Here is a 40,862-nt window from a genome sequence, read left to right as displayed (position 1 = left end):
CGCCAGTGGCGCGCGCTGCCCGGCCTCGGCGGCGGATCCGCCGCCGACCGCCTGCTCCTGCGCCTCGCGCCGCGAGCGCAGCGCCAAGGCGTCGGCTCCTGCGCTCCGCGCGCCAGCCCCGCCAACGCGCCTGCCGCCGGCCCCGCCGCAGCGGCTAGCCGCGTCTCAGGCTCTGCCGCGCAGAGCGCTGCCGATCAATCCACTCCGGAAGGATGAGTGCTATGCCAAGCTCCATTACGATCGTCGGACTCGGGTCCGGCGGCGAAGACCAATTAACGCTCGGAATCCTGAAGACGCTTGAGCAAGCGGAGCTGCGCTTCGCCCGTACGGCTGAGCACCCCGCGATCGCCGACCTTGCCCGAAGAGGCATCGTCTTCGAGCCTTTCGACGCAATCTATGAAGCAATGGACGACTTCGAGCAAGTCTATGAAGCGATCGCGGACAAGCTTATCGGAATCGCACTCGACAACGACGGCCGAGAAGTCGTCTACGCCGTCCCCGGCCATCCGATGGTAGCGGAGCGCACGGTTCAGCTGCTGCGCAAGCAGGCTCCGGAGCGGGGCGTGGCGGTGCGGACGCTCGGCGGAGAAAGTTTTCTCGATCAGGCGTTCGTCCGTCTCGGCTTCGATCCGATCGAAGGCTTCCAGCTGCTGGACGCTTCCGAGCTTAGCCGCGAGCATCTGCGCCCGCGCCTCCAGACCGTCATCGGACAAGTGTACGACGCGTTCACCGCTTCCGACGTGAAGCTGGCGCTCATGAACGTCTACCCCGACGACCACCCCGTCGTCCTCGGCCAAGCGCTCGGCGTGGCGGGGGAGGAGCGCGTCTTGACGATTCCGCTGCATGAGCTGGACCGCCAGGACGCCTACGGCAATCTGACGCTTGTCTATGTGCCGGCGAGCGCCGACGATCGGCTGCGCCGGCGCTCGTTCGAGCGGCTGCACGAGATCGTCTCCATTCTGCGCAGCCCCGGCGGCTGCCCGTGGGACCGGGCGCAGACGCATGCGTCCATCCGCAAGAACTTCATCGAAGAGACGTTCGAAGCGATCGAGGCGCTCGACAATGACGATCCGGACAACATGAGAGAGGAGTTCGGCGACGTCATCCTCCAAGTGCTCCTGCATAGCCAGATGGAGGAAGAGGAAGGGACGTTCGACGTGTTCGACGTGCTTGCCGAGCTCCACGACAAACTGATTTTCAGACATCCCCATGTCTTCGGCGGCGAGAACGCGCAGGATGCGGAGGAAGCGCTGCGCAGCTGGGAAGCCATGAAGGCCGAGGAGAAGCGCCGCAAGGGCGTTCCCGAGCGACAGTCGCTGCTCGACGGCATCCCGAAGGATCTGCCAGCTCTCCCGCGCGCGTACAAGATCCAGAAGAAGGCGGCGTCGGTCGGCTTCGACTGGCCGGATGTGGACGGCGTCTTCGACAAGATCGAGGAAGAGCTCGCCGAGCTGAAGCAAGCGGTGAAGGAGGAATCTCCCGAACGGCAGAAGGAAGAATTGGGAGATTTGCTGTTCGCGGCGGCGAACGCCGCTAGATTCATCAAGGCCGATCCGGAGGAAGCGCTCGCCGGAACGAACCGCAAATTCGCCTCCCGATTCCGTTATATCGAAGAGCAATTACGTATAAAAGGACGCTCTCTTGACGAGACTGATCTAACAGAGATGGAAGATTTATGGCGGTCTGCCAAGCGCTCAAACTAAGGCGAGAGGGGCGATATCCGCATAAACTTAGGTTTTTCATCATTTTTCGAGATTTTTTTTGCTGCGCAGGCAGGATTTTTTTAACAGAGGGCAGAATACTATTCTTCGTGCAAGATTAAACCCGGCTCCATGCGCCTCAATGGCTTAGGAGACCAACCCAAATCGGAATATCATTTTAGGAGGAATACTTGATTATGAACAAGACTGACCTGATCAACAGCATCGCAGACAAGAGCGGCCTGACGAAGAAAGACGTCGAGTCCGTATTGAACGGCTTCCTGGGCGAAGTATCCGACGCTCTGGCTAAAGGCGACAAAGTTCAACTGATCGGCTTCGGCACGTTCGAGACTCGCAGCCGTTCCGGCCGCGTTGGCCGCAACCCGCAGACGGGCAAGACGATCAACATCGCTGCTTCCAAGGTTCCGGCGTTCAAAGCTGGCAACAAGCTGAAGGAAGCTGTTAAGTAATTCATGCGTCTTGATAAATACCTGAAGGTGTCGCGTCTTATCAAGCGCCGCACCGTAGCGAAGGACGTGTCCGATCAAGGGCGCGTCCTTCTCAACGGTAGGGAGGCGAAGCCCGGGAGCGATGTGAAGCCCGGCGACGTCCTCGAGGTCCAATTCGGCCAGCGCACGCTGACCGTCAAGGTGGAGAGGACGACCGATTCCGCGCGCAAGGAAGACGCGGAGGGCATGTACACGATCCTGAAGGAAGAGACGCGCAAGACCGATACGACGTTTCCGTGACAAGCTGATTTGGAGGCCCGCCTGTGGAGGCTCTCTAGACTGCAATAACGGAACGCGGTTCCGTTATTGGCGAACTGCAGCATATACTCTGCGCGATACCGGAACAGCATTCCGTTATTTCCGCGCTTCAGGTTGGGTACTTGTCAGAATGTGGCGAATAGCGGAACAGCGTTCCTCTATTGCATCGATATGTACGTACCTGCGTCGAGATAACGGAACCAGCTTCCGCTAAAGCATGAAGCTGAAGGTACAGACTAATTGGATCATCGTCGAGACTTTCTCGGCAGCCTGACCCGCCTGTGGAGGCGGGTTTCTTTGTTTCGAACGGATTCGCGAGGTTGGACAAGGATACACGGTGATCGGGACGAATTATACGTATGACCCCCGAACAAGCTTACTGAATTCGAGGCAAACCTTCCTGCCTTGATAGGAAAGCGAGAAGCGCATTGTCATACTCCGCGGCATGCCTGCCGATCCATATGAGATGCCCCCACGAGTCTAGGATACACGTCTCCGAACGCGGGATTAGCCTGTTGGCATGCTCCGGGTGGCTTAGCGGCACCGATCGGTCGAATCGGCTATGCATAATGAACGTTGGCGCCTGGATAGCTGACAGCTCCGCCGCATAGTCCTCTTGGGTTTGAACCAAGTCGATCGAGAACCCGGCATAGGAGCGCTGCCGATTGTTCATTCGGCGGAACAGCTCGAACGCCTGATCGTCCAGATGCTCCCTAATCTCAGAATAAGGAAGGCTGGAGAAGGAAGACGCCATCATTCGCAAAGTCAGCTTAGGCATGGCGTTATTCATCGCCGCCAGCAACTTCCACGTTCTTCTCTCCGTCTCGGGCTTGAATAAGCGCTTGGCCATTCGGTACTGTCCATCCTCGGGAGCCAGCCACGGCTTAGTAACTGCGCACTGAAGCGTAAGACTCGCCACGCATTCGGGATACATGGAACAGAACGCGATGCCAGTCGGCCCTCCTGCCGAGACGGCAATGACGTGCGCTTGTTCGACAGCCAGATGATCCAATAACGATCGGTACAACCTGCAGGCTTCCCGCAGATCCGCTGCCTGTGAAGTGCGGCCGTATCCTGCGCGGGAAGGCGTGATGACGCAATACCCTGCGGCCAATAAAGCCGGATAACCGAACTCCTCATGACAGCTCGAATGCCCGCCGTGGAACAGCAATACCGGCGCGCCTGTGCCAACAACGGCGTATTCCAAGGTATCATCTCCAATCTGCAGCAAGCGAATGGATCGATGCATAAGTTCACGCTCCTCTCTAAGCCGCCGTCCACACCCTCGAACGGACGACCAGCAACAGGAAGATCAAATTCCACACCGCCGCCCCTGCGAAAATAACGCCGGTCCCCCAGGCCTCGATGACCCAGCCGGACAAGTACACGGTAATCGGCATGCCGATGCGGAAGATCGTTCCGGTGATGCCGGCCATCCGGCCCATCAGATGCGACGGGGTCTGCTCGTGCCGCAAGGTATAGACCGATACGCCGTGCAAGGCGACCGCGAAGCCGCTAAGGACAAGCGCAGCCACGAAGACGGCTATCGACGAAGAGAGCGCCAGCAATCCGGACGACAGCCCGTGGATCAGCACGGAGATCCCGTAGATTTGCCCTAATCCGATCCGGGTTCGAATCTTGCTGACGACTGCGCTGCCCAGAAGCCCGCCGATTCCCGCCGCCGCGAGAGTCAAGGCCAGCGCCGAGGAAGACAGCTGCAGTCGGTCTTTAGCGTAGAAGATGAGGCACGTCTGCACGACCGTGATCGAGCAATTGGTGAACATGACGAAGATGGTCACGCTGCGCAGGAGCCGGTTCTGAACGAACGCGCGCCAGCCCTCCAGAAGGTCGCCCATGAGGCTCGTCGATTGGCGAGCCGCGGCTTCTTCCCGGTTCCCTGCCGGCAGCCTCGAGATCGCGGCAAGGGCGAGCAGGAATAGCAGCGCCGTCACGAAGAGCCCGTCCGACGTATCCGAGAAGAGGAAGAGAATGCCGGCCAGCGCTGGCCCCATAATGCTGATGAACGTCTCAATGAAGCTCACTTTGGCGTTCGCTTGCGTGAGCATCGAAGGCGCGGCAGTCTGCTTAATCAGGCTCACCTGCACATTGAAGAAGCCGTAGTTAAACGTCATCAGCAGGAAGCCGATAATATTGTAGATCATCAGGTGCAGATAATCGGTCTTGAACAGCAGACCCAGTACAACGAGCAGGCAGGCTTGTAACCCTACCATCCACAACGCCCACCGCTTCCGATCGACGCGGTCGACGACGACGCCGATCAGGATGGCGAAGAAGAAGTTCGGCAGCAGCTCCGCCGTACGCATCGAGGCCATCGATACGGAGGAGTGCGAGAGGTCGTAGACGAGCAGGGGAAGCACGAGCTCATAGATCTTGTTGCCGATGTTCATCGATAGAATGCTAAATAATAGAATCGAGAAGCTATTTCTCATACGAATCAGTCCTTTGCTGTGATAGTCTGATTGTAGGAACGGTTCAGCATCGGAAAAAGGGAAAACAATTGCGTGAAATATTCGACTTTTGGCGGAGAAGGCGGTGGCGGTGTGCGAGTCTCGGAGGATTATTTGGCGCTTCGATCGGCCTTCCCGGACTATCGGGAAGGCGAAGCCTTCGGCGTATCGATGGAGGACGTCGCGAACGTCTTGTTCTGCACGCCGAAGAACGCGAAGCTGATCATCAAGAAGTGGATCGAGCTGAACTGGGTGCGCTTCGTCTCCGGGAGGGGGCGGGGGCATCGATCGGAGCTTGTCTTCCTCTTGTCTTCCGCAGCTATTATCCTGTCCGAAGCGCAGGAGAGGGTTAGGCGCGGAGACGTTCAAAGCGCGTTCGATTGGCTGAGAGCGAACGAACAGTTGGCTGCGGTCAGGCCGCAGTTCCAAGAGTGGCTGGCAGGCTACTTTGGATTCAAGTCGGAGGAGGAGCCCGGAGACCGCGTCGTCGAGATGCTGCGTCTTCCGATCTATCGGGAGATCGTCTCGCTTGATCCCGCTGAGGCGGTATACTCGTTCGATTCCCACTTAATCCAGCAGATCTATAGCCGGCTGGTGGAATATGACGCGTCGACCGGCCAATTCTCGCCAGCAGTCTCGTACTGCTGGACGCCGAACGAAGATGCGACGGAGTGGATCTTCGACTTGCGCAAGGGCGTCCTATTCCACGATGGGCAGGAACTGACGGCGGAGGATGTGAAGGCGAGCCTGCTGCGGTTGCGCCGCGGCGCCTTCGCGCATAGCTGGCTAACGGATGGCATCCGGGAGATCGAGATCCTCTCGCGATATCGGGTCAAGATCGCGCTGGCTGCGCCGATTCGCTGCTTCCTCCTGTACATGAGCCACACCGCCGCCTCGATCGTTCCGGCGAGAGCGCTTGCCGAATCGGAGACGGAGCCTCTCCCGCTGCCTGTCGGCTCCGGGCCGTATCGAGTCGCCGAGCGGCATGCGGGCAAATGTGTGCTTGAGGCGTTCTCTTCCTACTTCGGCTATCGCGGCATGATGGACCGAATCGAGATCATCATCGTCCCCGAGAACGAAGCGGAGGCTTGCTTCGGGACAAGCCCGGGCGTATTGACGGTGGTGACGGGAGAATTCGAGGCGCCGTCAACGCCTGAATTTCCACTTGCGCAGACCGTCACCGGGGTGTTAACGATGACGCTGAATTTGAAGAAGGACGGTCCGCTCCAACAATCCGGCCTTCGCAAGGCGCTTGCCTGCGGCATCGACCGCAGGAAGCTGGTCGATGAGCTCGGCGAGCCGCGGGCTTATCCGGCGAACGGCTTCCATCTGGGGCTTCCCGAAGCCGGAGAAGACTTGCGCTTCCGGCCGGAAGAGGCGCGCGAGGTTCTACGCCATGCCGCGTATGACGGGCAGGAACTGCATCTCTTCACCTTCGGCCGGCACGAGCCGGACGCCTATTGGCTTCAAGCGCAATATGCGTCTATTGGCATCCGAATCACGGTTCATATCGTTACGTTAAGCGAATTGATCGAACCGCAGACGATCGCCGGAGCCGACATGATCTTGTTCGAAGCCGTGCTCAGCGAAGGCCCGATTCGGCTGCTCGAATATTGGCAATCCGATCGCAGCTTCCTTCGCAGCTCCCTCAGCGAGAAGACAGCGGCTGAAGTGGATCGGCTCACGAACGCCTTCCTCGCGGATGCGGGGGATCAAGCTGAAGACCGTTGGCGGGACGCCGTGGAGCGGACATTGCTGGAGTCGAACTCCTGCGTCGTCCTGGCGACGAAGGCGGTCTGGACGATATATGACCGTTCGCTCCAAGGTGTCAGGATCAATGCCAGAGGCTGGGTCGACTTCGACGCCATCTGGTATCAACAATGAGAAAGGCGAAAATTCTGCCGGCATCTATAACCTTTTTTGACCCCCTTCTTCTTCTATAGAATCAAACCGAATCGAAGAGGAGGAAGGGTTGTCGTCATGAAGAGAATGTATCGATCGGATCGGGACCGACAGCGCTATCTAGCCGCATACGAAGCGGCGATGGGGCTGTGGCCGATTCCCTATGAAGAACGCAGCGCGGAGACGAGCCATGGACGGACGCATGTCATCGTCGCCGGGCCGGAGGACGCCCCGCCGCTTGTCCTGTTCCATGGTATGGGCGCCAGTTCCACGATGTGGTATCCCAACGTCGCCGAGCTCGCGAAGCGCTTCCGGCTCTATGCCGTTGACTCGCTAGGCGACTTCGGGAGAAGCGAGCCGATGCGGCCGCTTAAGACGAAGCAGGATTGCGTCGAATGGATCAAGGAGCTGTTCGACGCTCTTCGGCTGGGAAGTCCGTTCATCGCCGGACATTCCATGGGAGGGTGGCTGGCAGCCGAATTCGCGGCGGCATATCCCGAGCGCTGCCAGTCGCTTGTCTTGCTCGCGCCGGTCGCCACCCTCGCGAGAGTCAGGATCAAGTTCTTCATCAAGATGTATCCAGCGCTGCTTCTGCGGAGCCGGGGCCGGATTGCGGGACTCTTGCAATGGTGCCATGCGCCGGGCAACGAGCCGCATCCGATCATGAAGGAGCAATTCATTCGAGGCTTCCAGGGCGGAATCTTCTGGCTCCGGGCCGTCCCCGCCGTTCTCGGAGCGGCCGAGCGGGCTCGTCTCCCCAGAACGATGGTCATCGTGGGAGAAGAGGAAGTCATCTATGACGGCGGCGAGGTTATCCGTGCGGCATCCTCCTCCGGCATTGCGGCTGCATTAATCCCGAATGCTTCGCATTGCTTGACATCGGAGCAGCCGGAGCGGGTGAATGCGGCAATCATTCGTTTTCTAGCGCCAGTTCTAATTCCGAACCCCCTCCCATAAGCTAGTCTCAAAAGGGAGGGGACGTGCCATGGACCAAGGGCGGAGCGCGAAGCGGCAGGAAATACACTTGCTCAACCGCAAGGTGATGGATATCTCCGGCGTGAACAATGTGGAGAGCTTTGACAACGAAGAATTTCTGCTGGAGACGGAATTCGGATTCCTAACTGTGCGGGGGCAGAACCTGCACATGAAGAACCTGAGCTTGGAGCAGGGCATGGTCACCATCGAAGGGCTTATTCATTCGCTCGTCTATCTGGACGGGAACGCTGCCGCCACCAAGTCCAAAGGCCTGTTCGGGAAGCTGTTCAAGTGAACGCCCAAATGCACTTCGCCACGATCGGAACCATGATCCTATGCGGCCTTGCCATGGGCATGGCGTTCGACGTGTACCGCGTCGCCTGCCATCGGTTCTCGGTCAGGCGCTGGATGCTCCCGGGATTCGACGTCGTCTATTGGGCGGCAGCGACGATGTACGTGTTCCGGGCGCTTCTGCATCACAATTTCGGAGAGGTCAGACTGTACGTATTTCTCGGGATCGCGATCGGGATCACAGGCTACTTCGGGTTGATCAGCCCGACTGCGATCAAGGCGATCTCCCGGCTGTTCCGCATCGGCCAGAGCATATGCCTCTTCATCTGGCGGATCATCCGGACCGTGCTGATCGTCCCGATCCTCTGGATCGTGAAGGCGCTCGCACGGCTGGCGGATGTCGTCTTCGTTGTTATCGCGGCCTTGATCCTCTGGATCGGCAAGCTTCTGGCCAAGCCGCTGGGCAAGCTTGGCAGGTGGATCTGGCAGCTGCTGCTTCCGGTGCGGAGGGCGCTGCGCCCTGTCCGGGACTTTGTCCATGCCGTCCGGGACAAATGGCGGGCGATTCGCGACGTATTCAAGCGAAAGCCCTAGCCCATTCGACATTTTTCTCTTGCGAATGTATCAAAAGAAGGATATTACGGATGAATAGAGTATGCTATAATTAATCCGTTTCTTACCCATTTTTTGGCGATGGGACAAGACTATCGGACAGAGGGGGCTTCAGCTATGCCAACGCATACGAGTGCGGCAACGCCGCCGTCAGTCGGCGCGCGCAGACGCTTGAAGCTGCTGCTGATCGTGGTTGTCTTGTTCATGGGTTGGGCAGGTTATACGTTAATAACGCAGCAGCATCATACGGCCGAGCGCATCAGCCAGCTGAGCGAAGTGAAGAGCAAGCTGCTCGATGCGCAGCAGAAGAACCAATCGTTGCAGGAAGAGATCCAGCGGCTCAACGATCCGGAGTATATTGGCCAGATTGCCCGCAAGGAGCAGGGAATGGGACTGCCGGGCGAGATGCCGATCCAAGTGGGCAAATAAGTTCCATATTCAGTTCAACGCCCGCTCTGACGGGGATGAACGTCTGTTGACCTTGCTTTTTAATATCGGTTATAATCGGCATAGCCGGACTTATACACTGCTCGGCACACTTATTTGTTCAGGGAGGAACAGCGGTTTTTATGGCCATTGAAGTGGGCTCCAAATTGGAGGGCAAAGTCACTGGCATCACGCATTTCGGAGCGTTTGTGGATTTATCGGGGGGCGTAACGGGCCTCGTTCACATATCCGAGATTGCGGACAGCTATGTCAAGGACGTTCATGAGCATTTGAAGATCAATGACGTCGTTACCGTCAAGGTAATTAACGTAGACAAAGACGGTAAGATCGGGCTGTCGATTCGCCAAGCTGTTGACAAACCTCCGGAAGCGCAACAGCAGCAGCAGCAGTACCCGCCTCGCGGACCACGCGGCGATCGCGGCGGCCGGCCATTCAAGCCGGGCGGTCCAGGCCGAGTGACGTTCGAGGACAAGATGTCCAGGTTCCTCAGGGACAGCGAAGAACGCATGTCCAACCTGAAGAAGAATACCGAATCCAAACGCGGCGGACGCGGCGGACGCCGTTCGTAAACAGGCAACAACCGCGTCGAACTGCAGGCTTATACAGCCGGACCCTTAGGGGGTCCGGTTTTTTGTTTAGAAAAAAAGTTTTTGCGATTCCGTAGCGGGTTTCGCGTTCATCCGGCAATTGCGCGCAATCCAGGGCGTCAGGCGCTGCGGGAGACGCTGTCGGATGACCGCGTTTTCCGTTCCGGCACGGCGGTCCGCCGGCAGACGAACAGCTGGCTTCGCAGCATGTGTTCCCTTAGAGCGGCGCGGGTTCGCCCCCCTTCCCGAATACCGTCGCCGGCCGGCCGTGGGAACTGTCGGAAAAAACTTTGGCGACGCCACCGCCTTCTGACAAACTTCATAAAACCCCGCTCCTATAATAAGAGGCACACTCTTTAGGAAATCGAGGTGCTCGTTCAATGGTAAAGCCTTCCGTCATTCCCTTCGTGCCGCGTCCCCAGCGCGAACAGCCACCCCAGGAGCCGATCAAGACGAGGCGATGGTTCCGACGAAGAAGATCTTCGAAGGATGCGCGAGAACGCAGACAAGCCGAGGGCTGGAGAGCCGTATGGGCGCGCTGGAGCGAGCTGGCACATTCGAAGATGTGGCTCCTCGTCATCATGCTGGTCGGATTCCTGCTCGGACGAGCTGTCATGCTGGAAGGGCTGACGCCGTTCGCCGCCGCCTTCTTCGCCGTCGTGCTGTATGTCCGGCGGGAGCACGCGTTGTGGGCCGCCGTTGCGCTTGTCGGCGGCAGCCTCTTGTCGTCCGATCCGGCGCCGCTGGTCATAGGCGCCGAGATCGTCATTATCTATCTGTTGTACAAAGGGCTAGAGCTGTACGAACGAGCCGACCTCTCGCAAGCGCCGATCGTCGTCTTCACCGCTACCCTGCTCGTGCGGCTATTCCACACGGTGATGATGGAGCGAACGGAGTGGCTGCCCTACGTGCTTACCTTCGTAGAAGCCGGATTGTCCGCCGTTCTCACTTTATTATTCTTGCATGCCATGCCGGTGCTGTCGCGAACCGCGAGCAAGACGAAGCTCCGGCACGAGGAATGGATCGGCGCGCTCATTCTAGTGGCCTCTATCATGACGGGGTTCGTGGGCTGGAGCGTTCAAGGCGTAGCGCTCGAGAATGTCCTGTCCCGATTCATCGTGCTGCTCTTCGCTCTCGCTGCGGGCCCGCTGATGGGCGCGGCGGCGGGCGTCGTGGCCGGCATGGTGCTTAGCTTGTCTGATCTAAGCGCAGTATCGCAGATCGGCCTGCTCGCCTTCGGCGGGCTGCTGGCAGGCCTCATCCGCGAAGGCGGCAAAGCTGCAGCGATGTTCGGCATGCTGCTCGGCACTTCTGTCCTTGCACTGTATTCTGGCACCGCGGAGGAGACGCTGAATTCAGCTTGGGCCTCTGTCGCGGCAGCCGTCTTGCTGTTCGCGACACCCAAGTCGCTGATTCGCTATATAGCAAGATATGTGCCGGGCACATCGGATTATGCCCATAGCCAGCATGATTACGCCAAGAAAGTGCGGGACCTGACCGCGGAGCGGGTGGAGAAGTTCTCCGAAGTATTCCGCCAGCTGTCGCGCAGCTTCCGCCAGATCACCTATGCCGGAGAGAATGCGAGGCAGACGCAGGACTTCGATCATTTCGTGAGCGCGGTACACGAGAAGAACTGCTCGAGCTGCCATCGGTACAACCAATGCTGGGACGGACAGTTCTTCCAGACGTACAAACTGCTGACAGACATGATGAGCGCCGTGGAGGCCGAGCCGGACATGACCCCGTCCAAGATCCCTAAATCATGGAATCGCCACTGCGTGAAGACGCCGCAGGTGCTGGACGTGCTGAAGCGGCAATATGACTTGTACCGCCACGATCAGGTCTGGCGCCGCCAGATCCAAGACAGCAGGCTGCTGGTCGCCGATCAGCTGCATGGCGTATCGCAGGTCATGGACGATCTCGTGAAGGAGATTCGCCGGGAGGCCAAGGAGATGAGCCGGCAGGAGGAGCAGATCCGGGGAGAGCTCGATCGACTCGGGTTGGCGATTCAGAGCATTGATATCGTCAGCCTCGAGGAGGGGCATGTGGAGATCGAGATCGTTCACGCGTTCCGGCCCGGCTTCGACGAATGCCGCAAGGTGATCGCGCCTTTGCTCAGCGACATCCTCGGCGAGACCGTCTCCGTCGTAGGCGAGAGATCGATGAACCATCCGGGCTACCTCACGTCGGTCACGTTCGGCTCGGCGAAGGCGTTCGAGGTCGACACCGGCATTGCCGGAGCAGCCAAGGACGGCGACTGGCTGTCCGGCGACAGCTTCGGCATGGTGGAGCTCGGCAACGGCAAATTCGCGGTGTCGCTCAGCGATGGCATGGGCAACGGGGCAAGGGCGCGCATGGAGAGCAGCGCCGCCTTATCCATGCTGGAGCAGCTGCTGCAATCCGGCATCGACGAACGGTTGGCTGTGAAGTCGGTGAACTCCGTCTTGCTGCTGCGCTCGCCTGAGGAGATGTTCGCCACCGTGGACATGGCGCTCATCGACCTGTATACCGGGCAGGCGACGCTGCTGAAGATCGGGTCGACGCCGAGCTTCATCAAGCGCGGGCGGGAGGTCATCCCTGTCGACGCCAGCAACCTGCCGATCGGCATTGTGGAGGATATCGAGATCGACGTGCTGCAGATCGAGCTGCGGCAGGGCGATATACTAGTCATGATGACCGACGGCATACTGGATGCGCCGGACCACGCGGTGAACAAGGAGCAGTGGGTGAAGCGCGTGCTGCAGGAGATCGACAGCGACGATCCGCAGGAGGTAGCCGACAGCTTGCTCGATATGGCGCTTAGACAATATCCCGGGGGCGGCATCCGCGACGACATGACGGTGATCGCCACCCGTATTACACGCCACCAGCCGGAATGGGCCGCTTTCCGCTGGCCTGGGGCAGGACGATTCGAACGGCCAAGGACGGTGAGCTGACATGCGGCAAGCACCGGCGTCGGCGAGAGGCCCATAAGGCTGCGGAAGACGAGAATCTCATTCACATGCGCGGAAGGAGGCGAATGATTAGATTATAGGGGGTGTCCCATAAAAAAATTCTCCCTTCGGGAGCTCAATCCGAACGGCAAGCTTGGAGGCAGCTAGCCGCCATCATCGGGGAGAGGAACAAAGCGCTGTCCGACATACAGCGGGTTCCTGTCTGACTGGATGCCGCCCGGGCCATTCCAACGCTTCGCTCGTCATCATTATATAGCGCGCGCCGCAATGATCGATCGGAACCGCCCATTCGCGGTTCCGATTTGCATTTTCACCCTAAGCTTCGTTATCTGGCTCGTATAGCTTCAAGAGATCCGCCGCCGCCTGCCGAATCGATCGAACCAGCGGTGCCGGCTGGATCGCGCGCACGTCCGGCCCGTAGCCGAGAAGCAGATCTCTAGCCGACTCCAGCGTATGGAATTGGGCATTGGCAATCACCCAATCGCCTTCCTCCGGGTTCCAATTCGATATCCGAACATACCGTTCTGCCGCGAATCGTTCCCACGCATGCAGCCGTACTCGCACTTGCGCCGGGTAACGCGGCAGCGTCTCCTTGAAGCGGGCGGTGGAAGCTTCCCACCAGACTGCCAAGTCGAACGCCGGAGGTATCTCAAACCGCTCACCTGTCAACTCGGCATCCATCAGCCTGGACACGCGGAACGTGCGAAGCTCCCGCTCCGGAGGTTCTCGGCGCTCCTCATCCCGACTCTCGGCGGCCTGGCTCTCAACATCTCGGCGCGCTCCATCCCGGCTTGCATCGCCCCCGTCTTCGGCGGCTTCGCTCTCCTCCAGCGCGGCGACGAAATACCAGGTCTGCTGCTTCGCCACCAATCCCCACGGGCTGACCAGCCTAACCGCTGCGCCTGCCGATTCCTCGCTCCGGGACGCATAGCGGATGCGCAGCTTCCGGCTCTCCCATACCGCTTGCTGCACAACGGGCAGCCACGGCGCGGGCTGCTTCGGCGCATGCCACCCGGCGCCGTCAATGTGCAGGTGCCGTCGGACGAATTCAGCTTCCGCCCGCTTGTCCGACGGCAGCGCGGATAGCAGCTTCGTCATCGCGCGACCCGCATCGCTCTCCAGCTCCAAGTCCCGAACGACGCTGGACGACTGGAGCAGCAGCAGCGAGCTGATCTCGCCGACGGTCATCCCCGTCAGCTTGGAACGGTAACCGGCGGGGAGCACCCAGCCCCCCTTCGCTCCGCGCTGTGCATATACAGGAATACCGCTGGCGCTTAATGCTTCCAGGTCGCGCTGAATCGTGCGTTCGGACACCTCAAGCCGCTCCGCCAGCTCCCTTGCCGTTGCCTGTCCGTTCGCCTGAAGATGAAGCAGAATCGCGATCAGCCGCTCTCCGCGCATGCCAATTCTCCCTCCAAACTCCGCTTGATCGAAATTATCCTCATTGTAGCATGGAAATAAGACAGCAGCTGTCCGGATTCCACGGGTATGATGAGGCGAATGGAACTTCATGATAGGAGGCAGATCGATCGTGAGAACATTGGAAGGCCGAGTAGCTGTCGTAGCCGGAGCGACCCGCGGATTGGGCAGGGCGATTGCCGTCACGCTAGGAGAAGCGGGAGCGATTGTGTATGTCACGGGAAGGAGCGTTCGAGGCGAGCCGTCCGATATCGGGCGTCCGGAGACGATTGAGGAGACGGCGGAGCGGGTGACGGCAGCCGGCGGACGGGGCATTGCGGTTCGCACGGATCATACTGACGAGGTACAGGTGAAGGCGCTGTTCGAACGGGTAGCCGACGAGCAGAACGGGCGGCTGGACATGGCGGTGAACGATGTGTGGGGCTGCGAGAAGCTGGTCGAATGGGGCAGAACTTTCTGGGAACATGACCTCAGCGACGGCTTTGCAGTCCAGCGCCGCGCGGTGTGGTCGCACATGATTACGAGCTATTACGCGGCCCCGCTCATGGTCCGCCGCCAAGAGGGGCTGATCGTTGAAGTGACGGATGGCTGGGATTACCGCTACAGAGGCAACCTCTATTATAGTCTGGCGAAAATATCCGCGATCCACCTGGCTCAATCGATGGCCGCCGATCTGAAGCCGCATGGCGTGACAGCGATCGCCGTCAGCCCGGGCTTTCTCCGTTCGGAAGAGATGCTGGATCACTTCGGCGTGACCGAGGCGAATTGGCGGGAAGCCGTGAAGCAGGAGCCGCACTTCATCATGTCGGAGACGCCTTACTATATGGCACGCGGCCTCGCAGCTCTATCTACCGACCCGCAGCTTGCGGCCAAGACGGGCGGCGTCTTCACGTCCTGGGGATTGTCGGACGAGTATGGCATCCAGGACGTTGACGGCGCCCGGCCGCACTGGGGCAACTATGCGAAGGAGCAAGGCTTCTACGACTGAAGGAGCAGCGGTCGAATGCGCTCCAGCTTATCCGGGTTGAAAATCGTGTAAATACGGCGAAGCGGCTCTTCCGCGCCGTTCCAATCAAAGCACATAAACGCGACGAACCGTTCTCGCGCCATACGGCGAGACCTATGCCGCCCGCGAACGGCGTCTCCTCGAACCTAGCGCCCCGCATCGATCGTTTGGCCATGGCGCCGAGCATGGCCAGCGAGCGCGCCCTTCCATAGATCGGATTGATGGCGGCATGCACCTTGCCTCCGCCGTCGGTCATCATGACCGCGTCTTCGGTCAATAGCCGCACCAGCTCCTCTGTTCGTCCGGCGCTGAACGCTTCCGCGAACCGGTTGGCCAGGCTCCGTTCGCGTTCCGGCTGGACTTGCCAAAGAACGGCCGGATCGCCCGCCAGCTGCCGCTTGGATCGGCTGTAGAGCTGCCGGCAATTCGCCTCGCTCTTGCCTATGAGCGAGGCGATCTCCTTATAATCGCAGCCGAGCTTCTCGAGCAAGACGAGGAACGCGTACGAGATCATCTCGCTGCGCTCGGCGGCTTCGTCCGGAAGCAGCGAGGATGTTGCCGATCAGATAGACAATATAGCCGTCAATTCTGTGACAGCGCGCTCCTGACGCAGATGCGATGACGGTTAATTCTCCCTACTATTGGCGACACTGCTGATAGAGTCGAGAGAATAAGGAGCGTGAATCGCAATGAATCAAATTTTGCTCATTACCGACGGGGGCTCCAATGTGGGCGAGAGTCCTGTTGTCGCAGCGGCGCAAGCCCTCGCGGAGGGGATCGTCGTCAATGTGGCCGGCGTCGTCGACGAAGGCAGTATCGGCGAGCATGGCGCGGCCGAGATTGAGGAGATCGCGCGAGCGGGCGGCGGCATGAGCCGCATCGTCGCATCGAGGCAGCTATCCCAGACGGTGCAGATGATGACGCGTCAGACCGTGGTCGGCACGATTCGCCAAGCCGTCAATCAGGAGCTGCGCCAGCTGTTCGGCGTCGAGTCCGTCGCGGCGCTGCCGCCCGCCAAGCGGGCGGACGTCGTCGAGGTGATGGAGGATCTGACCGAGACGGCGCCGTTGCGCGTGGCGCTGCTCATCGACGCGAGCGCCAGCATGAAGCCGAAGCTTGCGGCGGTAGCGGAGGCGATCCGCGACCTGACGCTGAGCTTGCAGGCGAGGAAGGGTGAGAGCTCCGTCGCGGTCTTTCATTTTCCAGGAGATTCGGATCGCGAGCCCTGCGTCATGGACTGCTCTTGGACAGATTCGCCCGGCCGGATCGAAGCGCTGTTCGGCAAGCTTCGCATGCGGGGCACGACGCCGACGGGACCGGCGATCATGCAGGTTATTGGGTTCTACCTCGAGACTTGTGGTAGAATCAAACAGGAAGAAGAGAGGTCTCCGCTGAAGAAGCGGGATGATATAGACGGGCGTCGGAGTGATTACGTTGTCTGAGATACGGCTGCCGCCGGGCACAGTGCTGGCGGGCAAGTGGAACGGCAAGCGATACCAGCTGGAGAAGCTGCTCGGTGCCGGCGCCAACGGCCAAGTGTACTTGGCATTCAGCGGGCGCAGCGTCTACGCGCTCAAGATCGGAACGGATGCAGCGGACCTGCAGGCGGAAGCGAACGTGCTCGCCTCGCTTGACAAGCGCGAGCGCAGGCGCGGGCGTCCGCCGTTCTTGCTGGATGTGGACGATGCGGCGGCGGAAGGGCACGAGTTGTCCTTCTACGTCATGCAGTATGTTCCCGGCATGTCGGTTCGCAGCTATCTGCGCGAGCATGGAGAGGACTGGCTCGGCGTCATCGGCTACCGGCTGCTTCGGCGTCTCGCGGAGCTGCACGAAGCCGGCTGGGTGTTCGGCGACGTGAAGAACGATAACGTGCTGGTGAGCGGCTACGGCCGGGTCGCGCTGGTCGATTATGGCGGCATGACGGTGCCGGGACGCAGCGTCCGCCAGTTCACGGAGATCTACGATCGCGGCTATTGGGGAGCCGGCAGCCGGACGGCCGATCCGGCTTATGACTGGTTCGCTGTCGCGGTACTGTGGATTCACGTCATGGACAGCGAACGGCTCATTCGTCTGACGCGCACGCTGCTGCCGCAGAATCGCCATCCGCGCGAGCTGCTGGAGCTGGTGCGGACGAACGCGTCGCTTCGGCCGATGGCGCCTTGGATGGAGAGGGCGTTCTTCGGCCGCTTCAGCGACTCGGAGGAAGCATGCGAGGCTTGGAGCAGCAACGTGCGGCAAGCCTCGGGAGCGAGAGCCCGCGCCGATCGGGGACATGGAGTCCCCGGCTGGATGGCGGGGCTCTTCGTCTTGTCCGCGGCGCTGTGCGTATCGGCGGCCGCGCTCTGGTTCCTGAGTTAATTCAATCGGCAAGGGGGAGAGGGAATGGACGAGCTGCTGCGCAGGATGCAGGGCTGGACGGAGGGAGAGAGCTGGCGCGACGAAGGGCAGACGGTCGTCGCCGGCGTCTCCGGCGGCCCGGATTCCATGGTGCTTCTCCATCTGCTGAAGACGATGGCTGAGGAAGAAGGCTTCCGCGTGGTCGCCGCGCATGTGAACCATCGGTTCCGCGGGGCGGAGGCGGATGCCGAAGAAGAGCTCGTGAAGCGAGTGGCGGCGGAATGGGGAGTCGGCTGCGAGACGGCGGCCATCGATGTGCCGGGATATATCGCGGAGACGGGAATGAACCCCCAAGAAGCGGCCCGGGAGAAAAGGTACGCGTTCCTGCGTCAAGTCGCTCGCCGTCACCATGCTCAGACGATTGCGCTCGGCCATCATGCCGACGACCAAGCGGAGACGGTACTGATGCGCCTGCTTCGAGGTTCGGGTATCGGCGGATTGGCCGGCATTCCCGCCAAGCGAACCGAGAATGATTTGGAACTGATCCGGCCCTTGCTGCGTATAACCAAATGCGAGCTTCTGGAATATGCCGACCGCCATTCGATTCCGTACGCCTTCGATAGCAGCAACGCTGACCGCCATTACACGCGCAATGCGATTCGGCTCGATCTGCTGCCTGCGCTCGAGAGCTACAATCCGGGTGTGAGGACCTCCCTTCTCCGGCTAAGCGAGATCGCGGCTATCGAAGATGATTATATGGAAGCAAAGGTTCGAGAGGCGTTAGAAGAGACGGCCGTACGCTCGGGGGAAGGCTGGACGCTGGACGCCAAGCGGTTCCGCCGCCTTCACGCCGCTTTACAACGAAGATTGATTAAACTAATATTGAACTATGCTGCGCCGGCCTGCGCCTTCTGGGATTATGAACGGGTGGAGGAGGCAGCGTCGGCAATCGCCGCGGTGAAGCCTGCTGCGGCCAGAATCGATATCGGAGCCGGATGGGTATGTGTCCGCGAATACGATCAGGCGTACATCGGGCCGCAGCGTCCGGATGCTTCGCCTTTCGAGTATGCGGTGCCCGGTCCGGACTTCGAGATCATCGTCCGGGAGGCGGAAGCCTCCTTCCTTTTTCGACGGGCGGACGACTTTGACGGTTCTTCGCTTGAATCGCCCTGGGAGATCTATCTGGACGAAGAGGCGCTGCGATTTCCGCTTGCCGTGCGGAACCGCAGGCCCGGAGATCGACTTGATCCCCATGGATTAAACGGCTCCAAAAAAGTGCAAGATATGTTCGTTGACGCCAAAGTGCCGAGGTCGATCAGGGACAAGGTGCCGCTGCTGACGGACGCGGCGGGAACCGTCCTGTGGATTCCCGGCATGAGACGATCACGGCATGCCTTGCCGATGGCGGGCCGGATGGCGGTTCACGTGAAGGTGACTAGAGATTCTGAAGCTTAAACAGGCACAACGGCGGCATGTTCCAACTGAAGTTATCATACCGTTTTATTAATTCGGACTGGGAGGTCCTCTCGTTGCTGAAAGACATTCAAGAAGTATTCTACTCAGAAGAGACAATTCAAGCTAAGGTCCGTGAATTGGGTGCAGCCATCAGCCGCGACTACGAAGGGCGCAACCCGCTCGTTATTTGCGTGCTGAAGGGCGCCTTTATTTTTATGGCCGACCTGTCGAAGAACATTACGGTTCCGATCGCGCTCGACTTCATGGCGGTGTCCAGCTACGGGAACTCGACCCGTTCCTCGGGCGAAGTGAAGATCATCAAGGATCTGGACACTTCCGTCGAAGGCAGAGACGTCCTCATCGTTGAGGATATTATCGACAGCGGCTTGACGCTCAGCTATATCATTGATGTGCTCGAGCGCCGCAACGCGAAGTCCGTGCATGTCGTCGCTCTGTTCGACAAGCCGGGACGCCGGACGGTCGATCTGAACGCCGATTATACGGGATTCGTCATTCCGGACGCATTCATCGTCGGCTACGGGCTGGATTACGCCGAGAGATACCGCAATCTGCCGTTCGTCGGCGTGCTGAAGCCGGAGATTTACTCGAACTGACGCCGGTCCCGCTGACGGCTTCGTTCTTATTGTGATGCCAAGACAGGCTATGGTAAAATGATGTAAGCGTGTCGGGAGGAGGTCAGGGATGAATCGGATCATCCGCAACACAGGCTTTTATTTGCTTATATTTTTGGTGACCGTCGGTATCGTACAGTTCTTCATTAGACAAGGCGATACGACGGAGCAATTGAATTTCAACCAACTGGTTGCGATTGTGCAGCAAGATAAGGTCAAGGACCTCACCTTGCAGCCCGACAGCGGTTCATATTTGGTAACCGGCCATTATAAGGAAGACGAGAAGCCGGCTAACCAGAAGAGCGACGCCTTCGTCGGACGTTTGTTGCCGACTGACTCCGTCGTTAATGATTTTAAGGATACGGCTGTCAATCATGGAGTGCAGTTTGAAGTTCTGAAGATGAAGGGCGAGAGCTTCTGGCTGACGTTCCTGACATCGATTATCCCGTTCGTGATCATGTTCATTTTGTTCTTCTTCCTGATTAATCAGGCACAAGGCGGCGGCGGCAAGGTCATGAACTTCGGCAAGAGCCGCGCCCGTCTTTATAATGAAGAGAAGAAGCGGATCACCTTCGAAGACGTCGCCGGCGCCGACGAGGAGAAGCAGGAGCTCGTCGAAGTGGTCGAGTTCTTGAAGGATCCGCGCAAGTTCGCCGCGCTCGGCGCCCGCATTCCGAAGGGCGTTCTGCTCGTAGGACCTCCGGGTACGGGTAAGACGCTGCTGGCCCGCGCCGTAGCAGGCGAAGCCGGCGTGCCGTTCTTTAGCATCTCAGGTTCAGACTTCGTCGAGATGTTCGTCGGCGTCGGCGCTTCCCGCGTTCGCGACCTGTTCGAGAACGCGAAGAAGAACGCGCCTTGCATTATCTTCATCGACGAGATCGACGCCGTCGGCCGTCAGCGGGGCGCAGGCCTCGGCGGCGGACACGACGAGCGCGAGCAGACGCTGAACCAATTGCTCGTCGAGATGGACGGCTTCGGCGCGAACGAAGGCATCATCATCGTCGCGGCGACCAACCGTCCGGACATTCTCGACCCGGCGCTGCTGCGCCCGGGACGCTTCGACCGTCAGATTACGGTTGACCGTCCGGATGTGAAGGGCCGCGAAGCAGTGCTGAAGGTTCACGCTCGCAACAAGCCGCTGAACAGAGATGTTAAGCTCGATACGATCGCGAAGCGAACGACCGGCTTCACCGGCGCCGATCTGGAGAACCTGTTGAACGAAGCCGCCCTCTTGGCCGCTCGCCGGAACAAGAAGGACATCGCGATGCAGGAAGTCGACGAAGCGATCGACCGCGTCATCGTCGGCACGGAGAAGAAGAGCCGCGTCATTAGCGATCGCGAGAAGCGGATTGTGGCTTACCACGAATCCGGCCACACGGTCGTCGGCTACTTCCTCGAGCACGCCGACATGGTGCACAAGGTGACGATTATCCCGCGCGGCCGCGCCGGCGGATATGTCATCATGCTGCCGAAGGAAGACCGCATGCTGGTCACGAAGCAAGAACTGCTGGATAAGGTCACGGGACTGCTGGCCGGCCGCGTCGCCGAAGAGCTGTTCATCGGCGAGATCGGCACCGGCGCCTACAGCGACTTCAAGCAAGCGACGGGGATCGTGCGCAGCATGATCATGGAATACGGCATGAGCGACAAGCTCGGGCCGATGCAGTTCGGCGCATCGCAAGGCCAAGTGTTCCTCGGCCGCGATCTCGGCCATGAGCAGAACTACTCCGACGCGATCGCATATGAGATCGACCAGGAGATGCAGTCGATCATCCAGTCTTGCTATGACCGCGCGAAGAAGCTTCTGACCGAGAAGAGCGCGGAGGTTCACCTGCTGGCGAACACACTCCTCGAAGAGGAGACGCTGGAGCTCGAGCAGATCAAGCGCTTGATCGAGAAGGGCTCGATCGAAGGCGATGGCGAAGGGGAAGACCAAGGCGGCGAATCGGACGCTCCGGGCGCAACGGCCACGGATCCGACGACGCTCGAGCCGACGGTCGATACGCTTGGCAACGTGAAGGTGCGCATCCAGACCCGCGACAACGACCCGGTGCCGCCAACGCCGGATCAGCGTCCGGAAGACGGATCGGACGAAGACAAATAAGAAGCGCTCACGCGCTGCATACGCGAAGAGGCGGTCCCTTGCTAAGAGGGATCGCCTCTTTTGCGCTTTGGTGCGAGTCGAGCCCTTGAAAAGGGGGCGGCACTCTAGGGTACATTGGCGAACAATTCCTTAAGAGAAGCCATTTTAAGGTGCGTTGTGCGGGACGCCTCATTGCGCCATGTTGCGTTTAATTGCATATTGTCATTTAATTAAGCAGGGTAGAGGGCTTTGGCGTGCTCTAGTTGGATAGCGTACACTTATTTTCTCGCAAGGAGCCTCAAATGGGCTGGAATTGCCGCATTTAATTGTTCATAGTGCAACTAGCTGCCGTGGAACGACTTGGTGGGCACGAAATAGATGTATAGGATGCACTTAGTGGTTGGACTTCTGGCATACTGGATGACATGGCATTAAATAAGCCGAATAGTCGCAAAGTTCTAGCCTCGTTTTTGCTTCGTATCAATTGACAGGGTCATGCGGCGAGTGTAAATTTATTGTTAAACGACAACACAAAGTTCACATAGGGATCGTTTTTTGCCCTAGCCTTTGTGCCAATATTCACAATCTATTAATGAGAGCCAGCCGTTTTTTTACCGGCATTGTGACCTTATATACCAACACTTACCCCGGCTGCACGGTCGGATGGAGGAGATCTCATCATGGAAGCATTGGCCTTGGAGCGCAAAGCGGAGCAGAACCGTGAATTGCGCGAGCGGCTCCTGCAGTTGAAGAAAGAGCGCAACGCCATCATTCTCGCCCACTACTATCAGCGGGATGAGATCCAGGAAGTGGCCGACTTCCGCGGCGACTCCTTCCTGCTGGCACAGAAGGCGGCGGCGACCGACGCGGACGTAATCGTCTTCTGCGGCGTTCACTTCATGGGAGAGAGCGCGAAGATTCTCGCCCCGAACAAGACGGTGCTCGTTCCCGACGAGCGTGCCGGCTGCCCGATGGCGGACATGGTCAATCCGAACGGCTTAAGGGAGTTGAAGGCGAAGCATCCGGACGCCAAGGTCGTCACCTACATTAACTCATCGGCGGACGTCAAGGCAGAGACGGATATCTGCTGCACCTCTTCGAACGCGATCAAGGTCGTGAATTCGGTGGACGCCGACGAGATTATTTGGTGCCCGGACAAGAACCTGGGCCATTATGTCTCCCAGTTCACGGACAAGAAGATGATCATCTGGGAAGGGTATTGCAACACGCACGACATGCTGACCGTCAAGGACGTGGTCGAGATGCGCGCGAAGCACCCGAACGCCCAGTTCGTCGTTCATCCGGAATGCCGTCCGGAGGTCGTGGAGATGGCGGACTTCGTCGGCAGCACGACCGGCATTCTGAAGTATTGCAAGGAATCCGACTGCAAGGAATTCATCGTCGGAACCGAGGACGGCACCGGCTACCAGCTGCGCCTCGACAGCCCGGATAAGACGTTCCACTTCGCTTCTAAATTCCTCGTCTGCCCGAACATGAAGGTGAACAATCTCAAGAAGGTCGTTCGCGCCCTTGAGACGATGCAGCCGGAGATCTATGTGCCGGAAGACGTAGCCAATAAAGCCCGTTTGTCGCTGGAGCGCATGCTGCAAGTGAAGTAGCATGCGCTACTTTCTCATGGTGAGGAGTCTTCGAGTATGATCCCTCGTTATCTAGTTGATTTCGATCCGGACGCTCTGCCTGAGATCGAGACCGACGTTATTGTGATCGGCGCCGGCATTGCCGGACTGTATACCGCGCTGAACTGCAGCCGAACGGGCCGTGTGCTGATGATCACCAAGAAGTCGCTGTTCGACAGCAATACGCGGTATGCGCAAGGCGGCATCGCCGCGGTCATCTCGGACGAGGACTCGCCGGAGTTCCATCTTCAAGACACGCTTATCGCCGGGGCCGGGCTTTGCGATGAAGAAGCGGTTCGCGTGCTGGTGCATGAAGGGCCGGAGGGCATCCACGCGCTGGTAGGGTACGGCACGCACTTCGACGAAGAGAACGGCCATTATGCGCTGACGAAGGAAGGCGCTCACAGCCAGAGGCGCATTCTGCATGCGAACGGTGACGCGACGGGCTACGAGATCGTCCGCGCGCTCGCGCAGAAGGTGAAGGACAACCCGCAAGGCATCGAGCTGTGGGACGACCACTTCGTGCTCGATCTGCTGACGGAGGACGGCATCTGCTACGGCGCGCTCGTACAGAAGCCGGACGGCTCCCGCGTCATCGTTCGCGGCCAAGCGACGATACTGTGCACCGGCGGCACCGGCCAGCTGTACCGCTACACGACGAATCCGGATGTGGCGACCGGCGACGGCGTCGCCATGGCTTACCGCGCGGGCGCGGTCGTTCGGGATATGGAATTCAACCAATTCCACCCGACGTCGCTCTGCTATCCCGGCGCGCCGAGATTTCTGATCTCGGAGGCGGTTCGGGGCGAGGGTGCGGTGCTGCGCAACATCAAGGGCGAGCGCTTCATGGACCGTTATCATCCACAGCTGGAGCTGGCTCCGCGCGACATTGTCGCACGGGCCATTCTGAGCGAGATGGAGTCGACGAAGTCGACCTATGTTTATATCGATATCACGCACGAGACGCCCGAGCTGATCAAGCATCGTTTTCCGACGATATATGAGTTCTGCTTGACCTACGGCCTCGACATGACGACGGACTGGATTCCGGTCGCGCCGGCGGCTCATTATATGATGGGCGGCGTGCGGACGGACCTGCATGGGGAGACGAATATTCAGCGGTTGTTCGCATGCGGGGAAGTGTCATCGACCGGCGTGCATGGGGCGAATCGGCTGGCGAGCAATTCGCTGTCGGAGGCTCTCGTCTTCGGCAAGCGCATCGTGGATCGGATCAACGCGCTGCCGAAGCTGGGGAAGGCGCGGCTGAGAGGCAGCTCGCCTGTGGAAGCGCGGACGCATCCGCCGATGGGCGCGATCATCGAACGCCGGCTGAAGCTGCAGAAGACGATGGTCCGCTATGTCGGCTTGCGCCGCAGCGGCCAAGGACTTCAGAAGGGGATGGACGAATTGAATCGCCAGATGCCGCTGTTCCACGCGCACCTGACGAAGCGGGAAGAGCTGGAGTTCGCCAACTTGCTCACGTGCGCATATCTCGTTGCGTCGGCTGCGCTGTCCCGCGAGGAGAGCAGAGGGGCTCATTATCGTGAGGACTTCCCGGAACGCGACGATGCCAACTGGCGGAAACATACCATTATGCAGCGAGAGAGAGCGATTAGCGAGGAGGTTGTCGGGCATGTTTGAGAGAGAGAGCGATTGGACGATCGGCGGTCCTGCAGTGGAAGCTGTACGCGAGCAGATTCGCGCCTGGCTCACAGAAGATATTGGCAGCGGGGACGTCACGACGATGGCGACCGTGCCGGAGCATCACCGTTCGCGCGGCATTATCCACGCGAAGGCTTCGGGTGTGATCGCCGGCATGCCGCTGATGCGGCTTGTGTTCGACGTGATCGATCCGGCGCTGGAGATTGAATCGAAGGTCACAGACGGAACGCGTGTCGAGAAAGGTACGGTGCTCGCCATCGTCCAAGGCTCCACGCACAGCATTCTGACGGGCGAACGACTTGCCCTGAACCTGCTGCAGCGGATGTCCGGCATCGCGACCGTCACCCGCGCTTATGCGGAAGCGGTGGAAGGGACGGCGGCGCGGATCGTAGATACGCGGAAGACGACGCCGGGCCACCGGACGCTGGAGAAGTATGCGGTCCGCGTCGGCGGCGCTTATAATCACCGATTCGGTTTATATGATGCGGCATTGATCAAAGATAATCATATCAAGGCAGCAGGCGGCATCGCGGAAGCGCTGGCGGCGGCGAAGCGCCGCGTGCCTCATACGATGAAGGTCGAGATTGAGGTGGAATCGCTGGAGCAGGCAGAACTGGCAGCCCGATCCGGCGCGGATATCATCATGTTCGACAACATGCCGCCCGCAGCGATGAAGGAGGCAGCGCCCATCGTGCGCGCCATCGCGCCGCATGTCGTGATTGAAGCTTCCGGCGGTATCCGCCTGGAGCGCGTGCGCGAGATTGCGCAGACCGGCGTTGACGTCATCTCCGTCGGCGGCCTGACGCATTCGTTCCAGGCGCTCGATATCAGCCTCGATCTGAACGAGCGCAAAGAGGGGGAGCCCGTGTGATTCTAGTCGTCGATGTCGGGAACACCAACATCGTGCTTGGACTATACGAAGGCCAGACGCTGAAGCAGCATTGGCGGCTGAGCACGAATCGTTCCGCTACGGTGGACGAGTATGGCGTTATGCTGTTCAATCTGTTCCAAATTGCCGGCGTTCGGCGGGAAGATGTCGAAGGCGTTATCGTATCCTGCGTCGTGCCTCCGATCATGCCGACCTTGGAGAGACTCTTCCGCAAGTATGTCGGCAGAGAACCGCTCGTCGTCGGTCCCGGCATCAAGACGGGGCTGAACATTCGCTATGAGAATCCGAAGGAAGTCGGCGCCGACCGGATCGTGAACGCCGTTGCGGGCATCGAACGTTATGGCGCGCCGCTCATCATCGTCGACTTCGGCACCGCGACGACATTCGATTATATCGACCCGTCCGGCGCTTATCTTGGCGGCGTCATCATGCCGGGCATCGGCATCTCCGCCGAAGCGCTCTACGAGCGGGCGTCGAAGCTGCCGCGCGTCGAGCTGAGCAAGCCGCGCCATGTCATCGGACGCAATACGGTTGCGGCGATGCAGTCCGGGATTATTTTCGGCTATGCCGGGCAGATTGATGGAATCGTCGGACGAATTCGCAAGGAGCACAAGGTGAGTCCGAAGGTTGTCGCGACCGGGGGTCTCGCCAAGCTGATCGCCGATGAGACGGAGACGATCGACGAAGTGGACGAGATGCTGACGCTTGAAGGGCTCAGGCTGATCTACGAGCGCAATGTTTGAGTGCCGACAGTGATACAATAGAAGAAGAGCGAATCGTTCATCGCGAACGATGGTAACAGAAGGAGCTTGCAGATATATGAAGGATCAATTGGTGCGGGGAACCGCATGGAACGGCGCGATCCGGGTGTTCGCGGCGCGCACGACAGAGCTCGTCGCCGAGCTGCAGCGCAGGCATGACACGTTCCCGACGGCGACAGCCGCGCTGGGACGAACCGCTACTGCGGCGGCCATGATGGGGTTCATGCTCAAGGGAGACGAGAAGCTGACGGTTCAGGTCAAAGCGGACGGACCGCTCGGCCAGATCGTCGTCGACGCGAATGCGAAGGCGGAGGTACGCGGATACGTCGAAGAGCCGCACGTGCACCTGCCCAGCAACGCGCAAGGCAAGCTGGATGTCGCCGGGGCTGTCGGACGCACGGGATATTTGAATGTGACGAAGGATTTGGGCTTGAAGGACCCTTATCGGGGCAGCGTTCCGCTCATCTCGGGCGAGCTTGGAGAGGACTTCACATATTACTTCGCCTTGTCGGAGCAGACGCCATCGGCTGTCGGTCTGGGCGTGCTGGTCAACACGGACAACTCGGTCATTCATGCCGGCGGCTTCATCGTGCAGGTGATGCCGGGCATCGAAGAAGCGCAGCTCGTTCGGCTGGAGAACGCCGTCGGCGCTATGCCACATGTGACCGCGCTCCTGGATCAGGGAGAGACGCCGGAGGGCATTCTGAAGTTCCTCGTGGGCGACGATCTGGTCATTCACGAGACGATCGAACCGAGGTTCGAATGCAATTGCTCGAAGGAACGGGTTGAGCGTACGCTTATCAGCCTTGGCGCTTCCGAGCTGCGCCAACTGATCGAAGAAGATGAATCCGCAGAGGTGCATTGCCACTTCTGCAACGAGAAGTACCAGTTCGATCGGGCGGACCTAGAGCGTCTGCTCGAGCAATCAGCTGCCGAATGACAAGGGGATGAGGATCGAGATGAAGCGGACGAAGCGGCGATATAGGCCGATCGTTCTGCTCGCTCTCATGTGGATGCTGATCGGCGAGACGGGCTGCGATACGGGAACGGCGGATAAGGCAAGCCCGGATCCAGGTAATGCGGCGACAAGCCCGGCCCCATCCGGCGCTTCTGGCGTATCCGGCGACACTTCCGGCGACAGCCAGACGGTAGCGACCGTTGGAGGCCAGTCGATAACGAAGCAAGCGCTCGTCGATCAATTGCTTAAGAACTACGGCGCGCAGACGCTGAGGGTGCAGATGCTGCGCATTGCCGTTGAACTAGAAGCGGAAGCAAAGGGGATCGAGATCACGGACGAAGAAGTGGATCAGGAGCTGCGCAGAAGGATTGAAGGCTACGACAGCGAGGATCAATTCTACGAGCAGGCCCGCGAACAGCTGGGCATGGACAAGGAAGAAGTGCGGGAGGATACGAAGTACCGTCTGCAGCTGGAGCAGTTGGCCATTGCGCAAGTCGAGGTGCCGGATGGGGACATCGACCGGTACATAGAAGAGCATCCGGAGGTGTTCGGCCCCCGGATTGAGCTGCAGCTGGCGCACATCGTGGTGCGATCGGAGTCGGATGCTAACGAGGTTCTGCAGCTGTTGGAGAATGGGGCGGATTTCGCAGTGCTAGCCGAGAGCTTGTCGACTGACGAATTCACTGCCGAATCGGGCGGAGATATGGGGTGGATCGATGCCGACGATCCGCTCACGGATTCTGCTCTGCTTGATGCTGCAGTCAGCCTTGAGGTGGGGCAGGTCACCGGTCCGGTTCAGACCGCGAGCGGTTATGAGGTCGTGAAGCTGGCAGGGCGCAACGTGACCGCCGGCATGAGCGAGGAAGCGGCGAGACGGGAAGCCCGTCGACAGCTTGCGCTGGATCGGGCTGCGCCGATGGCGGATTTGGAGCAGCTGCTGCTCGATAAATATGGCGCGAAGGTGATGGACGAAGCGCTTCAGCATTAACGCCGGAGCGGCATGTGCAGCTGCGATTGGACCGCTGTGTAAGAGCAACTGGGTAAGAGTAGCTGTGTAAGAGCAGCTGGGTAAGAGCAGTTGCATAAGAGCAGTTGCGTAGGAACCGCTGGGTAAGAGTAGCTGTGTAAGAGCTGCAATTCGTGCAGTAATCCGACTAGCAATGCTTCAGGCTGCGCCTGCAGCGCTTGTGCAGCAATATCGTACGCTAATCGCCGCCCTTGGCAGGCGTCAACACCGCGTAAGATAGCTGGAATGTAAGCTATTGACAATAACCTCTATCGTTGATAAGATGAAAACAAATAAATGCCGACCTATTTAGTCGGATTAACGTTGCGGGCGGCGATGGCCGCTCTACTAATGGGAGGGAATTCTGTCATGCCAAGAATCGTACAGAACGTCACCGATCTGATTGGGGATACGCCGCTTGTCCGTCTGAACCGAATCGTGCCGGAAGGCAGTGCGGAGATCTACGTTAAGCTTGAATATCAGAATCCAGGTTCCAGCGTTAAGGATCGAATTGCGATCAGCATGATAGAAGCAGCCGAACAAGAAGGCAAGCTGAAGCCGGGCGACACGATCGTTGAACCGACCAGCGGCAATACAGGTATCGGTCTGGCGATGGTTGCCGCGGCGAAGGGTTATCGCGCCATCCTCGTCATGCCGGAGACGATGAGCTTGGAGCGCCGCAATCTGCTGAAGGCCTACGGAGCGGAGCTGGTGCTTACCCCGGGATCGGAAGGCATGAACGGAGCGGTCAAGAAGGCAGAGGAGCTCGTCGCCGAGAACCCGGGCTACTTCCTTCCGCAGCAATTCAAGAATCCGGCGAACGTGAAGATTCACCGCGAGACAACCGGCCCTGAGATTGTAGAAGCGATCAACTCCTTGGACGGCAAGCTGGATGCCTTCGTAGCAGGCATAGGAACGGGCGGCACGATCTCCGGCGCAGGCGAAGTGCTGAAGAAGAGCTTCCCGAATATTAAGATCGTAGCGGTTGAGCCTTCTGCTTCCCCGATTCTGTCGGGCGGCAAGCCGGGTCCGCACAAGATCCAAGGCATCGGAGCGAACTTCATTCCGGATATTTTGAACCGCGAGGTTTACGATCAAGTCCTTCCGGTCGAGAACGACGATGCGTTCGAGACTGCTCGTACCGTCGCCAAGAAGGAAGGCCTGCTCGTCGGCATCTCCTCCGGCGCGGCTATCTTCGCAGCGCTGCAAGTCGCGAAGGAGCTCGGCGCAGGCAAGCGCGTCGTCGCGATTGTTCCGTCCAACGGCGAACGTTACCTGAGCACGCCGCTGTTCAACTTCGACAACTAAACGTACGTGTCATGTAGAAAAGGAGTCGTCCTGCCGGACGGCTCCTTTTGAGCTTGCTGGGGTTACTCTACCTGCAATGGTTACTCCGGACACTTCGCTCATACCATGAGCTTATCCCATCGCCTACTTCACTAACCTACCCCGCTCGCCCGGTCTCGTCTGCTGCTGGCCCGCCCCGATTGTTTGTGCAATTTCGACGACATGTGACACGAATCTTGCAAAACTGGGACTATGTTCTATTTTTCATACATATTCGTTCACATCAAGCATTCAGAGGCCCAACATGTATGAAATTTAATACATATTTGATCGCGACAACCACTTTCGGGCCCATTGTGTACGAAATTTCATACATAATCGCGCATATTGGCTCATTCGCTCAAAATGTATTCTATTATTCATACACAACCGATCGACATTGCGCCTTCTTGCCGCAGTCTCCGGCTGCTGCTGTCCTTACTCCGCTTATGCCTCCATCTCCACAGCTGCCTCTGCCTCGACCTCTGTCACTCCGTCACCACCACAATCCATCCTCCACCGTCGTCCCTGCTCGAATGACCTCTTTTGCTCAATCTCAGCCTCAACCCTTGGCCCCGTCTTCACCTCGACCTCCGTCACTCCGTCGCTACCTCCGCCCCTAACGCAGCCGCTCCAGATCTTTCTTCGCCGGCCCCTCGATCACCTCGCCGCGGTACGTATACCGCGAGCCGTGGCATGGGCAGTCCCACGTCCGGTCGCCGTCGTTCCACTCCACCTCGCAGCCCATATGCCGGCACGTCGTGTCTACCACGAACAGCTCGCCATCCGGCGCGCGATAAGCACCGGCCCTCCGGCCGCGCACCCGCACCGAGCCGCCTTCGTCCGGCCCGAGATCCTCCGGCTTGCGCCGCAGCCATTCCAGCTTGCCGCCGATCAACTTCCCGGCGACATTGACATTCTCCTTCGCCAGCGTCGCCAGATCCGGATCCGCATGGAAGCGGGAAGGATCGTACAGATCCGCATACGGATTGTTCCGGCTCAGGATGTTGTCCGTCAGGATGCGCGCGGCAACGACCGACGTCGTCATGCCCCACTTGCGGAACCCTGTCGCCGTGTAGATATGCAGCTTATCCTTCGCGACCCGCCCGACGTACGGCAGCTTGTCCGTCGTCTCGAAATCCTGCGCCGACCACCGGTAGACGATGTCGGTCGCGCCGAACGCCGTACGCGCGAACTCCTCCAGCGCTTCGTAATGCTTGAAGCCGGGCTCCTTCTGCCCGACCTTGTGCGATTCGCCGCCGATCAGCAGCAGCTTCTCCCCGCCGTAGGTGATCGCCCGCACCGAGCGGTTCGGCTTATCTGCGCTTAGATACATGCCGCGAGGCAGCTCTCCCTCTCCCGGCGCTCGCGCCGCAATAGCGTAAGAGCTCTCGGCATGCAGCCGCGCGAAGTAGAAGGCGCTGTCCGGTATCGGAAAATGCGAGCAGGACACCGCATCCCGGCAAGCGATCGTTCGCCCTTCCTCGGCAGTGACTTGCACGGAGCCATCTCCTAGCTCTTCGACCTTATCCACCGTCGTATCCTCGTAGACGACCCCGCCCATCCGTACGAAGCTCTCCGCCAGATGCTTCAAGTAAGGCACCGGATGGAACCGCGCCTGCCCTTTCATGACGACCGCCCGCAGCGACGGAACGGGGAGCGGAATGCTCTTCTCCAGGGAACCGGGAATGCCCAGACGTTCGTACGCCTGGTACTCTCGCTCGATCGTTTGAACCTTCCAATCGTCGTTCGTGTAGATGAAGGCGTCTTCCTTCACGAGATCGCAGTCGATCCCTTCCTCCTCCGCGAGCTTCCGAATGAACTGAAGCCCGTCCATATTCGCGTCGTAATACCGCTTCGCCTTCTCCTCGCCGAAATGCCCGATGTACTCATCGTAGATCAGATCATGCTGCGCGGTCAGCTTGGCGGTCGTGTAGCCGGTCGTTCCGTTCAGCAGCTTCCCCGCCGTGACGAGAACGACGCGGCGGCCCTCCTTAGCCAGCAGATAAGCGGTTGTGATGCCCGTAATGCCACCGCCGACGATGACAATGTCCGTCTCCAGATCGCGGTCCAGCTTGCCGAACCCCGGCATCGAGGCCGTTGCCAGCCAATAGGATTCCGGGTAGGTAGGCAGCGTCATAACATGTCTCCTCCATCCTCTTGCTCAGTCATGGGTATTATTGCTATTTGGACAGCGCAGATATACGCCATTGGTGCAGAAGAGAACATCCGATATAATGGTAGAAAATGCTCTGAACGCAAGAGCGGGGGGCCGCAGCTTGGAAGAGACGTTGACGAGTCGAGAGCAGTGGGAGAAGTGGATGGGAGACGGCCAGCCGTACACTAAGCTGCCCTATGTGAGAAGGTATCAGCTGCAGCCCGGCGAAGACCGCCTTCCGCTGTGGAGCGGAGCATGGGAACGAGCCTCTGCCCACGCCTTCGTGCTGGAGAGCGGCAAGGGCGGGCGATACACCATTCTCGGCCTGCGGCCGGAGGCGGTCATCCGCGGGAAGGGGAAGCGGGCGCAGCTGACAACATTAGGCGGCCTGGCCGAAGCGGGGGCCTCCAGCACATCTGTCGGTGGATGCGCAGAGTCGCGCCTACCGCCAGCCGATGCGACCGCCGGCCCCGCGGCGGCCTTCGCGGACGCAGCTCAGCCACGCAGCACGCCTGCGACGGAGACGCTGGAAGCTGCGCCCCTGGACGCGGTGCGCGGCTGGCTGCGCCGCCACCAAGCACCGCTCGCGCCTGAAGCGCCGCCGTTCGCCGGCGGCTGCGTCGGCTTCTGGGGCTACGATGTCGCGCGCTCACTGGAGCGGCTGCCGGAGCTGGCCAAGGACGATCTAGGCCTGCCCGATTACGCCTTCCTGCTGATGGACGAGCTGTGGGTCGTCGATCACGTACAGCAGACGCTCTACTGCTGCCTTCACGCGCCCATCCCAGTCTCGCGGGCGGGCGCTCTCCAGGCGTACGAGGCTGCCGCCGCCCGCGCCGAGACGATGAAGCGAACGTGGGACAATATTGCGCAAGCCGCCTCCAGCGAAGCTGCCCGTGCAGCTGTTAACCGGATGGAGCAGGCGGTGGCGAAGGGCAAGCTCGCCGACGATGCCGAGTCGTCCGAAGGCATCCGCACCGCGACGGCCAAAGAAGACTTCGAGCGGGCGGTCCGGCGCATTCAGCAATACATCGCGCAAGGCGACGTGTTCCAAGCGAACCTCTCCCTCCGCATGAGCCGGACCATCCAATCCAGCCCAGAGGAGCTGTATGAGTGGCTGCGCCGCGTCAACCCCTCGCCGTACATGAGCTTCCTCCGCTTCCCGGACTTCCAGTTCGTCTCGGCTTCGCCGGAGCTGCTCGTGAAGCTGGACGGCGGCCGCATGAGCACGCGTCCAATCGCGGGCACCCGAAGGCGCGGACGCACGCCGGAAGAGGACGCGGCGATGGAATCCGAGCTGCTCGCCAGCGAGAAGGAGCGGGCCGAGCATATCATGCTCGTCGATCTCGAGCGCAACGATCTGGGGCGGGTAGCCGCCTACGGATCGGTGAAGGTGCCGGAGCTGCTGACGGTAGAGCGCTACTCCCATGTCATGCATTTAGTCTCCCAAGTGGAGGGGAGACTGGCGCACGGCAAGGATGCCTTCGACGTGCTGGGGGCTGTTTTTCCCGGAGGGACGATCACGGGAGCGCCGAAGATCCGCACGATGGAGATTATCGAGGAGCTGGAGCCGGTGAGGCGGGGGCCGTACACCGGCTCGCTCGGATGGATTGACTACGCGGGCAATATGGAATTTAATATTATTATCCGCACGATGGCGGTGAAGGACGGGATCTGCCATATTCAAGCGGGAGCGGGCATCGTCATCGATTCCGACCCGCAGCGCGAATTTCACGAATGCATGAACAAGGCCAAGGCGCTCTGGCTTACGGTACAGTACGGAGAACGGCAGTGCGGCGAAGCTTGATGCAGAGCTCGCCAGCTGACCGTCGGGGAGGGAACCGGCATGATACTGGTAATCGACAATTACGATTCTTTCACTTATAACCTGGTGCAATACCTGGGCGAGCTCGGACAAGAGATCCGCGTCTATCGCAACGACGAGATTGATCTGGACGGCATCGCGGCTTTGAAGCCGGACCATATCCTCATCTCGCCGGGACCCTGCACGCCGAATGAAGCGGGCGTCAGCCTCGGCCTCATCGAGCGCTTCAAGGGCGAGATTCCGATCTTGGGCGTCTGCCTCGGCCACCAGTCGATCGGACAGGCGTTCGGCGGCGACGTCGTCCGCGCGGATGAACTGATGCATGGCAAGACGAGCGAGATTACGCATGACGGCAAGACCGTCTTCGCGGGCATTCCGTCGCCCTTCACGGCGACGCGCTATCACTCCCTCGTCGTGAAGAGAGACACGCTGCCCGACTGCCTCGAGATCAGCGCCGAGACGGCGGACGGGCAGATCATGGGCCTGCGGCACAAGGAATATGTCGTCGAAGGCGTGCAATTCCACCCCGAATCGATCATGACCGGACACGGCCTCGACATGCTGCGTAACTTCTTGGCATATGAGTCGGGCGTTCGCGGATGAAGCCGGCGCTGCTGATCGACGGACAATTAACGAACAGCGAGGAAGCCGTGATCTCCGTCTATGATCACGGCTTTCTGTATGGCATCGGCCTGTTCGAGACGCTGCGCACCTACGGCGGCAAGCCCTGGCTGCTCGAGCGCCACGCCCGCCGGCTCGCGGAAGGCTGCCGGGCGCTTGGCATCGCCTACGCCCCGGACATCAGCCGCATGGCCGAATCGATCGCCATGCTGCTCGCAGCAAGCGGCCTCCCCGACGCGTATATCCGCTGGTCGGTGTCGGCCGGCGCCGGCGCGGTCGGACTTCCCGCCGGCGATTACGAGCGGCCTCGCGAGATTGTCTACGCGAAGCCGCTCGCCCCGGACGCGCCGCAGACACGCGCGTCCAAGACCTTGCGCTTGCTGCGCCTGCGCCGGAGCAGCCCGGAGGGCGATGTCCGGTTAAAATCCTTCCATTATATGAACAATATCCTTGCGAAGCGGGAGCTGATCGCCGGCGGGGCCGCGCCGGGAACGGAAGGGCTGTTCTTGAACGCTGCCGGGCACGTCGTGGAAGGCTTGGTCAGCAACGTGTTCTGGGCGAAGGACGGCACGCTGTATACGCCGTCGCTGGAAGCAGGTCCGCTGCCCGGCATCACGGCAGCGTTCGTTCGGGAACTGGCGGCGAGAAGAGGCGTTCCGGCAATCGAGGGGCTGTATGAGCCGGAGGTTCTGGCTGAGGCGGATGAGATCTTCACCACCAATTCAATTCAAGAGATGGTCCCGGCGGCTGCGCTGGAGGATTCGAACGGCAACATGCTCTCCTCCTGGACGGAGCCGGGAGAGATGACCCGCAGCCTGATGACGGATTATCGGGCGGCGGCGGAGAGGGGAAGCGACGATGAGACCTACCTTTCATAAACGCAGCTATACGTTCGACGACGGACTTGAGCTGGAGCTGGGCGCGCGGACGCTCATCATGGGCATTCTGAACGTCACGCCGGATTCGTTCTCGGACGGCGGGCGGTATCTCGCGGTCGAATCCGCTGTCGAACGGGCGAAGCAGATGGCCGCCGAAGGGGCGGACTTGATCGACATCGGCGGCGAATCGACGCGGCCGGGACACGATCCGGTGTCCGCCGAGGAAGAGATCAAGCGTATCGTGCCCGTCATCCAAGCAGTTCGCGCGGCAGTGAAGCTGCCGATCAGCGTCGATACCTACAAGCCGGAGACGGCGAGAGCCGCGATGGAAGCGGGCGCGCACATCCTGAACGACATCTGGGGCTTCCGCCGGGATCCGGGCATGGCGGCCGTTGCCGCCGAATACGGCTGCCCCGTCATCTTGATGCATAACCGCGCCGCGCGGGATTACGCCGACTTCGTGCCGGACGTGCTGGCGGATCTGCGACAGAGCATTGACCGGGCGCACGCCGCTGGCGTGGCGGACGAGAACATCTGGCTCGATCCGGGCATCGGCTTCGCTAAGGACTATGGCGAGAATCTTGAGCTAATGGGCCGGCTGGACGAGCTGGCCGCGCTCGGCTATCCGGTGCTGCTCGCGACGTCGCGCAAGACGTTCATCCGCCATACGCTGGGACTGCCTGCGGATGAAGTTGTCGAAGGGACGCTTGCGACGACGGCAATCGGCATTATGCAAGGCTGTCAAATCGTACGAGTGCATGATGTGAAGCCGAACAAGCGGGCAGCGGTCATGACGGATGACATTGCCTATCGGCAGGCGAACGGGGGAGGGTGAGACGGATGGACCGAATGGTGATGCGGCAGATGGTTTTCTACGGCTATCATGGGGTGTATCCGGAGGAGAACAAGCTCGGCCAGAAGTTTATCGTCGATCTTGATCTCCGTCTGGACCTGGGCCGCGCCGCTCGAAGCGACAATGTGAACGACACGGTCAACTATGCGGAGATTCACGCGCTGGTGAAGGAGATTGTGCAAGGACCGCCGGTGAAGCTGATCGAAGCGCTCGCCGGAAACATTGCAAGCGCGGTGCTCGGTACGTATACTAGTATCATCGAAGCGACCGTATCGGTTACGAAGCCGAATCCGCCGTTCGACATCACGTTCGACGGGGTGACGGTAGAGCTTCGGAGAACCCGGGACAACGATGGCAACGTCGTTCCCGCAGAGGATTGAATGCGAAGTGTGGGAAGCATACGCGGCGCTTGGCGCCAATCTGGGCGACCGGGAAGCATCGCTTCGCGAAGCCGTCAGACGCCTGAACGATACGCAGGGTGTCGAAGTGAGGCGCATCTCGCGGATCTATGAGACCGATCCGGTCGGATATACGGAGCAGCCCGCTTTTCTGAATATGGCCGTCGCTCTTGGAACGACTCTTGAGCCTGTACAGCTGCTTCGCGAGATGCTGGGCATCGAGCAGGAGATGGGACGGGTTCGCGACATTCGCTGGGGGCCGCGCGTCATCGATCTGGACCTGCTCCTCTACGAAGGCGCGAAGCTGGAGACGGAAGAGCTTGAGCTCCCGCATCCCCGAATGGGAGAGCGGGCGTTCGTGTTGGTGCCGCTAAGGGACGTATGGGCGAAGGACGCGGCGTTCCCTTGGGAATCGATGACGACGGAAGCGGCCATGAGGCGGGAAGGCATACGAGAATGGGCGCCTTCGCGGAAGGCAGCCGCAACAGGGAAGGAGCTGGAACAAGAATGCTGAAGATCGGCAACGTTCAAATGGATAACAACGTCGTGCTCGCGCCGATGGCGGGCGTGTGCAACCCGGCGTTCCGATTGATCGCGAAGGAATTCGGCTGCGGCCTCGTCTGCGCCGAGATGGTCAGCGACAAGGCGATTCTGCACGGCAACACGCGCACGCTGGAGATGCTGTTCGTGGACGAGCGGGAGAAGCCGCTGAGCCTGCAGATTTTCGGAGGGGACAAGGAGTCTCTCGTTGAAGCGGTGAAGTTCGTCGACCAGAACACGAACGCCGACATTATCGACATCAACATGGGCTGCCCGGTTCCGAAAGTAACGAAGTGCGACGCAGGCGCCAGATGGCTGCTCGACCCGAACAAGATCTATGAGATGGTCTCCTATGCGGTAGACGCCGCGAAGAAGCCGGTCACCGTCAAGATGCGGATCGGCTGGGACGACGAGCACATCTATGCGATCGAGAATGCCCTAGCGGTCGAACGCGCAGGGGGCGCGGCTGTCAGCATGCATGGACGCACGCGGGAGCAGCTGTATACGGGCCACGCGAATTGGGATATTCTAAGGGACGTTAAGCAGGCTCTCTCCATTCCCCTCATCGGCAATGGAGACGTGTTCTCGCCGGAGGACGCGAAGCGGATGCTGGAGCATACCGGCGTAGACGGCGTCATGATCGGGCGCGGCGCGCTCGGCAACCCGTGGATGCTCTACCGGACCGTTCACTACTTGACGCGGGGCGAGATTCTGCCGGATCCGGAGCCTTCGGAGAAGATCCGCATCGCTATGCTGCACCTGGACCGGCTGATTAACCTGAAGGGCGAAGGCCAGGCTGTGCGCGAGATGCGCAAGCATCTGGCTTGGTACCTGAAGGGGCTGCCGGATGCCGCTCGCGTCAAGAACGAGATCATGGAGATGACGACCCGCGTCGCCGTCGAGAAGCGGCTGCAGGAGTACGTCGAGTCTCTTGCGGCGATGGCGCAGGACGCTTCTGCGGAAGGCAGCCAGCTCGTTCATTGAACGCGCTGCGGGCTTGTAGTAGCCGCGGAATAATCATGGGATGACCATGGACCGGCCGCGATAAGACCGTGAATTGGCTGCGGAAAACAGGCTTTTCCGCTAATTGACATTTCCATGGGGTTGAAATATAATCGTTTACAATATTCGCGACCGGCTCTATTATCGGTTGTCCGAACATGCGAATGTCATGCGGCAGAGGTGCGTCGCCATATATTGATTAGCAACGGCGACAACCGCTAGGAAGCGGTTCCGCCGCTGACATGGTCGATGCAGCGTATCAGGCATCTGCATGGAAATCATACCCTCGACAGGAGATCGGTGAGATGAGCGACAAAGAAGTCCTTCTAACCCCGGACGGGTTGAAAAGGCTCGAAGAAGAGCTGGAGAACCTCAAATCGGTCAAGCGCCGCGAGGTAGCGGAACGGATCAAGATCGCTATCGGTTACGGCGACATCAGCGAGAACTCGGAATACGAAGACGCGAAGAATGAGCAGGCCTTCATTGAAGGAAGAATCATTACGCTCGAGAAGATGCTCCGCAACGCCCGGATTATCAACAATGACGAGATCGATCTGGATACAGTCAGCATCGGTTCGACCGTGGTCGTGGAAGACTTGGAATTTGGCGACGAAGTGGAATATACCATCGTCGGCACGGCGGAGTCCGATCCGCTGAAGAACAAGATATCCAATGAGAGCCCGGTTGGCCGTACGATTATCGGCAAGAAGAAGGGCGAAGTTGTTGAAGTCAACGTACCAGCGGGCATCATTCAATACAAGATCGTCGACATCAAAACGAAGTAAAGCGCACGACAATGGATGGCGGTCAGCAGGGCGTCACGAACGGCCGGTCTGGCCGCCTTTTTCCTGAAAGCTTCCTCCGGAAGCTTTTTTGCGCGATCAGACGGGGTTTTGGTTAGACCTGGAATAGGGTTGGAGGGAAATAATCATGACTGAACAAATGCAGCCGGAAGAGAATGAAGAACAGCTAAGCGAGCTTCTGCGGATTCGCCGCAACAAGCTGGACGAGCTGCGCGAGCTGGGGATCGACCCGTTCGGCGACCGGTTCGAACGCACGCACGAGGCGGGCCCGATTCTCGCCGAATATGACGGCAAGACCACCGAAGAGCTGGACGAGCTGAACGTGTCTGTCACGATCGCCGGACGCATCATGCAGAAGCGGGTGATGGGCAAGGCTTCGTTCGCTCACATTCAAGATTTGACGGGGAAAATTCAAATTTACGTCCGCGCGGACTCGGTGCCGGAGACGCAGTACAAGGCGTTCAACCTGCTCGACATCGGCGACATGATCGGGGTTCGCGGCACGGTCTTCAAGACGAAGACCGGCGAGACTTCCATTAAGGTGAGCGAGCTTGAAGTGCTGACGAAGTCGCTCTTGCCGCTGCCGGACAAGTTCCACGGCCTCAAGGACGTGGAGACGCGATACCGCCAGCGCTACGTCGACTTGATCGTTAACCCGGACGTTCGGAAGACGTTCATCACGCGCTCGCGCATCATTCAATCGATGCGCCGTTATCTGGACGGCAGGGGCTATCTGGAAGTGGAGACGCCGACACTGCATGCGATCGCCGGCGGAGCGGCGGCCAAGCCGTTCATCACGCACCACAATGCGCTGGACATGCAGCTCTACATGCGGATCGCGATCGAGCTGCACCTGAAGCGGCTCATCGTAGGCGGTCTTGAGAAGGTCTACGAGATCGGACGCGTCTATCGGAACGAGGGTATCTCCACTCGCCACAACCCGGAGTTCACGCTGCTGGAGCTCTATGAGGCATACGCTGATTACAAGGATATCATGCGCCTGACGGAGGACTTGATCGTCCATATCGCCAAGGAAGTGCTGGGCACGACGAAGATTGAGTACCAAGGCCAGGAAGTCGATCTAGGCGTCCCGTGGCGCCGCGAATCGATGACTTCGCTTATTCAGAAGGCAGTAGGCATCGACTTCACCGCACAGATGAGCGATGAAGAAGCGCAGCGTCTGGCGAAGGAGCACAAGGTGCCGGTCGAGCCGCACATGACGTTCGGCCATATCGTCAACGCGTTCTTCGAGACATTCGTCGAGCACACGCTTATTCAGCCGACGTTCGTCACCGGCCATCCGGTAGACATCTCTCCGCTGGCCAAGAAGAACGAGCAGGATCCGCGGTTTACGGACCGCTTCGAGCTGTTCATCGTGGCACGCGAGCACGCGAATGCATTCTCCGAGCTTAATGACCCGATCGACCAGCGTGAGCGCTTCGCCGCTCAGATGGTCGAGAAGGCTGCGGGCAACGATGAAGCGCAGGATCTGGATGAAGACTTCATCCGCGCGCTGGAATACGGCCTGCCGCCGACCGGAGGTCTTGGCATCGGCATCGATCGCTTGATTATGCTGCTGACCGACGCGCCGTCGATTCGCGACGTGCTGCTCTTCCCGCATATGCGCGATCAGGATTAAGAAGCGCAGACGCCTGTTCGGTCTGAAAGGGACCGGGCGGGCGTTTCTATCTATATGAATAGATGAATAGACGGCATGAATAGCAACGCTAGCTGTATGATTTTTCCTCGTATTTTTCTGTGTGAAAAGGTTGCATTGTGCACGCGGGCTGTGATATATTATTCAAGTCGCCGCTGAACGGCAGCGATGAACGAGGTAAGAAATAAGCAACGAACTTGTTCCTTGAAAACTGAACATCGAGCGTAATCGATTCGATCACGGATCGGATCAACGG

Annotated in this window: 38 protein-coding genes; 32 read left to right on the top strand and 6 right to left on the bottom strand. The window is 59.6% G+C overall.

Going from position 1 to position 40,862, the window contains the following annotated elements:
* Positions 1-221: 221 nt before the first annotated feature.
* The 3 genes from yabN (at position 222) to H4Q31_RS20745 (ending at position 2,449) form a co-directional block, all read left to right on the top strand.
* Positions 222-1,703, top strand: coding sequence for a bifunctional methyltransferase/pyrophosphohydrolase YabN (gene yabN / locus H4Q31_RS20755; RefSeq protein WP_185180976.1), 1,482 nt, complete (start codon positions 222-224; stop codon positions 1,701-1,703).
* A gap of 194 nt (positions 1,704-1,897) precedes the next feature.
* Positions 1,898-2,170 (top strand): non-specific DNA-binding protein Hbs, encoded by a 273-nt coding sequence (gene hbs, locus H4Q31_RS20750; RefSeq protein ID WP_185180975.1) that lies wholly within the window; start codon positions 1,898-1,900, stop codon positions 2,168-2,170.
* A 3-nt stretch (positions 2,171-2,173) separates the two neighbouring features.
* A complete protein-coding gene (locus H4Q31_RS20745; RefSeq protein WP_185180974.1) occupies positions 2,174-2,449 on the top strand; it encodes an RNA-binding S4 domain-containing protein in 276 nt (91 codons plus the stop codon).
* 394 nt (positions 2,450-2,843) lie between these two features.
* On the opposite strand, the gene H4Q31_RS20740 is transcribed toward H4Q31_RS20745, so the two are convergent.
* Together H4Q31_RS20740 and H4Q31_RS20735 are read right to left on the bottom strand one after the other, a co-directional pair.
* Positions 2,844-3,716 carry an alpha/beta fold hydrolase gene (locus H4Q31_RS20740; protein WP_185180973.1) on the bottom strand — a complete coding sequence of 291 codons (873 nt, stop codon included), beginning with the start codon at positions 3,714-3,716 and terminating at the stop codon, positions 2,844-2,846.
* A 16-nt stretch (positions 3,717-3,732) separates the two neighbouring features.
* Entirely contained in the window at positions 3,733-4,917 is a 1,185-nt protein-coding gene (locus H4Q31_RS20735; RefSeq protein WP_185180972.1) for an MFS transporter, read from the bottom strand.
* Positions 4,918-5,028: 111 nt separating this feature from the next.
* Between H4Q31_RS20735 and H4Q31_RS20730 the strand changes: the two genes are divergently transcribed.
* From H4Q31_RS20730 to spoIIE, 7 genes are all read left to right on the top strand, one after another.
* Positions 5,029-6,819, top strand: coding sequence for an ABC transporter substrate-binding protein (locus tag H4Q31_RS20730; RefSeq protein WP_185180971.1), 1,791 nt, complete (start codon positions 5,029-5,031; stop codon positions 6,817-6,819).
* Between the two features lie 96 nt (positions 6,820-6,915).
* The gene (locus H4Q31_RS20725) at positions 6,916-7,794 is read left to right on the top strand and encodes an alpha/beta fold hydrolase (RefSeq protein ID WP_185180970.1); all 879 of its coding nucleotides are present in this window, start codon (positions 6,916-6,918) and stop codon (positions 7,792-7,794) included.
* Positions 7,795-7,822: 28 nt separating this feature from the next.
* A complete protein-coding gene (gene yabP / locus H4Q31_RS20720) occupies positions 7,823-8,107 on the top strand; it encodes a sporulation protein YabP (RefSeq protein ID WP_185180969.1) in 285 nt (94 codons plus the stop codon).
* Complete coding sequence (yabQ, locus tag H4Q31_RS20715; protein WP_185180968.1) at positions 8,104-8,697, top strand: spore cortex biosynthesis protein YabQ; 594 nt, start codon at positions 8,104-8,106, stop codon at positions 8,695-8,697. Before yabP ends, yabQ begins: the two co-directional genes overlap by 4 nt.
* Positions 8,698-8,832: 135 nt before the next feature.
* Positions 8,833-9,144, top strand: coding sequence for an FtsB family cell division protein (locus H4Q31_RS20710; RefSeq protein WP_185180967.1), 312 nt, complete (start codon positions 8,833-8,835; stop codon positions 9,142-9,144).
* A 140-nt stretch (positions 9,145-9,284) separates the two neighbouring features.
* On the top strand, positions 9,285-9,731 hold the full coding sequence (locus H4Q31_RS20705) for a S1 domain-containing RNA-binding protein (RefSeq protein ID WP_185180966.1): 447 nt from the start codon (positions 9,285-9,287) through the stop codon (positions 9,729-9,731).
* Positions 9,732-10,129: 398 nt separating this feature from the next.
* Positions 10,130-12,685 carry a stage II sporulation protein E gene (gene spoIIE / locus H4Q31_RS20700; protein WP_185180965.1) on the top strand — a complete coding sequence of 852 codons (2,556 nt, stop codon included), beginning with the start codon at positions 10,130-10,132 and terminating at the stop codon, positions 12,683-12,685.
* A gap of 333 nt (positions 12,686-13,018) precedes the next feature.
* On the opposite strand, the gene H4Q31_RS20695 is transcribed toward spoIIE, so the two are convergent.
* A complete protein-coding gene (locus H4Q31_RS20695; RefSeq protein WP_185180964.1) occupies positions 13,019-14,104 on the bottom strand; it encodes a helix-turn-helix transcriptional regulator in 1,086 nt (361 codons plus the stop codon).
* Between the two features lie 109 nt (positions 14,105-14,213).
* Here H4Q31_RS20695 and H4Q31_RS20690 point away from each other — a divergent pair, with 109 nt between their 5' ends.
* Positions 14,214-15,110, top strand: a complete 897-nt coding sequence (locus tag H4Q31_RS20690; RefSeq protein WP_221626930.1) for an SDR family oxidoreductase — start codon at positions 14,214-14,216, stop codon at positions 15,108-15,110.
* On the opposite strand, the gene H4Q31_RS20685 is transcribed toward H4Q31_RS20690, so the two are convergent.
* On the bottom strand, positions 15,010-15,642 hold the full coding sequence (locus tag H4Q31_RS20685) for a sigma-70 family RNA polymerase sigma factor family protein (protein WP_185180962.1): 633 nt from the start codon (positions 15,640-15,642) through the stop codon (positions 15,010-15,012). The genes H4Q31_RS20690 and H4Q31_RS20685 overlap by 101 nt on opposite strands.
* Positions 15,643-15,817: 175 nt before the next feature.
* Here H4Q31_RS20685 and H4Q31_RS20680 point away from each other — a divergent pair, with 175 nt between their 5' ends.
* The 12 genes from H4Q31_RS20680 to cysK all read left to right on the top strand — a co-directional run bounded on the left by H4Q31_RS20680 (position 15,818) and on the right by cysK (position 29,856).
* Positions 15,818-16,570: a vWA domain-containing protein gene (locus H4Q31_RS20680; protein ID WP_185180961.1), complete on the top strand. Its 753-nt coding sequence runs from the start codon at positions 15,818-15,820 to the stop codon at positions 16,568-16,570.
* Positions 16,554-17,486, top strand: coding sequence for a protein kinase domain-containing protein (locus H4Q31_RS20675; protein ID WP_311771778.1), 933 nt, complete (start codon positions 16,554-16,556; stop codon positions 17,484-17,486). Before H4Q31_RS20680 ends, H4Q31_RS20675 begins: the two co-directional genes overlap by 17 nt.
* 24 nt (positions 17,487-17,510) lie before the next feature.
* Positions 17,511-18,920: a tRNA lysidine(34) synthetase TilS gene (gene tilS, locus H4Q31_RS20670; RefSeq protein ID WP_185180960.1), complete on the top strand. Its 1,410-nt coding sequence runs from the start codon at positions 17,511-17,513 to the stop codon at positions 18,918-18,920.
* Between the two features lie 74 nt (positions 18,921-18,994).
* Positions 18,995-19,534, top strand: coding sequence for a hypoxanthine phosphoribosyltransferase (gene hpt / locus H4Q31_RS20665; protein WP_185180959.1), 540 nt, complete (start codon positions 18,995-18,997; stop codon positions 19,532-19,534).
* An 88-nt stretch (positions 19,535-19,622) separates the two neighbouring features.
* Complete coding sequence (gene ftsH, locus H4Q31_RS20660) at positions 19,623-21,656, top strand: ATP-dependent zinc metalloprotease FtsH (RefSeq protein WP_185180958.1); 2,034 nt, start codon at positions 19,623-19,625, stop codon at positions 21,654-21,656.
* A gap of 659 nt (positions 21,657-22,315) precedes the next feature.
* Entirely contained in the window at positions 22,316-23,254 is a 939-nt protein-coding gene (nadA, locus tag H4Q31_RS20655) for a quinolinate synthase NadA (RefSeq protein WP_185180957.1), read from the top strand.
* Positions 23,255-23,290: 36 nt separating this feature from the next.
* Positions 23,291-24,913 (top strand): L-aspartate oxidase, encoded by a 1,623-nt coding sequence (gene nadB, locus H4Q31_RS20650; protein WP_185180956.1) that lies wholly within the window; start codon positions 23,291-23,293, stop codon positions 24,911-24,913.
* Entirely contained in the window at positions 24,906-25,805 is a 900-nt protein-coding gene (gene nadC / locus H4Q31_RS20645) for a carboxylating nicotinate-nucleotide diphosphorylase (RefSeq protein ID WP_185180955.1), read from the top strand. Before nadB ends, nadC begins: the two co-directional genes overlap by 8 nt.
* Positions 25,802-26,566 (top strand): type III pantothenate kinase, encoded by a 765-nt coding sequence (locus H4Q31_RS20640; RefSeq protein WP_185180954.1) that lies wholly within the window; start codon positions 25,802-25,804, stop codon positions 26,564-26,566. The genes nadC and H4Q31_RS20640 overlap by 4 nt, the downstream gene beginning before the upstream one ends.
* Before the next feature lie 76 nt (positions 26,567-26,642).
* On the top strand, positions 26,643-27,524 hold the full coding sequence (gene hslO, locus H4Q31_RS20635) for an Hsp33 family molecular chaperone HslO (protein WP_185180953.1): 882 nt from the start codon (positions 26,643-26,645) through the stop codon (positions 27,522-27,524).
* Positions 27,525-27,543: 19 nt separating this feature from the next.
* Positions 27,544-28,530, top strand: coding sequence for a peptidylprolyl isomerase (locus H4Q31_RS20630; RefSeq protein WP_185180952.1), 987 nt, complete (start codon positions 27,544-27,546; stop codon positions 28,528-28,530).
* A 387-nt stretch (positions 28,531-28,917) separates the two neighbouring features.
* The gene (cysK, locus tag H4Q31_RS20625) at positions 28,918-29,856 is read left to right on the top strand and encodes a cysteine synthase A (RefSeq protein ID WP_185180951.1); all 939 of its coding nucleotides are present in this window, start codon (positions 28,918-28,920) and stop codon (positions 29,854-29,856) included.
* Positions 29,857-30,321: 465 nt separating this feature from the next.
* Here the strand turns inward: cysK and H4Q31_RS20620 are convergent, their stop codons facing one another.
* The gene (locus H4Q31_RS20620) at positions 30,322-30,474 is read right to left on the bottom strand and encodes a hypothetical protein (protein WP_185180950.1); all 153 of its coding nucleotides are present in this window, start codon (positions 30,472-30,474) and stop codon (positions 30,322-30,324) included.
* Between the two features lie 19 nt (positions 30,475-30,493).
* Positions 30,494-32,014 carry an FAD-dependent oxidoreductase gene (locus H4Q31_RS20615; RefSeq protein ID WP_185180949.1) on the bottom strand — a complete coding sequence of 507 codons (1,521 nt, stop codon included), beginning with the start codon at positions 32,012-32,014 and terminating at the stop codon, positions 30,494-30,496.
* Positions 32,015-32,195: 181 nt separating this feature from the next.
* Between H4Q31_RS20615 and pabB the strand changes: the two genes are divergently transcribed.
* The 9 genes from pabB to lysS all read left to right on the top strand — a co-directional run bounded on the left by pabB (position 32,196) and on the right by lysS (position 40,588).
* The gene (gene pabB / locus H4Q31_RS20610; protein WP_245347425.1) at positions 32,196-33,836 is read left to right on the top strand and encodes an aminodeoxychorismate synthase component I; all 1,641 of its coding nucleotides are present in this window, start codon (positions 32,196-32,198) and stop codon (positions 33,834-33,836) included.
* A gap of 39 nt (positions 33,837-33,875) precedes the next feature.
* Positions 33,876-34,457 carry an aminodeoxychorismate/anthranilate synthase component II gene (pabA, locus tag H4Q31_RS20605; protein WP_185180947.1) on the top strand — a complete coding sequence of 194 codons (582 nt, stop codon included), beginning with the start codon at positions 33,876-33,878 and terminating at the stop codon, positions 34,455-34,457.
* The gene (locus H4Q31_RS20600) at positions 34,454-35,353 is read left to right on the top strand and encodes an aminotransferase class IV (protein WP_185180946.1); all 900 of its coding nucleotides are present in this window, start codon (positions 34,454-34,456) and stop codon (positions 35,351-35,353) included. Before pabA ends, H4Q31_RS20600 begins: the two co-directional genes overlap by 4 nt.
* Positions 35,334-36,188, top strand: a complete 855-nt coding sequence (folP, locus tag H4Q31_RS20595; RefSeq protein ID WP_185180945.1) for a dihydropteroate synthase — start codon at positions 35,334-35,336, stop codon at positions 36,186-36,188. The genes H4Q31_RS20600 and folP overlap by 20 nt, the downstream gene beginning before the upstream one ends.
* 5 nt (positions 36,189-36,193) lie before the next feature.
* A complete protein-coding gene (gene folB, locus H4Q31_RS20590; RefSeq protein ID WP_185180944.1) occupies positions 36,194-36,586 on the top strand; it encodes a dihydroneopterin aldolase in 393 nt (130 codons plus the stop codon).
* Positions 36,558-37,118: a 2-amino-4-hydroxy-6-hydroxymethyldihydropteridine diphosphokinase gene (folK, locus tag H4Q31_RS20585; protein ID WP_185180943.1), complete on the top strand. Its 561-nt coding sequence runs from the start codon at positions 36,558-36,560 to the stop codon at positions 37,116-37,118. The genes folB and folK overlap by 29 nt, the downstream gene beginning before the upstream one ends.
* Positions 37,112-38,128 carry a tRNA dihydrouridine synthase DusB gene (gene dusB, locus H4Q31_RS20580; RefSeq protein WP_185180942.1) on the top strand — a complete coding sequence of 339 codons (1,017 nt, stop codon included), beginning with the start codon at positions 37,112-37,114 and terminating at the stop codon, positions 38,126-38,128. Before folK ends, dusB begins: the two co-directional genes overlap by 7 nt.
* A gap of 323 nt (positions 38,129-38,451) precedes the next feature.
* Positions 38,452-38,931 carry a transcription elongation factor GreA gene (greA, locus tag H4Q31_RS20575; protein ID WP_185180941.1) on the top strand — a complete coding sequence of 160 codons (480 nt, stop codon included), beginning with the start codon at positions 38,452-38,454 and terminating at the stop codon, positions 38,929-38,931.
* Between the two features lie 145 nt (positions 38,932-39,076).
* A complete protein-coding gene (gene lysS / locus H4Q31_RS20570) occupies positions 39,077-40,588 on the top strand; it encodes a lysine--tRNA ligase (protein ID WP_185180940.1) in 1,512 nt (503 codons plus the stop codon).
* Positions 40,589-40,862: the final 274 nt, after the last annotated feature.

The sequence above is a fragment of the Cohnella lubricantis genome, from assembly GCF_014212015.1.
GTDB classification, from domain to species: domain Bacteria; phylum Bacillota; class Bacilli; order Paenibacillales; family Paenibacillaceae; genus Cohnella; species Cohnella lubricantis.
This window is presented reverse-complemented; position numbering and strand designations above follow the sequence as displayed.

Coding starts and splice junctions, on each gene's coding strand:
- yabN (WP_185180976.1), top strand. CDS start 222: ATGCCAAGCTCCATTACGATCGTCGGACTCGGGTCCGGCGGCGAAGAC.
- hbs (WP_185180975.1), top strand. CDS start 1,898: ATGAACAAGACTGACCTGATCAACAGCATCGCAGACAAGAGCGGCCTG.
- H4Q31_RS20745 (WP_185180974.1), top strand. CDS start 2,174: ATGCGTCTTGATAAATACCTGAAGGTGTCGCGTCTTATCAAGCGCCGC.
- H4Q31_RS20740 (WP_185180973.1), bottom strand. CDS start 3,716: ATGCATCGATCCATTCGCTTGCTGCAGATTGGAGATGATACCTTGGAA.
- H4Q31_RS20735 (WP_185180972.1), bottom strand. CDS start 4,917: ATGAGAAATAGCTTCTCGATTCTATTATTTAGCATTCTATCGATGAAC.
- H4Q31_RS20725 (WP_185180970.1), top strand. CDS start 6,916: ATGAAGAGAATGTATCGATCGGATCGGGACCGACAGCGCTATCTAGCC.
- yabP (WP_185180969.1), top strand. CDS start 7,823: ATGGACCAAGGGCGGAGCGCGAAGCGGCAGGAAATACACTTGCTCAAC.
- H4Q31_RS20710 (WP_185180967.1), top strand. CDS start 8,833: ATGCCAACGCATACGAGTGCGGCAACGCCGCCGTCAGTCGGCGCGCGC.
- H4Q31_RS20705 (WP_185180966.1), top strand. CDS start 9,285: ATGGCCATTGAAGTGGGCTCCAAATTGGAGGGCAAAGTCACTGGCATC.
- spoIIE (WP_185180965.1), top strand. CDS start 10,130: ATGGTAAAGCCTTCCGTCATTCCCTTCGTGCCGCGTCCCCAGCGCGAA.
- H4Q31_RS20695 (WP_185180964.1), bottom strand. CDS start 14,104: ATGCGCGGAGAGCGGCTGATCGCGATTCTGCTTCATCTTCAGGCGAAC.
- H4Q31_RS20690 (WP_221626930.1), top strand. CDS start 14,214: ATGATAGGAGGCAGATCGATCGTGAGAACATTGGAAGGCCGAGTAGCT.
- H4Q31_RS20685 (WP_185180962.1), bottom strand. CDS start 15,642: ATGATCTCGTACGCGTTCCTCGTCTTGCTCGAGAAGCTCGGCTGCGAT.
- H4Q31_RS20680 (WP_185180961.1), top strand. CDS start 15,818: ATGAATCAAATTTTGCTCATTACCGACGGGGGCTCCAATGTGGGCGAG.
- tilS (WP_185180960.1), top strand. CDS start 17,511: ATGGACGAGCTGCTGCGCAGGATGCAGGGCTGGACGGAGGGAGAGAGC.
- ftsH (WP_185180958.1), top strand. CDS start 19,623: ATGAATCGGATCATCCGCAACACAGGCTTTTATTTGCTTATATTTTTG.
- nadA (WP_185180957.1), top strand. CDS start 22,316: ATGGAAGCATTGGCCTTGGAGCGCAAAGCGGAGCAGAACCGTGAATTG.
- nadB (WP_185180956.1), top strand. CDS start 23,291: ATGATCCCTCGTTATCTAGTTGATTTCGATCCGGACGCTCTGCCTGAG.
- nadC (WP_185180955.1), top strand. CDS start 24,906: ATGTTTGAGAGAGAGAGCGATTGGACGATCGGCGGTCCTGCAGTGGAA.
- hslO (WP_185180953.1), top strand. CDS start 26,643: ATGAAGGATCAATTGGTGCGGGGAACCGCATGGAACGGCGCGATCCGG.
- H4Q31_RS20630 (WP_185180952.1), top strand. CDS start 27,544: ATGAAGCGGACGAAGCGGCGATATAGGCCGATCGTTCTGCTCGCTCTC.
- cysK (WP_185180951.1), top strand. CDS start 28,918: ATGCCAAGAATCGTACAGAACGTCACCGATCTGATTGGGGATACGCCG.
- H4Q31_RS20615 (WP_185180949.1), bottom strand. CDS start 32,014: ATGACGCTGCCTACCTACCCGGAATCCTATTGGCTGGCAACGGCCTCG.
- pabB (WP_245347425.1), top strand. CDS start 32,196: ATGGGAGACGGCCAGCCGTACACTAAGCTGCCCTATGTGAGAAGGTAT.
- pabA (WP_185180947.1), top strand. CDS start 33,876: ATGATACTGGTAATCGACAATTACGATTCTTTCACTTATAACCTGGTG.
- H4Q31_RS20600 (WP_185180946.1), top strand. CDS start 34,454: ATGAAGCCGGCGCTGCTGATCGACGGACAATTAACGAACAGCGAGGAA.
- folP (WP_185180945.1), top strand. CDS start 35,334: ATGAGACCTACCTTTCATAAACGCAGCTATACGTTCGACGACGGACTT.
- folB (WP_185180944.1), top strand. CDS start 36,194: ATGGACCGAATGGTGATGCGGCAGATGGTTTTCTACGGCTATCATGGG.
- folK (WP_185180943.1), top strand. CDS start 36,558: ATGGCAACGTCGTTCCCGCAGAGGATTGAATGCGAAGTGTGGGAAGCA.
- dusB (WP_185180942.1), top strand. CDS start 37,112: ATGCTGAAGATCGGCAACGTTCAAATGGATAACAACGTCGTGCTCGCG.
- greA (WP_185180941.1), top strand. CDS start 38,452: ATGAGCGACAAAGAAGTCCTTCTAACCCCGGACGGGTTGAAAAGGCTC.
- lysS (WP_185180940.1), top strand. CDS start 39,077: ATGACTGAACAAATGCAGCCGGAAGAGAATGAAGAACAGCTAAGCGAG.